Source organism: Streptomyces sp. NPDC001903 (assembly GCF_042891345.1).
Classification (GTDB): domain Bacteria; phylum Actinomycetota; class Actinomycetes; order Streptomycetales; family Streptomycetaceae; genus Streptomyces.
Map to the genome: position 1 here is coordinate 397653 of NZ_JBIASZ010000002.1, position 55849 is coordinate 453501.

Annotated in this window: 49 protein-coding genes, 2 tRNA genes, 1 pseudogene and 1 riboswitch (1 of these 53 running past the window's edge); of the genes and pseudogenes, 24 read left to right on the forward strand and 28 right to left on the reverse strand. The window is 71.5% G+C overall.

Annotated elements, in window-relative coordinates; translation table 11 throughout:
- The 3 genes from ACFYZS_RS05430 to ACFYZS_RS05440 all read left to right on the forward strand — a co-directional run.
- On the forward strand, nt 1-1800 hold the 3' portion of the coding sequence (locus ACFYZS_RS05430; RefSeq protein ID WP_389007081.1) for an ATP-binding cassette domain-containing protein. The gene continues 90 nt to the left of window position 1, outside the view; only the last 1800 of its 1890 coding nucleotides appear in the window; the start codon falls outside the window, past its left edge; it ends in the stop codon at nt 1798-1800.
- Between the two features lie 79 nt (nt 1801-1879).
- A complete protein-coding gene (locus ACFYZS_RS05435) occupies nt 1880-3088 on the forward strand; it encodes an NUDIX domain-containing protein (RefSeq protein ID WP_389007083.1) in 1209 nt (402 codons plus the stop codon).
- A complete protein-coding gene (locus ACFYZS_RS05440; protein WP_389007085.1) occupies nt 3085-3867 on the forward strand; it encodes a PIG-L deacetylase family protein in 783 nt (260 codons plus the stop codon). Before ACFYZS_RS05435 ends, ACFYZS_RS05440 begins: the two co-directional genes overlap by 4 nt.
- A gap of 78 nt (nt 3868-3945) precedes the next feature.
- On the opposite strand, the gene ACFYZS_RS05445 is transcribed toward ACFYZS_RS05440, so the two are convergent.
- The 4 genes from ACFYZS_RS05445 to ACFYZS_RS05460 all read right to left on the reverse strand — a co-directional run bounded on the left by ACFYZS_RS05445 (nt 3946) and on the right by ACFYZS_RS05460 (nt 6740).
- Nucleotides 3946-4563, reverse strand: coding sequence for a hypothetical protein (locus ACFYZS_RS05445; RefSeq protein WP_389007548.1), 618 nt, complete (start codon nt 4561-4563; stop codon nt 3946-3948).
- A 23-nt stretch (nt 4564-4586) separates the two neighbouring features.
- Nucleotides 4587-5045 carry a hypothetical protein gene (locus ACFYZS_RS05450; RefSeq protein WP_389007087.1) on the reverse strand — a complete coding sequence of 153 codons (459 nt, stop codon included), beginning with the start codon at nt 5043-5045 and terminating at the stop codon, nt 4587-4589.
- Between the two features lie 301 nt (nt 5046-5346).
- Nucleotides 5347-5784 (reverse strand): glutaredoxin domain-containing protein, encoded by a 438-nt coding sequence (locus tag ACFYZS_RS05455; RefSeq protein ID WP_389007088.1) that lies wholly within the window; start codon nt 5782-5784, stop codon nt 5347-5349.
- A gap of 11 nt (nt 5785-5795) precedes the next feature.
- Entirely contained in the window at nt 5796-6740 is a 945-nt protein-coding gene (locus tag ACFYZS_RS05460; RefSeq protein ID WP_389007090.1) for a MerR family transcriptional regulator, read from the reverse strand.
- A gap of 242 nt (nt 6741-6982) precedes the next feature.
- Here ACFYZS_RS05460 and ACFYZS_RS05465 point away from each other — a divergent pair, with 242 nt between their 5' ends.
- Nucleotides 6983-8635: a carboxylesterase/lipase family protein gene (locus tag ACFYZS_RS05465; RefSeq protein ID WP_389007092.1), complete on the forward strand. Its 1653-nt coding sequence runs from the start codon at nt 6983-6985 to the stop codon at nt 8633-8635.
- 14 nt (nt 8636-8649) lie between these two features.
- Entirely contained in the window at nt 8650-9933 is a 1284-nt protein-coding gene (locus ACFYZS_RS05470; protein WP_389007093.1) for a phospholipase D-like domain-containing protein, read from the forward strand.
- Between the two features lie 189 nt (nt 9934-10122).
- Here the strand turns inward: ACFYZS_RS05470 and ACFYZS_RS05475 are convergent, their stop codons facing one another.
- On the reverse strand, nt 10123-11850 hold the full coding sequence (locus ACFYZS_RS05475) for a BCCT family transporter (RefSeq protein WP_389007549.1): 1728 nt from the start codon (nt 11848-11850) through the stop codon (nt 10123-10125).
- Between the two features lie 256 nt (nt 11851-12106).
- Here ACFYZS_RS05475 and ACFYZS_RS05480 point away from each other — a divergent pair, with 256 nt between their 5' ends.
- Nucleotides 12107-12904, forward strand: a complete 798-nt coding sequence (locus tag ACFYZS_RS05480; protein WP_389007095.1) for a restriction endonuclease — start codon at nt 12107-12109, stop codon at nt 12902-12904.
- Between the two features lie 64 nt (nt 12905-12968).
- Here ACFYZS_RS05480 and ACFYZS_RS05485 read toward each other — a convergent pair whose 3' ends face one another.
- From ACFYZS_RS05485 to ACFYZS_RS05540, 12 genes and pseudogenes are all read right to left on the reverse strand, one after another.
- Nucleotides 12969-13673 carry a hypothetical protein gene (locus ACFYZS_RS05485; protein WP_389007097.1) on the reverse strand — a complete coding sequence of 235 codons (705 nt, stop codon included), beginning with the start codon at nt 13671-13673 and terminating at the stop codon, nt 12969-12971.
- 303 nt (nt 13674-13976) lie between these two features.
- Nucleotides 13977-14064, reverse strand: a pseudogene (locus ACFYZS_RS05490) (IS5/IS1182 family transposase); the annotation flags it as partial.
- 23 nt (nt 14065-14087) lie between these two features.
- Complete coding sequence (locus tag ACFYZS_RS05495) at nt 14088-14780, reverse strand: SDR family NAD(P)-dependent oxidoreductase (RefSeq protein ID WP_389007099.1); 693 nt, start codon at nt 14778-14780, stop codon at nt 14088-14090.
- 152 nt (nt 14781-14932) lie between these two features.
- Nucleotides 14933-15766, reverse strand: coding sequence for a helix-turn-helix transcriptional regulator (locus ACFYZS_RS05500; RefSeq protein ID WP_389007100.1), 834 nt, complete (start codon nt 15764-15766; stop codon nt 14933-14935).
- Nucleotides 15767-15795: 29 nt separating this feature from the next.
- On the reverse strand, nt 15796-16407 hold the full coding sequence (locus ACFYZS_RS05505; protein WP_389007102.1) for a TetR/AcrR family transcriptional regulator: 612 nt from the start codon (nt 16405-16407) through the stop codon (nt 15796-15798).
- On the reverse strand, nt 16404-17363 hold the full coding sequence (locus tag ACFYZS_RS05510; RefSeq protein WP_389007104.1) for a 3-hydroxybutyryl-CoA dehydrogenase: 960 nt from the start codon (nt 17361-17363) through the stop codon (nt 16404-16406). The genes ACFYZS_RS05505 and ACFYZS_RS05510 overlap by 4 nt, the downstream gene beginning before the upstream one ends.
- 81 nt (nt 17364-17444) lie before the next feature.
- Nucleotides 17445-18617 carry an acyl-CoA dehydrogenase family protein gene (locus ACFYZS_RS05515; protein ID WP_389007106.1) on the reverse strand — a complete coding sequence of 391 codons (1173 nt, stop codon included), beginning with the start codon at nt 18615-18617 and terminating at the stop codon, nt 17445-17447.
- A 52-nt stretch (nt 18618-18669) separates the two neighbouring features.
- Nucleotides 18670-19842 (reverse strand): acyl-CoA dehydrogenase family protein, encoded by a 1173-nt coding sequence (locus ACFYZS_RS05520; RefSeq protein WP_389007108.1) that lies wholly within the window; start codon nt 19840-19842, stop codon nt 18670-18672.
- Nucleotides 19843-19955: 113 nt separating this feature from the next.
- Nucleotides 19956-22025 carry an acetate--CoA ligase family protein gene (locus ACFYZS_RS05525; protein ID WP_389007110.1) on the reverse strand — a complete coding sequence of 690 codons (2070 nt, stop codon included), beginning with the start codon at nt 22023-22025 and terminating at the stop codon, nt 19956-19958.
- A 1-nt stretch (nt 22026) separates the two neighbouring features.
- A complete protein-coding gene (locus ACFYZS_RS05530; RefSeq protein ID WP_383512423.1) occupies nt 22027-22218 on the reverse strand; it encodes a ferredoxin in 192 nt (63 codons plus the stop codon).
- Nucleotides 22215-23555, reverse strand: coding sequence for an NADH-ubiquinone oxidoreductase-F iron-sulfur binding region domain-containing protein (locus ACFYZS_RS05535; RefSeq protein WP_389007112.1), 1341 nt, complete (start codon nt 23553-23555; stop codon nt 22215-22217). Before ACFYZS_RS05535 ends, ACFYZS_RS05530 begins: the two co-directional genes overlap by 4 nt.
- Complete coding sequence (locus tag ACFYZS_RS05540; protein WP_389007114.1) at nt 23552-23989, reverse strand: hypothetical protein; 438 nt, start codon at nt 23987-23989, stop codon at nt 23552-23554. Before ACFYZS_RS05540 ends, ACFYZS_RS05535 begins: the two co-directional genes overlap by 4 nt.
- Before the next feature lie 470 nt (nt 23990-24459).
- On the opposite strand from ACFYZS_RS05540, the gene ACFYZS_RS05545 reads away from it, so the two are divergent.
- From ACFYZS_RS05545 to ACFYZS_RS05575, 7 genes are all read left to right on the forward strand, one after another.
- A complete protein-coding gene (locus tag ACFYZS_RS05545) occupies nt 24460-25728 on the forward strand; it encodes an aromatic ring-hydroxylating dioxygenase subunit alpha (protein ID WP_389007116.1) in 1269 nt (422 codons plus the stop codon).
- A 147-nt stretch (nt 25729-25875) separates the two neighbouring features.
- Entirely contained in the window at nt 25876-27006 is a 1131-nt protein-coding gene (locus ACFYZS_RS05550) for a spermidine/putrescine ABC transporter substrate-binding protein (protein WP_389007118.1), read from the forward strand.
- A 1-nt stretch (nt 27007) separates the two neighbouring features.
- Nucleotides 27008-27952: an ABC transporter permease gene (locus tag ACFYZS_RS05555; RefSeq protein WP_389007120.1), complete on the forward strand. Its 945-nt coding sequence runs from the start codon at nt 27008-27010 to the stop codon at nt 27950-27952.
- On the forward strand, nt 27949-28785 hold the full coding sequence (locus tag ACFYZS_RS05560) for an ABC transporter permease (RefSeq protein ID WP_389007122.1): 837 nt from the start codon (nt 27949-27951) through the stop codon (nt 28783-28785). Before ACFYZS_RS05555 ends, ACFYZS_RS05560 begins: the two co-directional genes overlap by 4 nt.
- Before the next feature lie 5 nt (nt 28786-28790).
- The gene (locus ACFYZS_RS05565) at nt 28791-29882 is read left to right on the forward strand and encodes an ABC transporter ATP-binding protein (protein ID WP_389007124.1); all 1092 of its coding nucleotides are present in this window, start codon (nt 28791-28793) and stop codon (nt 29880-29882) included.
- Between the two features lie 26 nt (nt 29883-29908).
- A complete protein-coding gene (locus ACFYZS_RS05570; RefSeq protein ID WP_389007126.1) occupies nt 29909-31225 on the forward strand; it encodes a flavin monoamine oxidase family protein in 1317 nt (438 codons plus the stop codon).
- Complete coding sequence (locus tag ACFYZS_RS05575) at nt 31218-32642, forward strand: aminobutyraldehyde dehydrogenase (RefSeq protein WP_389007128.1); 1425 nt, start codon at nt 31218-31220, stop codon at nt 32640-32642. The genes ACFYZS_RS05570 and ACFYZS_RS05575 overlap by 8 nt, the downstream gene beginning before the upstream one ends.
- A 110-nt stretch (nt 32643-32752) precedes the next feature.
- On the opposite strand, the gene ACFYZS_RS05580 is transcribed toward ACFYZS_RS05575, so the two are convergent.
- Entirely contained in the window at nt 32753-33535 is a 783-nt protein-coding gene (locus tag ACFYZS_RS05580; protein WP_389007130.1) for a DUF4253 domain-containing protein, read from the reverse strand.
- Nucleotides 33536-33585: 50 nt separating this feature from the next.
- Entirely contained in the window at nt 33586-39801 is a 6216-nt protein-coding gene (locus ACFYZS_RS05585) for an RHS repeat-associated core domain-containing protein (protein ID WP_389007131.1), read from the reverse strand.
- Between the two features lie 468 nt (nt 39802-40269).
- Between ACFYZS_RS05585 and ACFYZS_RS05590 the strand changes: the two genes are divergently transcribed.
- The 5 genes from ACFYZS_RS05590 to ACFYZS_RS05610 all read left to right on the forward strand — a co-directional run bounded on the left by ACFYZS_RS05590 (nt 40270) and on the right by ACFYZS_RS05610 (nt 44268).
- Nucleotides 40270-40749: an AbfB domain-containing protein gene (locus ACFYZS_RS05590; protein ID WP_389007133.1), complete on the forward strand. Its 480-nt coding sequence runs from the start codon at nt 40270-40272 to the stop codon at nt 40747-40749.
- A gap of 145 nt (nt 40750-40894) precedes the next feature.
- A complete protein-coding gene (locus ACFYZS_RS05595; protein ID WP_389007135.1) occupies nt 40895-41647 on the forward strand; it encodes a TetR/AcrR family transcriptional regulator in 753 nt (250 codons plus the stop codon).
- A gap of 145 nt (nt 41648-41792) precedes the next feature.
- Nucleotides 41793-42107 carry a hypothetical protein gene (locus ACFYZS_RS05600; RefSeq protein ID WP_389007137.1) on the forward strand — a complete coding sequence of 105 codons (315 nt, stop codon included), beginning with the start codon at nt 41793-41795 and terminating at the stop codon, nt 42105-42107.
- Between the two features lie 9 nt (nt 42108-42116).
- Complete coding sequence (locus tag ACFYZS_RS05605) at nt 42117-43190, forward strand: M14 family metallopeptidase (protein ID WP_389007139.1); 1074 nt, start codon at nt 42117-42119, stop codon at nt 43188-43190.
- A gap of 79 nt (nt 43191-43269) precedes the next feature.
- A complete protein-coding gene (locus ACFYZS_RS05610) occupies nt 43270-44268 on the forward strand; it encodes an endonuclease/exonuclease/phosphatase family protein (protein ID WP_389007140.1) in 999 nt (332 codons plus the stop codon).
- A gap of 86 nt (nt 44269-44354) precedes the next feature.
- Here ACFYZS_RS05610 and ACFYZS_RS05615 read toward each other — a convergent pair whose 3' ends face one another.
- On the reverse strand, nt 44355-45239 hold the full coding sequence (locus tag ACFYZS_RS05615; protein WP_389007142.1) for a hypothetical protein: 885 nt from the start codon (nt 45237-45239) through the stop codon (nt 44355-44357).
- Between the two features lie 10 nt (nt 45240-45249).
- A complete protein-coding gene (locus ACFYZS_RS05620; protein WP_389007144.1) occupies nt 45250-45699 on the reverse strand; it encodes a papain-like cysteine protease family protein in 450 nt (149 codons plus the stop codon).
- Nucleotides 45700-45748: 49 nt separating this feature from the next.
- On the opposite strand from ACFYZS_RS05620, the gene ACFYZS_RS05625 reads away from it, so the two are divergent.
- A complete protein-coding gene (locus ACFYZS_RS05625; protein WP_389007146.1) occupies nt 45749-45886 on the forward strand; it encodes a hypothetical protein in 138 nt (45 codons plus the stop codon).
- Between the two features lie 281 nt (nt 45887-46167).
- Nucleotides 46168-46749 carry a CHAP domain-containing protein gene (locus ACFYZS_RS05630; RefSeq protein ID WP_389007148.1) on the forward strand — a complete coding sequence of 194 codons (582 nt, stop codon included), beginning with the start codon at nt 46168-46170 and terminating at the stop codon, nt 46747-46749.
- A 79-nt stretch (nt 46750-46828) separates the two neighbouring features.
- On the opposite strand, the gene ACFYZS_RS05635 is transcribed toward ACFYZS_RS05630, so the two are convergent.
- A complete protein-coding gene (locus tag ACFYZS_RS05635) occupies nt 46829-47809 on the reverse strand; it encodes an RICIN domain-containing protein (RefSeq protein ID WP_389007149.1) in 981 nt (326 codons plus the stop codon).
- Nucleotides 47810-47939: 130 nt separating this feature from the next.
- Complete coding sequence (locus ACFYZS_RS05640; protein WP_389007151.1) at nt 47940-48521, reverse strand: TetR/AcrR family transcriptional regulator; 582 nt, start codon at nt 48519-48521, stop codon at nt 47940-47942.
- A 57-nt stretch (nt 48522-48578) separates the two neighbouring features.
- Here ACFYZS_RS05640 and ACFYZS_RS05645 point away from each other — a divergent pair, with 57 nt between their 5' ends.
- From ACFYZS_RS05645 to ACFYZS_RS05655, 3 genes are all read left to right on the forward strand, one after another.
- Nucleotides 48579-49058: an SRPBCC family protein gene (locus ACFYZS_RS05645; RefSeq protein ID WP_389007153.1), complete on the forward strand. Its 480-nt coding sequence runs from the start codon at nt 48579-48581 to the stop codon at nt 49056-49058.
- A gap of 96 nt (nt 49059-49154) precedes the next feature.
- A tRNA-Met gene (locus tag ACFYZS_RS05650) sits at nt 49155-49228 on the forward strand.
- A 391-nt stretch (nt 49229-49619) separates the two neighbouring features.
- Nucleotides 49620-50219, forward strand: a complete 600-nt coding sequence (locus tag ACFYZS_RS05655) for a hypothetical protein (RefSeq protein WP_389007155.1) — start codon at nt 49620-49622, stop codon at nt 50217-50219.
- Between the two features lie 31 nt (nt 50220-50250).
- Here the strand turns inward: ACFYZS_RS05655 and ACFYZS_RS05660 are convergent, their stop codons facing one another.
- A complete protein-coding gene (locus ACFYZS_RS05660) occupies nt 50251-50517 on the reverse strand; it encodes a hypothetical protein (RefSeq protein ID WP_389007156.1) in 267 nt (88 codons plus the stop codon).
- Nucleotides 50518-50628: 111 nt separating this feature from the next.
- On the opposite strand from ACFYZS_RS05660, the gene ACFYZS_RS05665 reads away from it, so the two are divergent.
- Nucleotides 50629-50703, forward strand: a tRNA-Trp gene (locus tag ACFYZS_RS05665).
- Nucleotides 50704-50751: 48 nt separating this feature from the next.
- Here ACFYZS_RS05665 and ACFYZS_RS05670 read toward each other — a convergent pair.
- From ACFYZS_RS05670 to ACFYZS_RS05685, 4 genes are all read right to left on the reverse strand, one after another.
- A complete protein-coding gene (locus ACFYZS_RS05670) occupies nt 50752-51141 on the reverse strand; it encodes an acyl-CoA thioesterase (protein ID WP_389007550.1) in 390 nt (129 codons plus the stop codon).
- Nucleotides 51142-51284: 143 nt separating this feature from the next.
- Nucleotides 51285-51511: riboswitch (cobalamin riboswitch) on the reverse strand.
- An 85-nt stretch (nt 51512-51596) separates the two neighbouring features.
- Entirely contained in the window at nt 51597-53057 is a 1461-nt protein-coding gene (zwf, locus tag ACFYZS_RS05675; protein ID WP_389007158.1) for a glucose-6-phosphate dehydrogenase, read from the reverse strand.
- A 370-nt stretch (nt 53058-53427) separates the two neighbouring features.
- Nucleotides 53428-54576 (reverse strand): serine hydrolase domain-containing protein, encoded by a 1149-nt coding sequence (locus tag ACFYZS_RS05680; RefSeq protein ID WP_389007160.1) that lies wholly within the window; start codon nt 54574-54576, stop codon nt 53428-53430.
- Nucleotides 54577-54624: 48 nt separating this feature from the next.
- Nucleotides 54625-55707 carry a hypothetical protein gene (locus ACFYZS_RS05685; RefSeq protein ID WP_389007162.1) on the reverse strand — a complete coding sequence of 361 codons (1083 nt, stop codon included), beginning with the start codon at nt 55705-55707 and terminating at the stop codon, nt 54625-54627.
- Nucleotides 55708-55849 lie beyond the last annotated feature (142 nt).

The following is a 55849-nucleotide window of genomic DNA, read 5'->3' on the forward strand; positions in this document are numbered from 1 at the left end:
AATCCGCTCGCCGAGGTCTCCTTCCGGCGGATGTGCGGGCAGATCCCGGCCGTCCTGGGCCGGATCGCCCGACTGTCCTGGCGGACCGACCGGCCGGCGGTGCAGCTTCTGCTCGGCTGCCAGGTGGTCACGGGCGTGTCGGCCGCCGTACTGCTGGCCGCCACCGCCCGGGCCATGACACCTCTTCTCCGGGACGGCACCGCCGGCGACCGGCTCCGCGGCGCCCTGCCGGCACTGCTGGTCGTGGCGCTCGCTGCCGCGCTGACGCGCCTGGCGGGGGCGGCGGCCACGTACGCCGAGCGGAGGATCACCCCGCGGCTGACCACGGAGACGGACTCTTCGCTGGTCGAGGCGGTGTGCCGGGTGGAGGCGGCCGCGTACGCGGAGGACGGGTTCTCGGACCGGCACGAGGCGGCCGAGATGGGGGTGATCAGGACCCACGTGATGGTCACCGACGCACAGCGGTTCCTGTCCGCGCTGATCCGCATGGTCACCGCCTGCGGCGTGTTGTCGGTGTTGAACCCGCTGATGCTGCCGCTGCTCCTGCTCGCCGTACTGCCGGCCGGCGTCGGCGCCTTGCTGACGGCCCGGGTCGACTACGAGATCCACTACGCCAACGTCGCCGACCGCAACGTGCGCGGCATGATGCGCTGGTGGGCGACCACGTCGAAGTACGGCGACGAGGTCCGTGCCAACTCGATGACCGACTACCTCGTCTACTGGTACCGGGCTCTGTCCGACCGGTGCGACCGGCGCACCTTGGCCGCCGCGCCGCGGACCCTGCGGATCGCCGTGCTGTCGGCGCTGGCCGGGGGCGTCTTCCTGGTGGCGACGTGGGGAGCGCTGGCGTGGCTGGCGGTGTCCGGCCGGATCGAGCTCGCGGTCGCCGCGACCGCCGTCATCGCCGTGCAGAGCACGCTCGCCGCGCTCTCCCAGGTCGTCGTCAACGGGGCCGCGGTCTTCCACACCAGCCTGTACCTGAGCGACATGCAGTCGTTCCTCGACGAGGCCGCCGCCCGCACCCCGCAGCGCGGCTCACGGGCCCACGCCGGGCCCATCGAGGAGATCCGGCTCGAAGAGGTCGTCTACCAGTACCCGGGCAAGGAGAAGCCTGCGGTGGACGGTGTCTCCCTCGCCCTGCGGCGTGGGCAGATCCTCGCGATCGTCGGGGCGAACGGTTCGGGGAAGTCCACGCTCACCCGGTTGCTGACCGGGATCTACCTGCCGGACAAGGGAAAGGTCACGTGGAACGGTGCCGACCTCTCCGAGGTGGACCCCGCCACGGTGTGGGCCGACACGGGTCTGGTGCCGCAGATCTTCGCCCAGTGGCCGCTGCGCGTCCGCGAGAACGTCACCCTCGGCCAGCCACGAACCCACGACGACGTCCCGGTGTGGGAGGCCGTCGACGCGGTCGGGCTGCGCGAGGCCGTTGACGACCTCCCCGCGGGTCTGGACACCCTCCTGTCCCGCGACGTCTTCGGCGGCTCGGAGCTTTCCGGAGGCCAGTGGCAGCGCGTCGCGTGCTCAAGGGCGCTGTACCGGCGCCCCGGTCTGCTGATCCTGGACGAGCCCACCTCCCAGATGGACCCGCGCGGGGAGCACCAGATCTTCGAGCGGATCAAAGCCATCGCAGGCGACCGCATCACCATCGTGGTCACCCACCGCCTGGAGAACACCAAGATCGCCGACCACATCGTCGTGATGGAGCACGGCCGGATCACCGAACAGGGTCCGTACGAGGACCTCGTCCATGCCGGCGGAACCTTCGCCGAGCTCTTGGAGCTCTCCCAGGACCGCTGACCGCCCCCGCCCCGGTCCGCTGCCACGCCCTGCGCCCCTGACCACCCACCCTCTGCCGATGGAGCACACCGTGCCGGACATGGAGTCACACAACCTGGGCGTCTGGACCGCCTACGGCGCCCACCAGATCGCCCGACGGATCGAGCTGCCCGAACTGGACCGCTGGGACTGGGACATCCCGGAGGCGGGCCCGGGTACCGAGGCGTTCGGCGAGGTGGAGGGGTTGCGCGTACTCGACCTCGGCAGTGGGCCCGGCCGGCACGCCGCCCGCATGGCCGCCCTCGGCGCGAAGGTCACCGCCGTGGACTCCTCCGCCACCCAGCACCGGCGAGCCGCCGCCCGTTACCCGGACACCCCGGGGCTGCGCCTGGTGTGCGCAGACGCCGTGGCCCACCTGCACGCCGCCGATCCGTACGACCTGGTCTACTCGGTCGGCGGCGTGCCCTTCACGGACCCGCGCCGGCTCCTTCCCGCGCTGGCCAACGGCATCCGGCCGGGCGGGCGCCTGCTCTTCTCCGCGCTGCACACCAACTCCCGCGGCGTCGGCCCCGCCACCGAAGTGAAGGCACGGCCCGAGGTCCTGAGACTGCCGGGCACCACCGAGGAGCACCCCGTGCACATGTGGGTGCTCACGCCGACGCTGTGGGAGGACCTCCTCGGTGAGCACGGCTTCGTCCTGGAGTCCGTCACCGTGATCGACTCCCCGCGGCCGGACAACCACGTCTCCTACCGGCTGTACGCGGCCCGCCGCCCCGAGCGTGTGCCGAGCCGCCCCCGCACCAGCGCGCCGCCTCCGCCGAACTGCGCGCTCGGGGTCGGCGTGATCGTCCACGGCCCCGAGGGTGTCCTGCTCGGGCAGCACCGCCTCGGCACCTGGGAGATCCCCGGCGGAACCGTGGAGCCCGGCGAGACCTTCGCCGAGGCCGCGGTCCGTGAACTCCGCGAGGAGGCCGGCCTGGTGGCCGGGCCCGGCGACGCGCTGGAGCTGGGGACGCTCCTGGACCGCGTGGGCGACGTCGTACGGGTGACCGTGCCCGTCCTGGTCACCCGCTGGTCAGGCGTCCCGCAGCGGCGTGAGGAAGCCATCGGCGCCTGGCGGTTCTGGCCCCGCGGCGCGCTGCCCCAGCCGCTGTTCGTACCGAGCGCCCAGTGCCTGAGCGTGTGGGACCGGGAACTCCCCCTCGACCATCCGCACGCCGTCTTCCGGCCCTACGGCCCCGGGTCTCACCAGCCCGACGGCCCCCACCCCCGCACCCCCGCGTCGGGAAGGAAGACCCCCCGCCCATGACTCCACCGCCCCTGCCGGCCCGGCCGTCCCTCCTGGGAGTGTTCGGCCACCCGGACGACGAATCCCTTCTGGCCGGTGGTGTGCTCGCGCGGCACGCCGCCTCCGGTGCCGGCACCGCCGTCGTCACCGCGACCTGGGCCCCTGACAGCCACCGGGCCGCCGAGCTCGCCGATGCCCTCAAGGTCCTGGGCGCCGGGGAGCCGTTGCTGCTCGGCTACGCCGATGCCCGCATCCCCGAGTCCGCCCCGGGCCGCCCGCGGCTGTGCGACGCACCCGTCGAGGAGGTGGTGGAGGTGCTCGTCGGACACATCCGGGCGCTGCGCCCGCAGGTCCTGGTGACCCATGACGCCTACGGCCAGCTGACCGGGCATCCCGATCACGTACGCACTCACCAGGCGGCCGTCCTCGCGTTCCACGCCGCGGGCCTGGAGCACCGCTACCCGGACGCGGGCGCCCCGTGGAGGCCTGCCGCGCTCTACGCGGCGACGCACCCGGACTCGGGGGTGGGCGAACTGGGACCGTTGCTGACTCGGGTCGGGAAGAAGGTCCTGTCCGTCCCGGACGCGCACGTCACGGTGACGGTCGACGTGAGCAGTCATCTCGAGCAGAAGTGGGCAGCGATCCTCGCCCACCGCAGCGAAGCCGCCAAGGAGCGGCCCCTGCCCGGCATCCTGGCCCGCCTGCCGGCAGCAGTACGGGAGTCGATCATCAGGACGGAGCACTACACCCGCCTCGACTTCCCGCCCCAACCGAGCCAATCCGGCGACCTGACCATCTGACCATCTCACCACAGCAGGCATCGCGGCCGGCCCGCCCGTCAGCTTCATCACGTCCGCGCGGCTGCGGCCGCCGTGGCATCAGCCGTGGCCGGCCGGCAGCGGGGCGGATATGGCCAGGTCCTCGTCGAGCTTCTCCACCAGAGCTGCGGAGACGGTAGGAAACCAGTGCCCGGCCCAGCGGCCGACGGCGCCCAGGAAGGCGACGAGTTCCTCCTGAACGGAGCCCAGGAGTTCGGGCAGCCGGGCGCGGGGAATGTCGATCGGAGGCCCGTCCTGGCGGTCCGTATCGGGCCACAGCCTGATGACCGCCCCGGCGTGCTCGACGCGCGGCATCGGATCGTGCCCGAGCCAGGGGTACTCCCCGTCGGCCAGGGCGCCCCAGTCCCGCCAGTTCTCCAGGCCGAAGCAGCATCCCGGCAGCGCCGTGACCCCGGTGACGGTGTCCCGGATCCTCAGGCCACCGGGAGCGACGACGGACTCGGCCGTCACCAGGCGCCGCACGTGCTCCAGGCTCGCCTCGGAGGCGCGAGCTCCACGCCGACTGCTCCCGTTGTACTCCGTCAGGATCGCCATGGCCGTGCCGACCTCTTGCGACGACAACTGCCCTGACAAGGGGACAAGGCGGTCGGCGGTCGGTTCGGCGATGGGCCACAGGGTGAAATCCGCGGCCTTGTAGGTCTCCAGTACGGCATCCATGATCAGCACTCGCCCAGTGTCCCCTAGCGGCTCGGGTAGTAGGCCGGGAAGCACACGGCGCCGTCCGCGCCGCAGATCTCGCTCTCCGGGATCTGGCGCGAGTGCTTCTCGTAGGAGATCAGGCCCACCTTGCGCCCCGAAGCAAAGGTCAGGACGGCGTCGTGGATCGGGCCCGCCGCCTCCGGCTTTGCCCCCTTGTAGGCGTACGGGCCGTGCTCGCCCTCGACGATGGCGAGGAAGACGAACAGGTCCGGCTGCTCCCCGGGCTTCTGCTGGTACGGCTCGCCCCTCGTCACCTTCAGGACGCCCTCGCGCGGCCGACTGTCCGCAAGCGACCCGCACTCGATGCCGGCCTGCCCCTCGCGAACGATCGCGGAGCAGTACGTACGGTCGTCCTTCATCCACAGGAGCTCACCGGCGCCGGGCCCGTCCCTGCGGATCACCGCTACGAAGTCGTCGGGCGGCATCTCCTGGGACGGCATCGATTTCATGCTCTTGCGGACCGATGCCAGCATCGGTCCGTCGGCAACCGTGGGCCGCGCCGCCCCGACCGGGACGGCGGGCCCCGATGAGGATGTCGGCGCGGGCTGCGAGGACGACACCGCGGTGGGTGAGGTCTGTGCCTGCTGCGGCGGCGTCGAGTCCGACGGCGCGGCCGTCGTGCACGACGTCACGGCCAGCAGGGCCAGTCCGTACCCTGCTCCGCGCGCGACGAATCTGCTCCCGTGCCCGCCCAGCCCCAACTGCCCCGCCCCCGTGGTCGAATCCCCGCACCCCACTCGGTCATGCGGATGGGGGGAGCTGTTCGCGTACCCAGCCGGCATCGGGGTTGGTGTGCGGCCGGCCTGCCACGACGACGGTGGGCACGGTCTCGTTGCCGTCGTTGGCCGCCCTCACCGCCGCGGCTCCTGCCGGGTCGCGCCAGATGTCGACCCAGTACAGCCGGCGTGCGCCGGTGCCCAGCCGCAGGCGCAGTCGTACGCAGTACGTGCAGCCCGGCCGCCAGAAGACGACCGGTCGGCCGTCGACCGCACTGCGGCGTAGCGCCTCTCGCGCGCCGATCGACCTCGGGAAGATCAGGGGTGAGTTCACGCCGGCGAGCGCCAGGAACGTCAGCAGGAGTGCCGCGGCCGCGCCGGGTCTCTCCTCGAGGAAGAGCCCGGTCGCGACGGCTGAGCCGCAGAGCACACACAGCACCGGCAGGATCCACACGCGCATCATGACGACGCAGGCTACCGATGGGGCGAAACGCTCCTCCGACGAGGGTCCGGCCTGGCGATCGACATCGACAGTCCGTCGGTCAGCCATCGATGGGCGACCGTCATGTTCAGCACACGCCCACCGGTGGCGGTGCCGACCAGAGCCCAATAGCGTTCCAGGCGGGGGTCGAAGCCGGACGACCTCGTCACCAGCCCGTGCAGGTATGCGCGGAAGGCGGGCGTGTCCGACTCCCGCCGGGCTCGTGCGTGGGCGGACACGAAGGCGTTCACCGCGTCCCCGGCGCTCGGTGGCAGCCCCCGGGCCAGGGCGGCGACCGTCAGAGCGGCAGCCTCGTCGATCTCCGCGTAGAAGGCCGGGCCGTCCCTCATCTCCTCGTCGTGGTCCTGGGTCCAGCGGGTGAAGCTGGGCGTGGATATGAGCAGATGCAGCTCGGCGTAGGCCAGGACGGTGGCGGGTACGGGGTCCTGCGGAGGCTCGGGGGACAGCATGGCGATCATGCTGTCGAGTCGGTGCCTGGGCATGGCCGCGGACAACTCGCGGTACCAGTGGTCGGTGAGGGTACGACGCGCCTGCGGAAGCCTCTGCACACGGGAGAGGATCTCCAGGCGCCGGAGCCGTTCCTCACTCGTGCACTCTCCCAGGGACTCGAGTGTGGCCTGACGCCAGCGCAGTTCGGTCAGTCGCTCCTGCACCGATTCGAGCTCGGTCGCGACGAGTTCGCCGAGGGAGCACTCGCCGGTGACCACCTGCGTGATGGTCGCGATCGGCGTGTCCAGCGCCCGTAGGCGCCTGATGAGGCGGATGCGCTCCCACGCCTCCGGACCGTAACGCCGATGACCACCCGTGCTGCGGCCGGCCACGGGCAGCAGACCGCTGTCCGAGTAGTAGCGCAGCGTCTTCACCGGCACACCCGTTCCGGTGGCGAGTTCTCCGATGCTCCAGGTGTCTTGCGTCACAGTCCCTTGAACCTCCAGTACGGGGGAGGTCCTAGCGTATGGAGCACCGACCGCGCCGGTACGCACCGTCCCCGCCGCTCGGGCCACCGACTGCCTCGTCGCGGCCCGACCCGCGGCGTGCGGCACCGCGCCATCATGTCCCCGACCAGGAACGGTGGGTACGTATGTCCCCCATCACGACGGCACCCCGTCCACATCGAAGGGCCGGCCTTCGTGCGGTGCTCTTCCCCTTGCTCTGCGCGGTGGCACTGCTCACGGCCACCGCCGTACCGGCTGCGGGCGCACCGGCTCCTGCCCCGCAGTCCACCGGGCAGAGCGCCACGGTCGTCCAGACCGATCGCGGCCGGGTACGCGGTGTGTCCCACGGCTCGTACGCCACCTTCGACGGCATTCCCTACGCTGCGCCGCCGACCGGACCGCTGCGCTGGCGCGCCCCCGTTCCCGCCGCCGCGTGGCACGGTGTCCGGGATGCGACGAAGCCGGCCGAACGCTGTGTGCAGATGCCGACGCCGGGCGCGAGTGCGGTCGTCGGGTCGGAGGACTGCCTCTACCTCAACGTCACCGTGCCGACGCCGACACCGGCACCGAAGCCGGCGCCGACACCGAAGCCGGCCGGGAAGAAGCGGCCCGTGCTGGTGTGGATGCACGGCGGCGCGTTCCTGGGCGGTTCGGGCGCCGACTACAGCTCCGAACGACTGGCGGTCCGGGGTGACACGGTCGTCGTCACGGTCAACTACCGTTTGGGGATCTTCGGTTACTTCGGCCACGCCGGGTTGGGCTCCGCCCCGGCGTTCGGCCTGGCGGACCAACAGGCCGCCCTGCGCTGGGTACGGGAGAACGCGGAGCGTTTCGGCGGTGATCCACGCAATGTCACGCTGTTCGGCGAGTCCGCAGGCGCCCTCGGTATTTGTGCGCACCTCACCTCGCCGACGGCCGTCGGACTCTTCCAGCGGGCCGTACTCCAGAGCGGTTCCTGCCTCACGTCCTTCCCGCCCGGCGCTCTCGGGCCCGGCACACCCGCGTACGAGCCGTTCGCCGCGGAGGCCGACGTCCAGACGGCCGGCGCGGAAGCCGCCCGGCAACTGGGCTGCTCGGCGGGCGGCGCGGACGAGGTCCTGGCGTGCCTGCGCGGGCAGGGTACGGATCGGCTCGCGACCGCGCCGCTGATGCAGTCCTTCAACCGGCCCGCCTACGGCAATGCGCTGCTGCCGGTGGCACCCGGGCAGGCCTTGGCATCCGGGCGGTTCCACCGCGTGCCCGTCATCCTGGGCACCAACCACGACGAGATGCGGATGTTCGTCGGCCTCACGCTCGCCGCGTTCCCGATCCGCACCGAGGACGACTACCGCGCCCGTCTGGTGGACGCCTTCGGGGCCGACGCGCCGGCCGTGGAGGCGCAGTACCCGGCAGGGGACCACCCCACGCCCGCTCTGGCCTGGGCCGCGGCGCTGACCGACCGGTCCTTCACGTGCACCACGCTGGCGGCGGGCCGGGCCATCGCCGCACATGCCCCCGAACTCCCGCTCTACGGCTACGAGTTCGGCGATCCGGATGCTCCGGTCCTCACCGGTCTGCCGGCGAACCCCGGTTTCCCCTACGGCGCTGCGCACGGCTTCGAGATGCCGTTCCTGTTCTCCTCGCTCCCCACCGAGCGACCGCTGAGCGACGCCCAGCGCGCCCTGTCGGACCGCATGGTCGACTACTGGACGGGTTTCGCGCGCACCGGCAATCCCAACGCCTCCGGCGCACCGCTCTGGCCCCGCCTGCACTCTTCGTCGCCCCTCCCCCGCTCGGTGCAGTCACTGGCTCCGGGGCCGGGCGCAGTCCACGCCGTCGACGCACACTCCGCACACCACTGCTCGTTCTGGGACCGGATGCCCAGGCCCGTGAACTGAATACAGTGGCCGCCATGAGGAAGATCAGATCAGTGACGGCGCTCGCCGCCGGGGCGGCGGCGCTGCTCGCCGCCATCCCCACGACCGCTGTCGCCGCCGCGCCGCTGGTGACCACCGGTGCCACCTTCAACGACCCGACCGACCCGGCGCGGCAGGACGCGGTCTTCACGCACATCTCCCGCCTGATCGACGGCGCCGTACCGGGATCGAGCATCAAGGTCTCGGCGTACGTCCTCGGATCGGACTGGCTCGCGGGCCGGCTGAGCGCGGCGCACCTGCGCGGGGTGAACGTCGAGGTGATCCTGGACAGCGAGAGCCTCAAGCACACCGCGGGGTCCGGGACATACGTGAAGCTCGTCGACGGGCTGGCCCGGAAGACCGACCGGTCCGGGGCCTCGTGGGTACGGGTCTGCGCCGAGCACCAGGCGTGCCTGGCGAAGGACCCGAACCCCGGGGACGGGTACCACAGCGTCAACCACAACAAGTTCCTGCTCTTCTCCAGCACCACCGGCAGCTCCACGGGCACCGTCCCCGTCGACAACGTCGTCGTGCAGACCTCGGCCAACCAGACGGCCTGGGACCGGCAGAAGGCGTGGAACGACGCCCTGACCGTGGTCGAGAACCCCGAGCTGTACTCCGCCTACGCCGGCTACTTCGGCGATCTGGCGGCGGCGCAGGCGGAGCCGTCCAAGCAGGTATCCGACTACCCGACGGAGTATCAGGCCGGGAAGGCGAAGGCGTACTTCTTCCCCCGGTCCGACTCGGACGTCATCCTCAACATCCTCGACACGGTGGACGATCCCGTCAGCGGCCAGTCGGTCTGCCACGGCAACTCGGCCGGTTTCGGCACCGCCGACGGCCGCACGGTGATCCGCGTCGCCATGCACCAGATCACCCGTGCCGAGGTGGCCAGGAAGCTGTGGGAGCTCGACGACGCCGGCTGCTACGTCGACATCGTCTACCGCAAGCTCGACAACAGCGGAACCGCGATCGCCGACCAGCTCGCCAAGCCGACCAGGTTCGGCGGGATCACGCTGCACAAGCTGGACGACGACGCCGAGAACCACACGGCGACGCACTCCAAGTACCTGCTGATCGAGGGGACCTACAAGGGCCTCCCCGACCAGAAGATCGTCTTCACCGGCAGCCACCCGTACACGGTGAGCGGGCTCGTCGGCAACGACGAGGCGCTGCTCAAGTACCAGGACCCGGCGGTGCACGACGCCTACCGGGAGAACTTCCGCGCGCAGCGCAGCGCCGCCGACGGGCAGAACGCCCAGGGGGTGTCGTCGAAGTAGCTTCGTCCGCCCGTGAGGGCGGGGCCGGCGGGGTCTGGTGCGTGCGCTCGCAAGGCGGAGGAGAGAGGCGACGCTCGCGTCGTCGACCGACGACAACGCCGCGAGCGCGCGTGCCGGACCCCGCCGGCCAGAAGGGACTTTGACGACACCCCCTAGGGGGTGTCCGCAAAGTAGCGCCGTGCCCGCCGGTCAGGCCGTGGGCGGGGCTCCCGGGGCATTGCCTTCGCCGTCGTGCTTGGTTGCCCCGGGTGCCTCGTCCTGCGCCGGGCCGATGCGGATCTCGAACCCGCCCGCGTACTTCTCGTGTCCCGCGATGACGGCTTCCTCCACCGCCTCCTCGGCGAGTTCGCTGCGGACGATCAGCGGGTCCTGGCGGAGGTCCCGCAAGAGGGCCCAGCACATGCCGATCATCACCAGGACGAACGGGGCCGCGACGAGGATCGTCAAGTGCTGCAGGCCCGCCAGGGCTTCGCCCTTGCCCTGGCCGACCAGCAGCATCACGGCCGCCACACCGCCGGTCACCACGCCCCAGAAGACGACGACGAACCGGTCGGGCTCGAAGGTGCCCTTCTGGGACAGGGTGCCCATCACGATCGACGCCGCGTCGGCGCCGGAGACGAAGAAGATGCCGACCAGGACCATCACGAGCAGGCTCATCACGCCGGCGATCGGGAACTCCTGGAGCACGCCGAAGAGCTGCGCCTCGGGCGTGGTCGCGCCGCCGAGCTTTCCCTGCTCCTTCAGGCGCATGGCCGTACCGCCGAAGATGGCGAACCAGACCAGGCTCACGGTGCTGGGCACCAGGATGACGCCGCCGACGAACTGACGGATCGTACGGCCCCGGCTGATGCGGGCGATGAACATGCCGACGAACGGCGTCCAGGAGATCCACCAGGCCCAGTAGAAGACCGTCCAGCTGCTCAGCCAGTCGGCGACGTCACCGCCGCCGGTGGACGCCTCGGTGCGGCCGATCAGCTGGGGCAGTTCGTCGAAGTACGCCGCGAGGGAGGTGGGGATCAGGTCGAGGACCAGGATGGTGGGGCCGACCAGGAACACGAAGACCGCGAGGATGACGGCCAGCACCATGTTGATGTTGGAGAGCCATTGGATGCCCTTCTCCACCCCGGAGACGGCGGAGAAGACGAAGCAGACGGTCAGCACGCTGATGATGGCGATGAGCAGCCCCGTCCCGGCCTTGTCCAACCAGCCCACCTCGTGCATGCCGCTGCCGATCTGCAGCGCGCCGAGCCCCAGGGAGGTGGCCGAGCCGAACAGGGTGGCGAAGATCGCCAGGATGTCGATCACCCGGCCGGGTGCGCCCTCGGCCCGCTTCTTCCCGAGGAGCGGGACGAAGACGGCGCTGATCGTCTGCCGCCTGCGGCGCCGGAAGGTGCTGTACGCGATGGCCAGGCCGACCACCGCGTAGATGGCCCACGGGTGCAGCGTCCAGTGGAACAGGGTGGTGGCGAGCGCCGTCTGCATGCGGTCCGGGGCGTCGGCGGGGTTGGTGCCCGGCGGCGGGGTGGTGAAGTGCGCGAGGGGCTCGCTGACGCCGTAGAACATCAGGCCGATGCCCATGCCGGCGCTGAACATCATGGCGACCCAGGAGACGGTGCTGAACTCCGGCTTCTCGTGCTCCTGGCCCAGCTCGATCCGTCCGTACCGGCTGATGGCGAGCCAGAGCGCGAAGACGACGAACCCCGAGGCCGCCAGGACGAACGCCCAGCCGGCGTTGTGCATCAGGCCGTTCAGCAGGGTGTCGGAGACGCTCTCCAGCGAGCTGGTGGCCGTGACGCCCCAGATCACGAAGCCCAGGGTCAGCACGGCCGTCACCCCGAAGACCACCCGGTCGGTGACGGCCGCCTTGTCCTCCTGCGGGTGGCGGCCGGGCAGGGCCGCCTTCACGGGCAGCCGCATTCCCTGCCTCGGTTTGCGTTGCTCCTGAGACACGGGCGGCACCTTTCGCGATCACGAACCGATTCGGCTTCCGCTATCCCGTACCACGGCGCGCGCACCCGCCCCGGCATCAACAGGGGTCGACGGGTGCCTCTCTGCCGCGTGATAGGCCGCACGGGTGTCGAGGAGGAGCGGCGGGTGACGGTTCCCGCCGCTTGGGTGCGGGCCCTCGGGGCACACGTCAGGAACGATCTTGACGAGGCGGGGAGTGCAGCAGATGACCGTTCCGGCCCGGCCGAAGCAGCCCGGAAGGCGCCACCACCGGTTCAGCACGCGCGTCACCGCGTGGTGGTTCGCTCTGGTCGCGCTGGCGGTGGGCGGGGTGGGCGCCACCCTGCGGGTGCTGGCCGAGGCCGCCGCGGCGCAGCCCGCCGTCGCGCTGACCGCCGCTCTGGCCTGCGCGGCCGTCGGCGCGGTCGCCGCGCCCGCCCGGCGGCGGCTGCGCATACGCCGCGTGGCCCGCGGCACGGCACGGACCCTCCAGGTCGCGGCGGAGGCCGCGGCGGAGGCCGCGCGGGCGCCCGCGCGGCCTCCGGCCTCCGAAGCCGCGGTTTCCGAGGCTCACGGCGGCGACGGCTGCGCCGTCGTCGATGACCGCCCGCTCGGTCAACGCCCGGTCGCCGACCTTCCGCCGGACTACGACGCGCTCGATGCGGACGCGTTCGAGGGCGCGGTGGCCGCGCTGTGCGAGCGGGACGGCTGCCGGGACGTCCGCGTCGTCGGCGGCGCGGGAGACCTCGGCGCCGACGTACTGGCCACCGCTCCCGACGGCAGGCGGCTCGTCATCCAGTGCAAGCGCTACGACCCCGCCCACAAGGTCGGATCGCAGGACCTGCAGCGCTTCGGCGGCACGTGTTACGCCGTGCACGACGCGGGGCTCGCCGCCGTGGTCACCACCGGCGATTTCACCGGACCTGCGGCGGAGTACGCCGAGCAGTGCGCGATCGTGTGCTTCGGCCGCGAGGCGCTGCTCGACTGGTCGGCCGGGGTGGGGCCGGCCCCGTGGGAGCGGTGACCGGCCGCCCGTAGCCGTGCGCGCCGCCTCCCGGCAAGGGGAGACGGCGCGCACCTGCGGTCGGTCAGCCGACGCGCTCGATGCGCGCCCGGCGGATCAGGTTCTTGCCCGGCTCCCGCACCTTGTCGAAAGCCGCGTTGTTCAACAGCACACAACTGCCCGACGGACCGTTCACCGCCACCGTCGTCGACTGACCGTTGTCCAGATTCGTCACCTTCAACTTCGTCCCCACCGGGAACGTCCCACTGCTCGCCGCCGGCGCACCCCCCTCACCCGACAAGGTCACCGTCGATCCCGGACACACCACCTGCCCGGTGGCCGGCGGCACCTGCACCCCTGCCGAACCGGCCGCACCGGCCGCACCTGTCGCACCGCTCGCACCGCTCGCACCGGCCGGCGCGGCGCCACCGCCCACGCGCTCGATGCGCGCCCGGCGGATCAGGTTCTTGCCCGGCTCCCGCACCTTGTCGAAAGCCGCGTTGTTCAACAGCACACAACTGCCCGACGGACCGTTCACCGCCACCGTCGTCGACTGACCGTTGTCCAGATTCGTCACCTTCAACTTCGTCCCCACCGGGAACGTCCCACTGCTCGCCGCCGGCGCACCCCCCTCACCCGACAAGGTCACCGTCGATCCCTGGCACACCACGTCGGGGGCGGCCGCGTTGCCGGTCGCCATCGTCGTGACGAATCCTCCGGTCACCAGCGCTCCCGTGACGACAGAGAGCACGAGCTTCTTCTTGGGACTCATCGTCCGCTTTCGGGACATGGGCACTCCTCGATCCGATGGATGCTGTCCTCCCCCACCCCTGCTTACGGCGTCCGTCAGGCGCGATTCCAATCCTTGTCGCGGTCTCACAAATCCTTGCGTGAGGAGGTTTCGGACCCCGCGTGGCCCGGCCAGGTGGCTCAGGCGCCTTGGGAGCGCTTTCGAAAGCGCAGGTCAGGGGCGCGCCGCCCAGGCCGCTCGAAGGGATTGCGGTGCAGATGCCGCCCCCGGTTCGAGGCGGAGGAGAGGAGAGCACAGGCAGGCTTAAGGTTCTGCTGATCCCCCCTTAAGACCGACCGGCAACTCGAAGCCGGAACCATGGACCAGCGCGAGCACGATGTTCGAAGACGGTTCGGTCGGGGAGCCGGCGGCGGTGACAGCCCAGCGGGTGGCCGACGAGAGCTCAGGGCATGTTCACCATGGGAGGTTCCCGGATCGGTCGGTGAACTGTCCCGTCGGCCCGTCCGGGCCGATCGTCGCGAGGGTCACGATGGACTCCGCGCCGTCGGCGACGCTGTGTCCGAGGCCGCCGGTGAAGTCGGTCGCGGTCTGCCCGGGGTCTGCGGCGTTGACCTTCACGTCCTTCAGTTCCTTGGCGTACTGCGTCGTGAGCATCGTGACCGCGGCCTTCGAGGCGCAGTAGAGGGGCAGGGCATACTGCGACTCGATCCGCGCCGGGTCCTGGGTCATGCCGAAGGAGCCCATCCCGCTGGACACGTTGACGATGACGGGGTGCGGCGACTTGCGCAGCAGCGGGAGGAAGGCGTGCGTGACGCGCACGATCCCGACGACGTTCACGTCGAGCACGGCGCTCACGTCGGCCGCGGTGTACTCCTCGACGGGGCCGACCTTGCCGAGGACGCCGGCGTTGTTGACCAGGACGTCGATCGTTCCCTCATGCGCGGCGACATCCGCGGCCGCGGCCTGGACCGAGGCGTCGTCGGTCACGTCGATCTGAACGAACCGGGCGCCGAGCGACTCGGCCGCGGCCCGACCGCGCTCACGGTGGCGGGCACCGAGGATGACCGTGTGCCCCGCCTCGACGAGGCGACGAGCGGTTTCAAAGCCGAGGGACTTGTTGGCCCCGGTGATGAATGTGGTGGTCATGCTGGCTCCTCCTGGTCCGAACAGCACGGTCGTGCGCTGTTCACGCACTCCATGCTGGGTCCCCGGGAGGGTTGGCGGGAGCTACAGGACTTCCTGGTACCGCGCGTACCACCCAGCAGCCTGGCCCACCGGACGAGGCAGAACGCGGGCCCTCACCCCTGAGGAGACATCCTCTGAACCCCGATGGCCGCAAGGAATTCGAGTTTGCTGCGGGCGTCGGTGCCCGGCTGCGGCGTGTACACCACGAGGCGGAGGTTCGTGTCCTGGGTGTTGAGGATGTCGGAGTTCATGGCGATGTCTCCGACATCCGGGTGCTCGACGAGTTTGTGCGCACTCTGGTGACCGCCCACCGCTCGGCGGCTCCACAACTCGCAGAACCGTGGGCTGAGGTTCAGCCTCGACACCAACGCCGCGAGGTCGGGATCGTCGGGGTACCGGCTCGTCGTCGCGCGCAGGTCCGCGACGAGGGACTCCTCGAACGCCACCCGCTCGGCCGCCGTCTGCCGGACCCGGGGCAGCTCACCCAGGAACTGCAAGACCAGGACGTTGCGGTCTCCCACACCGCGGACCGTGGGATCGCCGAACGTGGCCGCGAACAGCGGATTCCAGTGCAGCAACTGCCAGGTGGCGTCGTAGACCGCCAACGGGTTGCCGGCGAGCTGGTCCACGATCCGGTACAGGCTCCCTGGGATCACTCGTGGAACCCGACTCGGATCCGCTGCATGACCGGCCATGCGCAAAAGGTGAGCATGCTCGTCGTCGGACAGGCGCAGGGCGCGTGCCAGGGCCGAGCAGACCTGCGCCGAGGGTGTCGCCACCCGTCCCTGCTCCAGCCGGACCACGTACTCGACCGAGATGCCGGCCAGCGTCGCCAGCTCCGCGCGTCGCAGACCGGGGACCCGACGGGGTGAGCCGTGTGCGAAGCCCACCGTCGCGGGGTCCAGCCGGTCCCGCCACGCCCGCAGCGCGGCACCGAGTTGATCCATGCACACGATCTTCCCGCATCGGCGGACCGTCAGACCTGCGGGGCCGCCGGGTCGATGCCGAGCGTGGGGGCGATGGTCCGCCAGATCGTCGACCGGGCCGTCGCCAGGTCCACGTGCGGGTCGTCGAGCATCAGGCGGATGCCGAGGCCGTCGCACAGCGCCAGTACGAGCGTGCTGAGCGCGGTGACGTCGCAGTCGGTGAACTCCCCGCGCGCGATGCCCCGTTCGACGGCGCCGCCGACCCACGCGTGCAGCTGGTCGTACAGGTCGACGGCCAGATTCCGGGCCGTCGTATCGCGCTGGGCGCGCACCCACAGCTCCTGCCACAGCTTCCAGTCCTGGCGCAGCTCCGCGTCCGTCGGCAGCATGCTGCGCAGGATGCGGGCGAGGACGACGGCGGCCGGGACCGAGTCGTCCTCGGCTTCGGTGTCCTTGCCGGTCTGGGCGAAGGAGTGCGTCATCGCCTCGGCGAAGAGCTTCTCCCGCGTGTCGAAGTGGTAGTGCAGCAGGGCCTTGGACACGCCGGCGTGTTCGGCGACCTTGCGCATGCTGACGTTCTCGAAACCGATGTCGGCGATGACTTCGCACGCTGCCGTCAGGATGCGCTCACGCGTCTCGATCGCGCGATCGGCCTTGGTCACGTTGGCTGCTCCCCGTGTCGGCGCCCGTGGACCGGGCGGGCGGGCCCGGATGCCGTGGCCGCCACCGCGCCATTCTCGCGCACGGGGGCCCCGGGACCGGCGTAGGTGTGAAAGCCCCGGCCCGCCTTGCGGCCGAGCAGACCCGCGTCGACCATCCGGGCCAGCAGCGGCGGCGGGGCGTAGAGGGGCTCCCGGTACTCCGCGTACATCGACCGCGCGATGGCCTGCACCGTGTCCAGGCCGATGAGGTCGGCCAGGGCCAGCGGCCCCAGCGGGTGGGCGCAGCCCAGGGTCATGGCGCGGTCGATGTCCTCGGGCGACGCGGTGCCGCACTCGGCCATCCGTACCGCGGCCAGCAGGTACGGCACGAGGAGGGCGTTGACGACGAATCCGGCCCGGTCCCGGGCTTCGACGACCTGCTTGCCCAGGACGTCGGAGGCGAACGCGTGCGTCCGCCGGACGGTCTCCTCGCCGGTGAGCAGGGAGGGCACCAGCTCGACCAGGGGAAGCACCGGTACGGGGTTGAAGAAGTGGAGGCCGATGACCTGTTGCGGCCGCGAGGTGGCGGCGGCCAGCCGGATCACCGGGAGGGAGGAGGTGTTGGTCGCCAGGACGGCGTCGCGCCGCCGCACCGCCCGGTCGAGGAGGGCGAAGACCTCCAGTTTCGCCCGCTCGTCCTCGGCCACCGCCTCGACGACCAGGTCCCGGTCCCCCATCCGGTCCATGTCCGTGGTCACCGCGATCCGGTGGACGGCGGCGTCCCGTTCGCCGGCGGTCAGCTTTCCGGACGCCGCCGCCTGCGCGAGGGAGCGGGTGATCCGCTCCCGGCCGGCGGCCGCGGCCGAAGGGGAGGTCTCCACCACCACGACGTCCCGTCCGGCGCGGGCGCAGACCTCGGCTATCCCTGAGCCCATCAGTCCGCAGCCCACGATCCCGACCCGTTCCACATCGGTCATCGGCTCGTCCTTCCTTCCTTTGATGTGCGTACGGGGACGGCGGCGGTCCGGGCGGCTCCCCGCCCGGACCGCGGGGCCGGGTCAGCCCGCGGACGGCATCCGCAGGACGCCCGTGCCGCGCTTGACCAGTTCGCCCGCGATGATCAGGCGCTGGATCTCGGAGGTGCCCTCCCAGATCCGGTCGACGCGCAGCTCGCGGTAGAGCCGCTCGACCGGGTACGAGCGGTCGTAGCCGCGGCCGCCGAAGATCTGCACGCACCGGTCGATGACGCGACCCGCCGCCTCGCTCGCGGACAGCTTGGCGATGGCCGCCTTGGCGTGCAGCGTCTTGCGGTCGGCCAGGCCCTCGTCGACCTCCCAGGCGACCTGGTGGGTGTAGGCGCGGTTGACGGCGATGTCGGCGGCGCTGTCGGCGAGCATGCCCTGGATGAGCTGGAAGTCGGCGATCCGGGAGCCGAACTGACGGCGTTCGACGGCCCAGTCGCGGGCGAGCTCCAGGGCCCGCTCCGCCGCACCGATCGTACGGGCGGCGATCATCAGCCGCTCCTCGGTGAACCAGGAGCGGGTGATGTCGTAGCCCTGGCCCACCTCGCCGAGCACCGCGTCGTCGGGGACGTGCACCTCGGTGAAGGTGAACTCGGGGTGCTCGTAGACGAAGGTGTGCATCCAGCGGGGCACGCGGGTCATCTCGATGCCCGGCGTGTCCTTGTCGACCAGGAACAGGGTCGGCGCGCGCTCCTCCCCCGCGGCGGCCAGCACGATCATGAAGTCGGCGTGGTCGCCGACGGTGACGAACCACTTCTCGCCGTTCAGCACCCAGCCGTCGGCGGTCCGGGTCGCCGTGGTCTTCAGGCTCTGCGGGTCGGATCCGGCCTCGGGCTCGGTCACGGCGTAGCAGTCCCGGCGCCGTCCCCGGATCACCGGGACGAGGTAGCGCTCGCGCTGTGCGGGGGTGCAGAAGGACAGGGCGTTGGCGGGACGCCACACCATGTCCCACAGCGCTCCGGTGAGCCGCCCGAGCTCGGCCTGGACGGTGACCTGCTCCAGGATGGTGAGGCCGGCGCCGCCCCATTCCACCGGCATGTTGACGGCCTGCAGCCCGCTGTCCAGGACGGCGTCGCGGATCTCGGCGTGGGCCTGCGGGGGCAGGCCGTTGTTCTCCTCGCAGTCGAGTTCGTACTTCGTGATGAACTCGGTGAGTGCGCGCGCCGCGCTCCGGAGCTCTTCCTGACGGGCGGTGAGACGGAAGTCCATGTGGGTCTGTCCTCTGTCCTGTGGGTCGTGGTGGGGAGCGGTGGGGGCGGTGTCAGGAGGTGGGCAGGGCGAGGGCCCGGGTGCCGCGCTTGATCAGCTCGTTGGCGATGATCAGGCGCTGGATCTCGGAGGTGCCCTCCCAGATCCGGTCGACGCGCAGCTCGCGGTACATGCGCTCGACCGGGTACGAGCGGTCGTAGCCGCGGCCGCCGAAGATCTGCACGCACCGGTCGATGACCCGCCCCGCCGCCTCGCTCGCGGAGAGCTTCGCCGTCGACGCCTTCGCGTGCAGCGTCTTGCGGTCGGTCTCCGGCCGGTCGGCCTCCCACGCCACCTGGTGGGTGTAGGCGCGGTTGACCGCGATGTCGACGGCGCAGTCGGCGAGCATGCCCTGGATGAGCTGGAAGTCGGCGATGGGAGAGCCGAACTGGCGGCGTTCGACGGCCCAGTCGCGGGCGAGCTCCAGGGCCCGCTCCGCCGCGCCGACCGTACGGGCGGCGATCATCAGCCGTTCGTCGGTGAACCATTCCTTGGTCAGCTCGTAGCCGTTGCCGACGCCGCCGAGCACGTCCTCGTCGGGCACGAAGACGTCGGTGAAGGTGAACTCGGGGTGCCCGTTGACCGCGGAGTGCATGAACCGCGGCACCCGCGTCATCTCGACGCCCGGGGCCTGCTTGTCCACGAAGAACAGGGTCGCCGCCCGCTCCGGCCCGGCGTCGGCCTGGACCAGCAGGAAGTCCGCGATGTCCCCGCAGGTCACGAACCACTTCTCGCCGTTGAGCAGCCAGCCGCCGTCCGTGCGGGTCGCCGTGCTGGTGCCCGAGCCGGGGTCGGAGCCCGCGCCGGGCTCGGTCACCGCGAACGCGTCGAACCGCTCGCCGCGGATGACCGGCAGCAGGTACTTCTCGCGCTGCGCGGCCGTGCCGTGGGCGAGGACGTTCGCCGGTCGCCAGGGGATGTCCCAGAGGCAGTTGGTGGCCTTTCCGAACTCCTCTTCGACGATGACCTGGTCCAGCAGGGTCAGGCCCGCCCCGCCCCACTCGGCGGGCATGTTGATCGCGTAGACGCCCGCGTCCATGGCGGCGCGGGTCAGTTCGCGGACCGTGTCGGCGGGCAGCGGGCCGCCCGCCTCCTCGGACTGGTCCTCGTACCTCATCAGGAGCCGCGCGTAGGCGCCGGCACGTGCCTTGAGGTCGGCCTGCTCGGGTGTGTAGCGGAAGTCCATGTGTCCTCCGGGGCACAGATGGTGCGGAAGGGTTCGGGGGTGGCCGGGTTCGGGGGCCGGGTATCGCGGTGGCCGGGTATCCGGGTGGCCGGGTTCGGGAATGGGCAGGGCGGTCAGGCCAGGACGGCGCGCGCGTCCAGGGCGAGGGCGCCGTCCGGGCGGACCAGCAGCGGGTTGACCTCCAGCTCGGCGATCTCCGGGTGCGCGGCGGCGACGGCGGTGATGCGCTCGACGACGGCGGCCGCGGCGGCCACGTCGACGGACGGGCGGCCGCGCACGCCGTCCAGCAGCGCGGCGCTGCGCAGGCCGCGCAGCAGGGTCTCGGCCCGCCCGGCGGGTACGGGCGCGAGCGAGAAGGCGACGTCGCGGAGGGTTTCGGTGAGGATGCCGCCGAGTCCGACCATGGCCACCGGCCCGAACCGCGGGTCGCGGTGCACGCCCACGATCAGCTCGATGCCGTCCGTGAGGTCGGCCATCGCCTCGACCGAGTAGGCGGGCGCGCCGAGCCGGGCGTGCATCTCCCGGTACGCGGCGAGCAGCGCGGCCCGGTCGGCCAGGCGCAGCGCCACGCCTCCGGCGTCGGACTTGTGCAAGAGGTGCAGGGCCTTGAGCACGTACGGGCCGTCGAACGCGGCCGCCGCCGCGAGGAGCCCGGCCTCGTCGCTGATCTCCCGCGCCGCCGGGAAGGGCACGCCGGCGGCGCCGAGCAGCGCCCGGACCCCGTGGTACCCCGGGTCCCGCAGCGGTGCGGCGGCCGGCGGCAGCGGCGGTACGGAGCCGCCGGGGGCCGCCGCCCGGCCGGTCATCGCCGCCAGCGCCCGGGCGGCGTCCTCGGTGGCGGCGAACACCGGGACCCCGGCTTCGGCGAGCACCCGGCAGCTCGGGGAGTGCGGGTACATCGACTGCACGACCAGCGGCTTCGGTATGGCCGCGAGGTGCGCGACGATCTCCTTGGCGGCCCGGGTCTCGCCCTCCGCGAGGACGGAGCCGCCTGCCGGTCCGCCGCCCAGGCCGCCTTCGGCGGCCGCGTAGCCGCCGAAGTACCCGGTCATCAGGACCGAGTCGACCTCCTCGCCGGCCAGGAGCGCCCCGACCGTGTCGGCGTACGAGAGGGGGCGCTGCTCCCCCATCCCGGCCAGGTCGACGGGGTTGCCGACGGAGGACTGCTCCCACAGCACGGTCCGCAGCCCGTCCTGCAGCGGCGCGCCGAGTTCCGGTACGTCGAGTCCGGCGTCCTCGGCCGCGTCCGCCGCGATCGCGCCGTGGCCGCCGCCGTCGGTGAACACCGCGGTGCGCCGGCCGCCCGTACGCGGCCCCGCGCTCAGAGCGGCCAGTACGACGGTCATCTCACGCGGGGTGCGGACGAGTTCGACGCCGGCGTCGCGGCAGGCGGCGGCGACCACGTCGGCCGAGGTGGTCAGGGCGCCGGTGTGCGACTGGGCGCTGCGCGCGGAGGCGGTGCCCCGGCCGGCGGTGAGCAGCACCACCGGTTTGCCGGCCGCCGCGGCGGCCGCGGCGAAGGCCCGGCCGTCGCCGAAGTCCTCGGCGTACACGGCGATGGCCGAGGTGGCTTCGTGGCGGGCGCAGTCCTCGACGAGGTCGACGAGGGTGACGTCGGCCTGGTTGCCGAGGGAGACGAAGCGGGAGAAGCCCATGCCGTGCGGCTCGAAGCGGAGCTGGAGTTCGAGGGCGAGGTTGCCGCTCTGGCTGAGGAGGGCGACGCGGCCGGGGGCGAAGCGGTCCGAGGCGAGGTAGAGCTCGGTGGTGTTGTCGGCGATGCCCAGGCAGTTGGGTCCGACGAGGACCGCTCCGGCGGCCCGTACCCGCTGCGCGACGGCCCGCTGCCGGGCCAGTCCCGCGGGGCCGGCCTCCGCGAAGCCCGCGGTGATGCCGACGATCGCCTTCGCCCCGCAGGCCAGGGCGTCGTCGACGGCGGCTTCGAAGCCGGCGCCGGGCACGGAGACCACCACCAGGTCGACGGGTTCGCCGATCGCGGAGAGGGAGGTGGCGGCCGTCCGGCCGAGGACGGTGCCGCCGCGCCGGTTGACCAGGTGTACGGGTCTGCGGTCGGGGGCGCGCAGTGCCTGGGAGGCCACCGCGTGGCCGTACTTCGCCGGGTCGTCGCTGGCGCCGACGACGGCGACGGAGCGGGGGTCGAAGAGGGCGGTCAGATCGCGTCGCATGTCATCCCTCCAGCCGGAGGGCCGAGTTGGGGCAGCTGTCGGCGCAGGCGCGGGCGGTGTCCTCGGCGCCCTCGGGGACGTCGAGGGCGATGGGCTTCGCGTAGCCCCATTCGTCGAGTTCGACCAGGTCGGGTGCGTGTTCCTGACACAGTCCGTAGCCCTGGCAGCGGGTGGAGTCCAGCAGGAGTTTCACGGCGTTCCTTTCAGCGCGGGCTGCGCGGGGTACGTGGGCGGTGGCGTGCGCGGGGCCGCTGCCGGCGCGGGCACCCTGGTCCGGCCGGGAGGCCCTGCGACCTCCGGCACGGCCACGGTGAGCCGGCGGCGGCCGTCGGCGGGTTCGGCGGCCGAGCACAGGGGGCACGGCGCGGCGAGATGGGAACGGACCAGCAGGGGGAAGGAGCGGAGCAGGCTGCCCGCGATGGCGGCTGCGGCATCGAGCAGTCCGCAGGCCCCGCGTCCGGGCAACCCCTGTGACCAGCGGTGCAGGCTGTCGGCGGTGTCCGGGCCCGCGGTCGCGCCGGCGAGCGAAGCGAGGGCGTTGCCGACGGCGGCGGTGCCGGAGACGCAGACCCCGCACTGGCGTGCGCTCTCGGCCGCGAGGTGGCCCGCCGCGTCGGCGGCGGTGGTCACCGGGCAGCAGCCGGGGGTGAGGAAGCGGATCGCCCCGCAGCCCAGCGCGGTGCCCGCGGCGGTGAGCGCGCCGGGTTCGAGGGGCAGGTCCAGGGCCGGGGCGTCGACGAGGCCGCCGAACAGACCGCCCATCAGGGCTCCGGCCGCGTCGGGGGTCCCGTGGCGCGCCGCCAGGGCGCGCAGCGCGATGCCGTAGCGGACTTCGGTGAGCACCGGTGCGCCCGGGCCGCCGGACAGCGTCACCAGCGTGTGGCGGGCGACGGCGTACCGCAGGTCGGGGTGGGCGGCGGTGAGTGCGATCCGGGCGAGCGTCTCGACGTTGGAGACCAGGGTGGGCGCGCCGCCGACCCCCCGTTCGTACGGGCGGGGCGGTTTGGCGGCGGGCAGTGCCGGTCCGCCGTCGATCCTGCGGACCACCGCCGTCTCCTCCCCGGCGACGTAGGTGTGGGCGGTCTCGACGACCTCGACGGGCAGCGGCGGCGGGTGTTCGGCGAGCGCCCGGCGCACGCTCTCGCCCGCGGCCGGGTCCGAGAGGTATACGAAGCCGCGGACGGCGCCGGTGACCTCGGCGGCGCGGGCGAGCCCGTCGAGGACCAGGTGGGGGCGGGCCCGCAGCAGCCAGCGGTCCTTGGCCGAGCCGGGTTCGCCCTCCTCGCCGTTGGCGACGACGACGGGGGCGCCGCCGCGGTCGCGTACGGAGCGGAGTTTGACGGCGGTGGGGAATCCGGCCCCGCCGCGGCCGCGCAGCCCCGAGGCGGTGAGGTGGGCCAGCAGTTCGTCCGGGCCGGTTCTCCCCCCGTAGCCGCCGGTGGCACGGTAGGCGTCGGCGCTCTCCGCGGTGTCGGGCGCCGTCCCGAGGACGGTGCCGGGCTGCGCTGCCGGCAGTCGGATCACGGTCATCGGCTGCCTCCTTTGCGGGTGGGGGTGCGCTGGGCGCGCAAGGTGTGTACGGCGCTTTCCAGGGCGGTGCGGTCGACCGCCGTGTGGCGGTATCCCGGTCCCGGGAGGCCGATGAGCATGCGGTGGTGGTCGAGGACGACCTCGGCGGCGAGGAGGGCGGCGTCCGGGTCGCCCGGCCTGTTTCCGGCGGCGACGCCGGTCACCAGTTCGGTGACTTCGGCCAGGTAGCGGAGCCAGCTGCGCCGGCTGCCGCGCAGGATCAGGCGCTCCACGCGGCGCTGCTCGGCGGCTGCCAGGTCTTGTGGCCGGACCGCGGTTGCGCGGCGCGAGGAGGCCCGCAGGGCGGCGACCGCCGAGGGGAGCTCCCGCTCGGGCTCGGGGGTGAGTCCGAGCCAGTCCAGACCGAGCCAGTACGGACGCCGACGACCGCTCATGCGTGCCTCCGGGAGGTGGGGTGGCGCCGCTGCCCGGAGCCCGGCACGGGCCGTGGGCGCGGTGGGTGGTCCTGCGGCCCGCCGCGGCGGTCGCCTGGTGGCGGGGCGCCTGGTGGCGGGGCGCCTGGTGGCGGGGCGGCGGGAACGGGGGGTGCGGGCCCGGCGGGGCGGGCGGGACCGCCCGGGTCGCGGCCGCACCGTGAGCAGGACGGGGGCGGGAGCAGTGCCGGGACGGTGACAGGAAAGCACGTTTGCTGACCGGTCGGTCAGGCAAGAATCACGCTAGCTGACCGATCGGTCAGTGAACAAGTCTTGACCCGGTGGAAATCAGCCAGCAATCTGACTGTCCAATCGGTCAGCCAGGTCCCGGCTTCCCGCCCCGACCGCCTGCCCACCACTGGGTCGCCTCGTCACCGAAGTCATCGAACGCCGACACCGATCGCCGCACGAGCGGCACGGAGGAGTCACCGATGCAGTCCAGAGCTCCCGAAACACCGGTCGGCCGTACGGGCCGATCCGACCTCTCCGGCCCGCCGGGCCGCGCCGCCGGGCCGGACCGGCCGGCCCGCGACGCCCCCCGCACGCAGCCCGCCGACGCCCCGGGGCCCGCCCTCCCCGCGCGCTACTACACCGATCCCGCCACCGCCGCCGCCGAGACCCGGGACGTCTTCGCCAAGTCGTGGCAGCTCGTCTGCCACGAGTCCGACCTGCCGGACCCGGGCGCCCGGCTCGCCGCCACCGTCGCGGACCGCGAGGTCCTGGTGGTCCGCACCGAGGACGGCGGCCTCGCCGCCCACCTCAACGTCTGCCGCCACCGCGGCACACGCCTGGTCGCCGCGCCCGAACCGGCCGGGAAGGCGATCCGCTGCCCCTACCACGGCTGGACGTACCGCCTCGACGGAACCCTGGTCGGCGCCCCCGAGGCGCGCCAGATCCCCTGCCTCGACAAGCCGAAGCTGGGGCTCTTCCCGGCCCGCGTCGAATCCTTCCTCGGCTTCGTCTTCGTCAACCTCGACCTGGACGCCGTACCGCTGGCCGAGAGCTGCGCGGGCCTCGCGGAGGCGGTCGGCCACTACGCCGACGCCGACCTGGTGCCCGTCGGCCGCGCCCGCATCCACGACCTGGCCGGCGCCGAAGTGCAGGAAGCCAACTGGAAGGTGGCGGTCGACAACTACCTGGAGGGCTACCACGTCCCGGTGGCCCACCCCGGACTGATGCGGCTGCTCGACTACCAGGGCTACACCTGCGACATCCAGGAGTCCTACGCGCTGTTCGCCTCGCCGCTGCGCGAGAAGCCGTCCTCGAACTGGGCCGAACGCCTCTACCAGCGCATCGCCGCACCCATGCCCGGCCTCGCCGAAGCGGACCGCCGGGTCTGGCGGTATGCGGTCGTCTACCCGAACACCCTCATCGACTTCTACCCCGACCACGTGCTGGCCTGGACCGCCATCCCGACGGCGGTCGACCGCGTGGCGGTGCCGGGCGCGTTCTACACCCGCCGCGGCACCGGGCTGCGCACCCGCCTGGCCCGGCGCCTGAACATCCACATCGGCTGGATCACCAACGACGAGGACGCCGAGCTCGTCGCCCGCGTGCAGAAGGGGCTCTCCACCCCCGGGTTCGAGCCCGGCCCGCTGTCCCGCCGGGAGTCGGCGGTCGGCTGGTTCGCCGGCCGCATCCGGGCCGACCTCGACGGCCCCGAAGCCGAGGCCGTGGCCGAAGCCGACGCCGAGGCGTAGGCCGCCGCCGCCCGTACGCCACCGCACGAAGCCGTCCGCGCACGCGAGCGGCCGTACGCCCCGCCACCCGCGCCCACCACGCACGACCGGGCCCCGACGCACCGCTCGTTCCCGCCGTCCCCCCGCGGCCCTACGGAGAGGACCCCCATGTCCCCCGAGGCACTCCCCCCGACCAGACGCGCGTTCCTCCGCGCCGGAACCACCGCCGCCCTCGCCCTCACCGCCGCAGGCTGCGGATTCGCCTCCGCCGGCGACCCGGACGCAAAGGCCACCACCGGAGCACCCATCGACGTCAAGGTCGACGGCGACCTCGTCTACTTCAACTGGGCCGACTTCGTCGACCCCGCCGTCTTCGAAGGCTTCCAGAAGGAGTACGGCGTCAAGGTCGTGCAGTCGAACTACGACTCCATGGAGGGCATGGCCGCCAAACTCAACGCCGGCAACCACTACGACATCATCTTCCCCACCGCGAAATGGGCGCAGCGCCTCGCCACCGCCGGCCGGCTGCGCGCCATCGACCACTCCCGGCTGCGCAACGCCGAAGCCGTGTACGGCGGTTACGACTACTTCAGCGACCCCTGGTACGACCCGCGCTCCGCGCACACCGTGCCCTTCACCATGTACAAGACGGGCATCGGCTGGCGCAGGGACCGGCTCGGCGATCTGACCGGCTCCTGGGAGGACCTGTGGAACGACCGGGCCAAGGGCAAGGTCTTCCTCCTCGACGACCGCGACGAGGTCCTCGGCATGGGCGCGCTCAAACTCGGCCTCGGCCTCACGACGGGCGACCGGGGTGAACTCGCCCGCGTCACCGACACGCTGCGCTCGCTGCGCCCCCGACTGCGCGGCTTCTCCAGCGACAGCTACAACAACCTGCTCAACGGCAATGCCGACATGACCCAGGCGTGGAGCGGTGACATGGCCGCCATGCTCGCCCAGGCCGAGGATCCGACCGTCTTCGGCTTCGAAGTCGCCCGCGAGGGCGCGCCCGTCAACTCCGACTGCTACGCCATACCCGCCGACGCGCAGCACCCCGGCACGGCGATGCTCTTCATCGACTACATGCTCCGGCCGGAGAACGTGAAGAAGAACATCGAGTACATCGGCTATCCCATGCCGGTGCGCGGTACCGAGGACACGTACGCCGCCCTCGTCGAGCCGTTCCCGCAGTGCCTGGTGACCGCCGACGACCTCAAGGCCGACCTCTTCTTCCGCAACGGCGACGCGCGCGGCGAACGGGCCCGCGACGCCGCCTGGACCGACGTGAAGGCGGGCTGACGTGCCACAGGACAGCCCGCCCCGGGCCCCGCGGAAGACCCCTCCCCGGACCGCGCCCCGGACCGCGCCGCAGAGCCCCGCCCCGGTCCGGCCCCACAAGCAGCCGCGGCTGTGGACCTGGCTCCTGCTCCCCGGCACCCTCTGGATGAGCGGCTTCCTCGTGGCCTCGCTCCTGCTGGTGGCCACCCTCGCGCTCGGCACCACCGATCCGCTCGGCAACCCGCGCTTCGGCCTCAACTTCGACAACCTCGCCGCCCTGGCCGACGCGGCCTACAGCACGGTCCTGCTGCGCTCCCTCGGCTACGCGCTGATCACCTGCCTCGTCTGCCTGGCCGTCGCGTACCCGGTCGCCTACGTCATCGCCCTGCACGGCGGACGCTTCAAGAACCTGCTGATCGCCGCGATCGTCGTCCCGTTCTTCGCCAACTACCTGGTGCGGATGTACGGCTGGTCCGTCGTCCTGTCCGACGACGGGCCGCTGCTGAAGGCCCTGCGGGCGATCGGGATCGCCGACGGCGACACCAAGATCCTCCAGACCGGGGCCGGCGTCATCGCCGGACTCGTCTACGGCTTCGTCGTCTTCATGATCATCCCGTTGTACGCGGCGATGGAGCGCATGGACACCTCGCTCATCGAGGCCGGCCGCGACCTCTACGGCGGACCCCTGCGCACCTTCCTCTTCGTCACCGTCCCCGCCACCCGGCAGGGAGCGGCCGCCGGCTGCGTCCTCGTCTTCCTGCCCGCCATGGGCGACTTCGTCAGCGCCCAGCTCATGGGAGGACCCGACCAGATCATGATCGGCAACCTGATCCAGGACAAGTTCTTCCAGGGCCAGAACTGGCCGCTCGGCTCGGCTCTGACCATGCTGCTGATGGCCGTCCTGTTCGTCGGGATGCTCGGCTACCTGCGGCGCACCCGCAAGGACGAGGCGGAGGCCGCCCGATGAGCACCGTATTGCGCCGCCGGCGCGGAGCCGAGCGCAAGCCCCGCTTCGCCATCGCGGTCACCGCCGTCTTCTTCGCCCTCCTCTACCTCCCCGTCGGCGTCGTCGTCCTGTTCTCCTTCAACTCGCAGAAGTCCCTCACCGTCTTCCACGACTTCAGCCTCCGCTGGTACACGGAGTTCTTCCACGACCACGTGCTCCTCGACTCGCTCGGCATGAGCCTGCGGGTCTCCCTGGTCGCCATGGCCGGCTCGCTCGTCCTCGGTGTGGCCCTGGCCCTGGGCCTCGTCCGCAGCCGCAGCCGCCTCGGCTCCTTCGCCGGCCTGATCATGCTCGTCCCGCTGATCACACCGGAGATCGTCACGGGCGTCGCCGCGATGCTCCTCTTCAAGGGCCTCGGCATCACCCTGTCCACCACCACCGTGATGCTCGCCGAGATCACCTTCTCCATCTCCTACGTGACGGTCATCCTCCGCTCCCGGATCGCCGCCCTCAACGCCGAGGTCGAAGAAGCCGCGATGGACCTCGGCGCCACCCGCCGCCAAGCACTGCGACTGGTCACCCTGCCCGCACTGCTCCCCAGCATCCTCGCCTCGGCGGTGCTGATCTTCGCCCTCGTCTTCGACGACTTCGTCCTCGCCTACTTCACCACCGGCGTCGACCCGCAGCCGCTGTCGGTACGCATCTACTCGGCGATCAGGTTCGGCGTGCAGCCCACCATCAACGCCGTCGGCACCCTGATGCTGGCCGGATCCATCGGCCTCATCGTCCTCGCACTCGCCATCCCCCGCCTGTTCGGGCGGCGCGGCGGCCTCGACCTGCTCTCCGGGAAGTGACAGCCATGCACCCGACCCCCGTGTTCCCGACCCCCGCCGTCCGGCTCGACCACGTCGCCAAGCAGTACCCCGGCACCGACGCGTACGCCGTTCACGACGTCGTACTCGACATCGCCCAGGGCGAGTTCTTCTCCCTGCTCGGCCCCTCCGGCTGCGGCAAGACCACCCTGCTGCGGATGATCGGCGGCTTCGCCGACCCCAGCGCGGGCAGCGTCCTGCTCGGCGGCCAGGACGTGACCGGCCTGCCGCCCCACAAGCGGGACGTCAACACCGTCTTCCAGAGCTACGCCCTCTTCGACCACCTCTCGCTCGCGGACAACGTGGCCTTCGGCCTCAAGCGCAAGGGCGTCGGCCGCACCGAGATCCGCGCGCGGGTCACCGACATGCTCGACCTCGTCCAGCTCGGACACCTGGCGGCGCGCAAACCGGCCACGCTCTCCGGCGGCCAGAAGCAACGGGTCGCGCTCGCCCGGGCCCTGGTCAACCGGCCCCAAGTACTGCTGCTGGACGAGCCGCTGGCCGCACTCGACCTCAAACTCCGCCGCCGCATGCAGGTCGAGCTCAAGCAGATCCAGCGCGAGGTCGACATCACCTTCGTCTTCGTCACCCACGACCAGGACGAGGCGCTGACCATGTCGGACCGCCTCGCCGTCATGAACGACGGCCGCGTCGAGCAGTGCGGAACGCCGGAGGACGTCTACGAGCGCCCCACGAGCCGCTTCACCGCCTCCTTCATGGGCACCTCCAACCTCGTCGCCGGCACCTACCGCTCCGGCCGGGTCGTCCTCGACGACGGGCCCGAACTGCCCGTCGGCCTGCGGCCGGGCGTGGCCGACGGCAGCAGGGTCAACCTGTCGATCCGCCCCGAGAAGATCTGGCTGTCCGACCTGGAACCGGACATGGCCCGCGTCAGCGGGGTCGTCCGGGAGACCGTCTACTGCGGCCCGACGACCACCTACCTCATCGAGCTGGCCCCCGGCGTCACGGTGTCCGTACTCGAACAGAACACCGTCCGCTCCCGGATGGAGGACCGCTGGAGCGGCGGCGAGAGCGTCGAGGTCGGTTGGAAGCCCGAACACTGCCTGGTCCTGGACTGACGAAGCTCCGACCGAAGGAACACCCCATGAACCACGATGTCATCGTGCTCGGCGCCGGCCTGGCCGGCCTCGCCGCGGCTCGCGACCTCGCCGCCGGCGGAGCGGACGTCCTCGTCGTCGAGGCCCGGGACCGGGTCGGCGGCCGCGTCGAACAGACCCGCCTCCCCGACGGCCGCCTCGTCCAGCTCGGCGGAGAGGTCGTCGGCCGCGCCCACACCGCCTACACCGCGCTCGTCGCGGAGCTCGGCCTCACCCTCACCCCCAGCTACGTCGCCGAGCCCGGCGCCCTCACCCGCGCCACCCCGGAGGGCGTCAGCGCCGGCGACCCGCCCCACTGGTTCGGCCCCGGCGACGAGGCCTGCCACCTGAAGGCCACCGCCGCCTTCTGCGCACTCGCCGAATCCGTCGACCCGCACGACCCCTGGGCCCACCCCGACGCCACCACCCTCGACCGGCTCTCCGTCGGCGACTGGCTGCGCGCCCAGGGGGCGACCCCGGCGGTCGTACGGCTGTGGGAGATCGGCCAGCTCGCCCTCGCCGACGGCTCCTGGGAACGCACCTCCCTGCTCGCCGCCCTGCGCAAGCACGCCGCCGTGCCGGGCTCCGGCCAGTACGACTACGAGGCGTGGGAGGGCCTGCGGGTGGCCGAGGGCTCCGCCACGGTGGCCCTGCGCATGGCCGCGGCCCTCGGCGGCCGCGTACGCACCGGCGCGCCCGTCGAGGCCGTCGCGATACGCCGGCCGGGCCGCTGCACCGTACGGCTCGCCGGCGGCGAGACCCTCACGGCTGGCGCCGTCGTCAGCGCCCTGCCCGTCGGCCCGCTCCGCTCGGTCACCGTCACCGGGGTCTCCGAGGAGCGGCTCGCCTCCCTGCACCGCCAGCGCCAGGCGCTCGCCGCGAAGTTCGTCGCCGCCTACGACCGGCCGTTCTGGCAGGACCGCGGCCGCAGCGGACTCTCCGAATGCGAAGGGCTCCTCGGCAGCACCTGGCCGCAGGGCGACGGCATCCTCTCCGCCCTCGTACCGCCCGAGAGGCTGGCCGTCCTGCTCGGCGCCCCCGCCGGGCTGCGGACCGGTGAACTGCTGGACGACATCGCCCGCCTCTACGGAGACGAGGCCCACCGGCCGATCGCCTCCTACATCCGGATGTGGGGCACCGACCCGTGGACCCAGGGGTACGTCACCCAGTGGACCCCCGGCGACGTCACGGCCGTCGGCCCCCTCCACGGCACCCACGAACCGCCCTTCTACGTCTGCGGCTCCGACCAGTGGGTCGCCGGCTACATGGAGGGCGCCGTACGCACCGGGCGCGACGCGGCCGGGGAGGCGCTGCGCCGTGGCTGACACCGACACCGTGCACAACCACATCGCGGGCGCGGACCGGCCCGCCGCCTCGGGCGAGACGATGGAACTGGTCGACCCGGCCACCGGACGGGTCCACCGCCACGCGCCGCGCTCCGGCCCGGCCGACACGGACGCCGCGTGCCGGGCCGCCGCCGCGGCGTACGGGCACTGGTCCACGACCACCCCGGCCGCCCGGCAGCGCGCCCTGCTCGCCGTCGCCGACGCCATCGAGGAGCACGCGGAGGCCCTGGTGGCGGCCGAGACCGGCGACACCGGCAAACCGGCCCGCCTGTTCAGGGACGACGAGCTGCCCGCGATCGTCGATTCCGTACGCTTCTTCGCCGGCGCCGCGCGGAACCTGCCGGGCTCTGCCGCCGCCGAGTACACCGAAGGCCGCACCTCGGTGCTGCGCCGCGAACCGGTCGGGGTCTGCGCCCAGATCACCCCGTGGAACTACCCGCTGATGATGGCGGTGTGGAAGATCGCCCCGGCGATCGCCGCGGGCAACACGACGGTACTCAAGCCCGCCGACAGCACGCCCTCCTCGGCCGCGCTCCTGGCCCGCATCGCGGCGGCGCACCTGCCGCCGGGCGTGCTCAACGTGGTCTGCGGCGACCGCGACACCGGCCGCGCGCTCACCGCCCAGCCCGACGTCGCCCTCGTCGCGGTCACCGGCAGCGTGCGGGCCGGCCGCGAGATCGCGGCCGCCGCGGCCGCCGGCCTCAAACGCGTGCATCTGGAGCTCGGCGGCAACGCCCCGGTCCTCGTGCACGACGACGTGGACGTCGAGGAGACCGCCGCCGCCCTCGCCGCGGTCGCCTTCTACAACGCGGGCCAGGACTGCACCGCCCCCACCCGGCTCCTGGTCCACCACCGGGTCCACGACGCCTTCCTCGGCGCCTTCGCGGCCGAGGCGGCCCGGCTGCGGACGGGCGGCCCGGAGGCGGCGGAGGCCGACTTCGGGCCGCTCAACAACGCCGCCCAGCTCGCGTCGGTGCAGGGCCTGCTCGGCCGGCTGCCGGACCACGCCCGGATCGTCACCGGTGGCCGCCGGCTGCCGCGGGACGGCTTCTTCCACGAGCCGACCGTCGTCGCCGGGGTGCGGCAGGAGGACGAGATGGTGCAGGAGGAGATCTTCGGGCCCGTGGTGACCGTGCAGTCCTTCGCGGACGAGGCGCAGGCGCTGCACCTGGCGAACGACGTCCGCCACGGCCTCGCCGCCAGCGTGTGGACCGCGGACCACGACCGCGCGATGCGCGCGACCCGCGCGCTCCACACCGGCATCGTCTGGGTGAACACGCACGGCACGACGGTCTCCGAGATGCCCCACGGCGGGGTCAAGCACTCGGGCTACGGCAGCGACCTCTCGCTGGCGGGCCTCTTGGACTACACCCAGGTCAAACACGTCATGCTGTGACCCGCTGACCGTGCGGTCCGCCCCGGCGGCCCGCTCTCACGCTCCTGGAACGCCCGGGGCCCGGCGGAAGGATTCCGCCGGGCCCCGGGTATCCGGTTGGTTCGGTTGGTTCAGTCCCAGGTGAACTGCCAGGTGCCGCGTCGGGTCTGGCGGTTGGCCCAGGAGGTGGTGTCGTTGCCGTCCGGGCAGTACGCGTACTGCTCGATCGCCGTCGCCGCCACCGCCAGCGGGTCCCGCGGCGGGTGGGCGACGTCGAGCAGCAGTGTCCGGTCGGAGAGGTACATCAGCTCGGCTCCGAACCGGTCCTGCCAGGCGTGCAGGAAGGCCGCGTGGTCGGAGTCCAGCATCGGGCGGCCGTCCGGTCCGTGCTCCCAGGAGGGTGCGTACGGGTACCCCGGCAGGATCCCGGGTACCGACCAGCCCCCCGCCCCGCCGGTCTCGACCAGGCACAGCCACTCGGGCCGGAAGTCGGTGACCTGGGCGGGCTCCGGCTGCCCGGAGATCTCCGCGGCGAGCCGCTCCGGGTCGAAGTCGGCCCGCCATGCCTCGGCCTCGTCCTCGTCCTCCGCATAAGCGAGGGACGCGGTGAGGGCCGCGGCGGTGATCTCCGCGACGATCTCGTGGGGCGCCGTGTCCGCCCGCGGGTCGTGGATGTCCGGCTCGGCAGGGCTGCCGGCCACCAGGGCCGACGGAGGCAGCGCGCTGAGCAGGGGGTGGAACCCCGTGTCCCGGCGCAGGGCCAGCAGGCCCCGCCATGCGGACTCGGCTTCGCCCCGGGTCAGCTGCCGGCCCAGGACTCTGGCCCCCGAACGTGCGCGCGCCTGCTCCACCCCGGCGGCGGGAACGGCGAACCCGGCCGTCCGCAGGATCTCGGTGATGCGGTGGCTGTCCATGTCGTGCTGCTTCCTTCGGTCGTCCGTCGGCGTACTGGTGGCCGGCCCGATCAGCGCAGGTCCTCGGTGAAGTCGTAGTCGTCACCGATGATGCGGACGCTGGTGAGCCCGGTGGGCTTCTGCTTCGAGACCCTCACCGAGTTCACGGCGGACCTCGCCATGTCCTCGTCGTGGTCGCGGAGCCGGACGATCACGGCGTCCGCCCCCTGCGTCCAGCCGCTCTGGATCTCCTTCACGATCGAGTTGCGCGCGTTCTTCCCCTGGGGTGACAGGTCCTTGAACTCCGTACGGATTCCGTCGACCCAGGCGTCGAACGAACCGACGCCACCGGGTGCCCATCGGTCCGGAGTCCGCCCCTCGCCCCGGGCCACCACGTGATGGCCCTCCTCCGCGAGCTTCCACGCTATCTCGAACTCCTGGTCGTTGAAGGCGAGCGGCACGTCCTTGCCCTTGGGCTCCTGGCCCGCCCAGGTCCACGACTCGTCGATCCGGCTGAGGATCTTCTTGATGTGGTCGTCCATGCCCTCGGTGAGCTCGACACCGAAGAAGTCGATGCCGTTCTCCTGGGTGTAGTTGCTCCAGGCACAGGCGAACTTGGTGTCCCGGCAGTAGTGCTTGTTGGCGTCCCGCATGTCGTCGAGACCCTCGCCGACCTCGAACTTCTCCAGCACCCAGATCTCGAAGAACCGCCGTTCTCGCTGCTTGTGCGCCAGCTTCTGGCTGAGCCGGACCTGCTGCTGTGCGTGGTCCTCCTCGGCGTGGGTGAGGGTCTTCTCGAAGGGCTTCCCCGAGTGGTCCTTGGTGTCGACGTCCCAGCCGTTGGAGGTGTATCGGCAGATGTAGCCGGCTTCCATGCACTCCGTCGGCTTGAGGCCGTCGGGGTCCGAGAGGTTGACCGGGTTGTTGTTGGAGTACGTGTACCCGTGCTGCTGCTGCGGGTCGGCCAGGTCCATGATCGGGTCGACGGAGACGAAGCGGCCGATGGCCGGGTCGTACTCGCGGGCGCCGAGATGGGTCAGGCCGGTGTCGCCGTCCTTGGTGCCGCCGACGAACCCCTTCTCCCCGGTCCAGGCCGCCGGCTGGGTGCCGCGGGCCTCGCCGAAGATGCCGGTCTTGCGGCGGACCACGGTCTGGGCGGCGTCCGCCGAGACCTGGGTGGAGCCGGTGCCGTGGTGGTCGTTGAAGACGAAGGTCAGCTTGCCGCCGGTGCGCAGGGCCACGGTCTGGCCCGCCACCGAGTAGTAGCGGGTGCCGGTGACGGTGGTGCCGGCCTTGTCGAGCTTGAGCTCGTTGCCGCCGGGCAGGTAGAGGGTGGTGCCGGTCGAATCCTTGCGGAGCAGTCGGCCGCCCTCGGCGTCGTACAGGTAGCTGCTGGTCTTCGTCCCCTGGACGACCGAGGCCAGATGGCCTTCGTCGTCCCACTTCAAGGTCTGCTGGGCAGCCGGGCCGATCTTGCGGGTCTCGGTGTTGCCCGCGGCGTCGTAGGTGAAGACCTCCTCGTGCGGGTCGGTGCCGGTCTGGGTGACCTTGGGCAGGTTGTGCTTGCCGGCGCCCGGATCGGCGTAGGTGCGGACCGTGTCGGCCGCCGGGCCGGAGGCCGTCTTGTGCTTGGTCTCCGTCTTGCGGTTGCCGACCGCGTCGTAGGTGTACGAGGTCCAGTAGGCGTCCGGCCCGCCGACGACGGAAGCGGCGGGCGCCGCGGCGCACGACTCGCCGGTGTTGGTCCAGGCCTCGGTCACCCGGCGCAGGGCGTCCTGCTTGAAGCACTGGGTGTCGGTGGTACGGCCGGCGTCCTGCCCGAAGGCCGACGCGATCGAGGTGATGTTGCCTGCGGGGTCGTAGGCGTAGCGGGCGTCCTCGATGCGCTGGGGGGCGGTCTCACGGTCCAGGTAGGAGCGGGTGACCGAGCCGGTGTGCTCGTCGTACTCCCGGCTCACCCACACGTGCCGGGCGAAGTCGCCGTACTCCTGGCGCGTGTTGCGTCCGTAGTGGTCGTAGGTGTTCGCCGAAACGATCGGGTCCACGCCCGCGCCCACGGTGCCGAGCAGGCCGGCGCCGGCGGTGTAGGTGTTGGCGACCTTCTCCGAGGGCAGCCCGCCGGCGGCGGGGTGCTGGACCCACATCACCTGGCCGGTGTTGAGGTTGTAGGAGTTCGTCCACTTGTAGGTGCCGGCCAGCGCGCCCTCGGCCGCCGGGACGGTCACCTGCTGGAGCACCGGCTGGTAGAGGCTGTTGTAGGAGGTCGTCGCGTTCTCGTACGCCTGGCCGTTGATCCAGCGGACGGCCTTCGCGGACCGTCCCTTGCCGTTGGTGGCGGTGTCGTACGTCCACTCCGCGAGGAGGGTGGCCCCCTTCTTCAGCGCGGTCTTGCGACCCAGTTCGTCGTAGTCGGTGTGCAGGGTGGTCTGGCTGCCGTCGGTGACGTCCGTGAGCCGGTCGCCCTGGTCGTAGACGTAGCTCGACGCGCCCTTGTCCGGGTCCTGGAGCCCGAGGAGGCGGCCGCGGACGTCATAGGTGTACGTCCAGGGGACACCCGAGGGGTCCGTCGTGGTCGCGACCCGGCCGCGCTTGTCGTAGGCGTACGTGGAGGTCTGCCCGGCGGAACGGTCCGCGGCGGTGTACTGCTTGTGCGCGACCGTGCGCCCCAGCGCGTCGACCGTGGTGGTCGTGGCGGTGCCGCCCTGCGGCGGAACCACCGTGGTGGTGTCGCCGGTGTACGTGGTGGTCGTGCGCTTGGTCTCGTCGCCGAAGCGCTTGCCGATGACGGCGGTGGGCCGGCCGGCGCCGTCGTACTCGGTGTCCGTGGACGCCGGGTACTTCAGCTCCTGGCCCGTGACCAGGACGGGTTCGGCGGCTCCGGTGGCGTAGAAGGTGCCGGAGGAGCGCCAGGGCAGGCCGCGGGTGTCGTAGAAGGTCTCCGTCACCAGCCGGCCGGATCCGTCGGGCGACGGCTCCTGCGTCTGCCGGCCGCGCAGCAGGCCGTCGGAGAAGGCGTAGGCCGTGCGGTAGGTGGAGTCGTGCCCCAGGGTCTTCGTGGTGGTGACCACGGGACCGTCGTTGCGGACGGTGTATTCGAAGACGTGGTTCGGGGAGTCGGGGTACGTGGTGGCCGAGCGGGTCGGCAGCCAGACCTTGGCGACCCGGCCGAGGGCGTCGTAGGCGGTCGTGGTGATCTTGCCGTTGGCGTCGGTCACCTGGGTGGGCTGGCTCCGCAGCGGATCCAGGACGGTGGTCTCGACGTGGCCCTTGGGATTGGTGACCGCCACCGAGGCGGCGACCTCGCCCGAGGCCGGCGTGTATCCGGTGCGGGTCACCTTGCCGTAGGCGTCGGCCGCGGCGGTCTGCCGTCCGTGGGCGTCGTAGCAGAGCTGCTTGCCGTCCGCGCCGCAGGTGCTGGGGACGCTGGTGATGACGTCGTATCCGTCGCCCTTGCCGTTGATCCGGTCGGTCTTGGTGATCAGGCCGGTGCCGGGGACGGTGCCGAGGGCGCCGCCGTCGTAGAAGGTGCGGACGTCGTTGATGACGTCGCCGGGGCGGCTGACCGCGCTGCCGCAGGGCACGGCGACGGTCTCGATCCGGGCGACGCGGTCGACCATGCCGGTGGCGGTGTTGCGGGCGTAATCGGTGGTGACGCACTGCTCGTCACCGGTCTTGTCCTTGTCCCCGGTGAACGACTCGGTGGCGGTCATGCCGTAGGCGTCGAAGGTGCGGCTGGTCTCGGTGGTGCGCACTCCGCCGCTGACGGTCGTCCGGGTGGACTCCTTCTCGGTGCCGGTCCGGTAGGACACCAGTGCGGGCAGGCCGGGCCGGTTGCGGGTGGCGACCGGCGGTGAGCGCCAGGGGACGGAGGAGGTCGCCGTGACGAGCTTGTTGGTGTCGTCGCCGTTGTAGGTGGCCGTCTCCCGGACCTGGCCGGCGAACTCCGGCCGGTCGGTGACCGCGGCGCCGGCGGAGTCGTTGACCGCGGCGCCGTCGATGCCGCGGAAGTAGCGGGTCTCGCTGAGGGACCTGGGGTCCGAGGCGGCGCCCGTACGCGTCTGGACCCGGCCGTATCCGCGGTTGACGGAGTGGACGCGGTCCTCGGCCTTGGCGAACTCGTCCTCGTTCTTCGCCCAGGCGGCTCCGTCGAGGTAGGAGTAGGAGGTGACCTTGTCCGGGGACGCGGCCAGGTTGTCGCCCTCGACGACCTGGGTGACCACGTACGTGTTGAACCAGTCGAGCTGCGCGGTCTCGCCCTCGAAGGCCCACTTCACCGGGTAGCAGCGCGTGGTGTTCGTCTGGTCCGGCTTCGGCAGGGTCGTCGGGGTGCAGTCCTGCGGGGAGTAGTAGATCCCCGTCGTGCCACCCGTCTCGGTGGTGATCTGCGACATGCGCAGCCGTACGAACGGGGCGAGCCCGTCGCCGGTCTTGTCGACGCGGTTGGCCTTCTGCTCGCCCGCGAACGTCACGGCGGGGAGGGCGACGGTGCCGCCGGCCTTGCCGGTGTGCTGAACGGACTTCAGCCACATGGGAGTGGAGATGCCGTCACCGGCGGGAGGGAAGCTCTGGTCCAGCGTCCAGGTGTCGACGTCCTTGTGCACTCCGCCCGTGAGCACCTTGGTGGTGATCGACTTCAGGCGCATCCGGGACCAGAACGTCGGGGAGAATTGGTCCTTGCACTCCGTCGAACCGTCCTTGCAGAACTGGTCGAAGGGGACGTCGGGCCAGTTCTTGGCGTTGGCCTCGTCGAAGGTGCCGCAGTTCTGCAGGCACCGCTCGTCCACGCCGAAGACGACCTGGCCCATGGGCTTGCCGCCGTAGACGGCGTCGGAGCGCAGGCCGTAGTCGATCCGGTCCAGCCAGCCGCCGCGGATGTAGCGGGTGACGGTGGCCTTCCCGTCCTGGGAGACGTTGCGGCCGTAGTTGTTCGTCTCCTGCTTCCAGTAGTAGGCCATCGCCGCTCCGCCGGGGGCGATGACGTGGTCGAGCTGCCAGCGCCAGGCCTGGTTGCACCAGCCGCCGGCGAAGCTCGCGTTGTAGCAGGGCTCACCGGCCTGGTTGCCGAAGACGGGAACCGTCCACGTGGAGTTCGTGGTCGGCGTCGAGGCGTCCTTCCAGCCGGGGAGGCGGTTCAGGCCGAAGAAGTACTGGGTGCCGTCGGTGCCGGTCACCTTCCAGTGCTCGCCGACGCCGTCGACCCCGGCCGTGCCCTGGTCACCGTTGGCCGCGCCGGTGAGCTTCTCGACCTTCTCCCCGGAATCGGATGCCGGGTGCCAGCCCTTGCCGTTCTCGTAGACCAGCTCGGTGGTCTTGCCGCCGAGGTTGAGGGTGGCGTTGTCGTTGTACCAGCACAGGTCGCCGACCTTGGTCGTGTTGGTACCGCCGGACTTGTCGTCCTCGCAGCCCTTGTACTTGCGTTCGATGTAGCCGGGCTCCCAGCTCCAGCCGTCACCGATCCAGGAGGGCTGGGAGTTGGTGGCGGCGGTCAGGCCGTCCACCGACTGCGAGCTGTAGCCCAGGGAGACGGACGGCTGGGGCCCGCCGGGCACCTGGGGCACCGAAATCGGGTACGTCCAGGAGAAGCCGCCGGTGGAACCGCCGGCGCTCCAGGAACCGGACGGCTGCAGGGACGTGGCCTTGTAGTCGCCGGTGGGACCGGCTGCCTCCGCGGTCGCGGCGAGCACCATGGCGGCCGGGGCCAGCCCGATGCCGGCGGCGAGCTTTCCGCCCTTCACGTCGTTCGTCGTCCGCAGCGGCGTCTGCGTCCGGCACTCCGGCCGCTCCGGAGTGGTCAGCGCGCAGGAGGGCATCCGGACCAGCCGCAGGCGGGCGGCCCAGTCGCCGCCGTAGGCATTGCGGAACCCGTCGTACGCCACCTCGACGGTGACGGGGACGTTGTCCACGAGCGAACCGCCGGGGCGGGCCACGGACAGCAGGAGGCCGTCCACTCCGGCCTTGCGGGCGGTCGCCCGGTCGGCGACCGACACCTTGGCCGCGCCGCCGGCGGGTCGGGCCGCGGCCACGCCGAGGCCCTTCGGGGCGGGCCGATGCGTATCGGGGGTCACGGTCACGGGCAGTGAACCCGCGCGGCCGCCGCGTTCGAGCGGCACCTGCGCGGTGCCGGGCGCCGGCCAGGCGGTCTTCGGCTTGAGGGACCCGGCCGCGGCGTCGGGGCGCTTCTTCCCACCCGACTTCAACGCGGTCACCGGGACGGCCCTCGGCTGCTTGAGCTCCGGCAGCGGAACCCGGTTCCCGGCCTGCGCCGCAACCGCCGCGCCGGGCGACATACCTATCAGGGCAGCAGCGGTCAATACCACTGCGATGCCTCTTTTGCGCGCAAATTTCACGCGTACCCCTCAAAATTTTCGAAAAATATCCGCCGAAGGCTAACAGGGCTGCACCTTGCGCCCTGTTCGGGGTGGGCCCAGGGCGGGGTCGGGAGCCCGCCAGGAGCCGACCGCACCGGGGGCCGGCATCCAAGTGCTTTTCCAGGCACCGGCGTTGCGGCCGAGGTGCCACCGAGCCTCGGGCCCGGCGGTCCACGGCGTTCGCGAAGACGCCTTGAGGGTGGAGGCGTTGTCGAGCTGGCGTTCACGCTGTCGGCAGCGCACGATGGAGGTAGTGCTCTCACCCGGATGGACGCGGGAGAGCGACAGCCTTCTCGGCTCCCACACCAGGATTGGGGTGGTTGATGCCGGTTCAAGCAGTTCATCGCCCGGGCGCCCCAGTGGACGCATCACGACGGGAGAGATGTCGTGGCCACGCTCAAGCTTTCACTCTTTTCGAACAACTTCCCCGATTTCTTCATCATCGATCACAACGGCCTTGTCGACATCGCCAAGATCGAGACCGAAGAAGACCGCCGCAACGCCACGTTCCAGTGGACCGGCACCAGCCTCGCGAGTTTCGGCGGAGAGGGAATGCTGGTACGCGCAGTCGCCCCGATCGGCTTCTGCCTGCACATCGCGACGTTCGACAACTTCCGCATCCACAGCAAGTTCTTCACCGGGATCACGGAGCCCGAGGTCAAGGCCCAGGTCATCGAGGAATCGACGTACATCCTCGAAGCAGCGGAAATCGACCCGAACCAGGCCTCGTTCCGGTCCGTGAAGTTCCCGGAGCGATTCATCCGGCACAGGAACTTCGAACTCTTCGCAGAGACGCTGGAAAGCATTGACGACCTTCAGTCCGCATGCTTCAGGATTGCCCCGCCACTCCATCCGGCCGAATTCTGAGACGTGCCGGTGAGCCCGCCGGGCGGCCGTGGCCGATGCGGCCCCACACCTTCGCCTCATTCCCACACGGACCTATTGGTGCAATAATGGACGAAATTTACTAAGTATCCCTACGCTCGTAGGGACCGCATCCACAGGCCTGGACATGGACGAGCCGGACACCCCCGAGCGGCGCGAGCGGCTGACCCGGCCGCGGGTCCTCGCCGCGGCCGTGGCACTCGTGGACCGGGAGGGGCTCGCGGCGCTGACCATGCGGCGGCTCGCCGCCGACCTGGGCGTCGAGCCCATGGCCATCTACCGGTACACCCCCAGCAAGGAAGCCCTGCTGGACGGCCTGGTCGAGGCCTTCTTCGCCGAGGTCAACGAGCGACTGCGGGCCACGGCCACCACCTGCGCGGGCCCTTCGGCCGACCCGTCCGACGCCTCCGACGCTCCCCCGTGGCGCCTCGAGCTGCGCCGGATCGCCCGCGCCTTCGCCGCCGTCGTACACGCCCACCGCGAGATCCTCTCCGTCGTGGCCACCCGCCCGCTCGCCGTTCCGGTGGCCCGGCGGCCGACGCCGGCCCTCCAGCTGACCGAGCACATCCTCGCCGTGCTCGGACGGGCGGGCTTCGACGACGCCACGGCGCTCAGGATCTACCGCGCCTTCGTGGCATGGAACCTCGGCTGCCTGCTCGTCGACAAGCGCCAGGTGGTCGACGATCCGGACGAGCCGGACCTCCTGCTGCGCCTGGGCCTGCACCGGCTGCCCGCGGCCGAGTACCCCCGCCTGCGTGCGCTGGTGCCGCGGTTCGCCGAGTACGACGACGAGCAGGAGCTGATCGCCGGTCTCGACAGCCTCCTGAGCCGGATGCCCGAGCCGCCTCTTGACTCGTTCTATGACGGAAGCGCACGCTGAGGATACGAGGTACACATCGGGCGTAAACGTACGTAGCAGACTTCGTACCCACTCCGCCCACTCGTCCACTCGTCGTGAGCGCGCCGTCCCCGGCCGGGTCGGCCCGATCGATCCGCAGCCCGACGGCGCCCGAGAGGGGCCCGTCATGCCCACCGACTACACCATCCTGCGTGTCAGCGTCACTGCCAAGGACGCCGACACCCTGCGCACATTGCTGCGCGACTCGCATCCCGACGTCGGCGGCCGCGTTCGCCGGAACCAGGACGGCAGCCTCACCTTCGATGCCTACGTCTCCCCCGAGCAGGCCCAAGGCCTCGCTCGCGAGGGCGTGTCGGTCGAGACGGTCGAGGACGCCACCGCCACCGGCCGCGCCCGCCAGGCCGAGGTGGGCGAAGGAGACCGGTTCGCCCCCGAGGACGCGGTTCCGCAGGGACTCGCCCTCAAGGTGCGGGACATCTAGGAGGCCGCCATGCCGTACCTGAACATCACCGAAGTGGAATCCGGTGTGACCAGCCTGGCCGCCGCGTTCCCGAAGGCCGACCTCATCGAGCTGCCCGAGCCGACCTTCGAGGGACGGACCTGCCACGCCCTGCGCATCGGCACCCACCGCCTGGCTCCGAAGCCCGCCGTCGTCCTGATCGGCGGCGCACACGCCCGCGAGTGGGGCAGCTGCGAGATCCTCGTCAACCTCGCCGCCGACCTGCTGCACGCACACTCCGCCGGTACGGGCCTGGCGTACGGCGGTACGAGCTTCACCTCCGCCCAAGTGCGCACGCTCATGGAGGAGCTCGACGTCGTCGTCTTCCCGCTCGTCAACCCGGACGGCCGGCACTACAGCCAGACCGTCGATCCCATGTGGCGGCGCAACCGCAATCCGGCCCAGTCCGGCGGCGATCCGGCGGCGGTCGGCGTCGACCTCAACCGCAACTACGACCACCTCTTCGACTACCGGACCGCCTTCCACCCGCTCGCCCCCGTACGGGTCTCGGACGACCCGGCCGACCCCAATCAGGTCTACCAGGGTCCCGAGCCCTTCTCGGAGGTGGAGACCCGCAACGTGCGCTGGCTGCTGGACCGGTTCATCCGCACCCGCTGGTTCGTCGACGTCCACAGCTACACCCAGAAGATGCTCTACGTGTGGGGCGACGACCAGAACCAGTCCGTCGACCCGGCCAAGAATTTCCGCAATCCCCTCTTCGACGGCAAGCGCGGCCTGAAGGACGGACTGCTCTACGCCGAGTTCGTCGACGAGGGCGACGCCGACGACTCCGCCGTGCTCGCCGAGCGGTTCTGCGAGGCCCTGAAGGGCGTACGGGGCACGGAGTACACCCCCGAGCCCGCCTTCGACCTGTACCCGACGTGCGGAACCAGCGACGACTACACCTACGCCCGCCACATCCTCTCGGGCGAGGAGGAGGACAAGGTCCTCGCGTTCACGATCGAGTGGGGAACGGCCTTCCAACCGCCGTGGGCCGAGATGAAGAAGATCGTTCTCGATGTCGACGCCGGCCTCGTGCAGTTCTGCCTGACCGCTGCCGCGTAGGACGCCTGATGGCGGGCACGCGTGTGCACCGCTCTCGATTCGTTTTGCCACCCCGCCAAGTCAAGCCTTGGGGTCACTCATGACACAGATCCGGATTTCCACCTTCAACCTTGAGAATTTCGACGAGACCCCACCGGACGTCCGCCCGAAGCTGGAGGAGCGCATCCGGCTGATGAAGCCGCAGATCAAGCGGCTGCGTGCCGACATCGCCTGCTTCCAGGAGGTCCACGGGCAAGAGCGCCCCGGCCAGCCGCGTGCATTGCTGGCCCTCAAGGAGCTGCTCACGGGGACCAATCTGGACGGGGCCGAGCTGGTGAGCACGAAGCCCCAGGACGACGCGGTCTACGACGTCCGCAACCTGGTCATCGCCACCCACCTGCCGGTCATCAAGCACGAGCAGCTGAAGAACGACCTCGTCGCCGAGCCCCGCTACCAGCGGCTCACCGCTCTGCCCCCCGACGCGCAGCCGATCCCGATCGGGATCGAACGGCCCGTCCTGCATGCTCAGATCGACACCGATCACGCGGCGCCCGGCCGCCTGTTGCACGTCATCACCGTGCACCTGAAGTCCAAGATCCCGAGTGACATCCCCGGTCAGGTGCTCGACCCCAAGAGGGGCATCTGGAACACCGCAGACGCCTGGGCCGAAGGCAGCTTCCTGTCGTCCATGAAGCGCATGAGCCAGGCCCTGGAGGTACGGCGCCTGATCGACCAGATCCTCGAGGACGACCACGACGCACGGATCATCGTCACCGGCGACTTCAACGCCGAGCCGGAGGAGGTCCCGGTCCTGGCGATCTGCGGCAACGTCGAGGACACCAACAACGGCAAGCTCGCCCCGAAGGTGCTGGTCCCCATCGAACGCACCATCCCGAGCGACGCCCGCTACACCCTCTTCCACCACGGTCGCGGCCAGATGATCGACCACATGCTCGTCACCCGCAACCTTCTCGCCCACTACCGCGGCTCGGAGATCCACAACGAACTCCTCCACGACGACTCCCTCGCCTTCGCCACCGACGAGAAGTTCCCCGAATCCGACCACGCCCCCGTCGTCGCCACCTTCGAATTCGACTGAGGCACGCGGCTGTTGCACGGTCTCCGAGCGGCGCTCCGCCCCGGCCGGCTGCCGGGACGGAGCGCGAGGACGTACGGGCTCGGGCGTCAGTGGGTGCGTGCGCTCCGGCGCCGGCGGAGCAGGACGGCCCCGCCCGCCAGGGCGAGTGCCGAGCCTGAACCGCCGGCGAGCAGCAGGGTGGAGGGCCAGGCGTCGTCCGCCCTGCTCTGCAGGCCGTAGCCGCTGGAGTAGCCCTTGGTGTCGTAGTCCGTGCCGGGCAGCTTGTCGGCGTAGCGGGCCTTGACCAGCTTCTGGTAGTCGCCGAGAGACACCGCCGACTGACCGCCGAGCCCTTGCCGGGCCTGGTCGTTGAGGGGTTCGACGGTGGTGAGCTTGAGCTGGTACCAGCCGCGGATCTGCGGCTCGGTGAAGACCAGCGTGCCCGCGGTGGCCTTGCCGGCGTACACGGCGTCGACGTCGCCGTCGCGCACGGCAGCCAGGTGCCAGCCGCCGCCCCGGGTGGGGGCGAGCATGACGGTCGCGTTGCGGCCGTTGACGGTGGTGCTGAGCGAGGAGACCAGCTGCGTCAGCTTGACCGCCTCGGTGGGCAGCGGCTGGACGGTGCCCTCGACGAACCCGGGGGCGATCTCGTTCCGTGCCAGCGGGTCCTTGATGGTGAAGACGGGGAGGCCCTGGCAGGGCTCGGCGGTTTCGGGGATCGTCTCCACCGGCCCGCCGACGCCGCCGCCGGAGGGCACCGGAGTGCGCAGGAAACGGCAGACGGCGTTGCGGACGTCGGTGGACTTCACCGCGTTGAGGGCTGCCTGGTAGTCCGGGATGTCGGCGGGGAGAGGGTCCTTCGCCGTGACCGCGTGGGCCGGACCGACGACGGACAGCAGTGCGGACGCACTCATCGCGATGACGACGGACAGACGGGAGAAGCGGTGGGCTGCCCGCTTGGTGGACGTGGTGGTGCCGCTGGTGTCGCGCATGTCGCCTGCCTTAGCGGGAGATACCGATGCGGGAATGGGTCCACTTGGACGAGCTGTTGCTCACGTAGTCGTTGTAGTTCCACCACGTGTACGTGGTGGTGTCCGGCCACGGGTCGGCCACCGCGATCGTGCTGTTCGAGGTGTCGAAGCCGTAGACCACGTTCATGTGGCCGCCGCCGGACGACCACCCGATGCGGGCACCGATCGGCCGGGCCGCCTTGACGTCGGTGTACACCTGGTTGAACGTGGCCGCGCTGCTCAGGCCCGAGCCGGTGTGGGCCATGCCGAGACTGCTCCAGCCCCTGGCCATGTCGTCGAGCGTGGCGGGCTGGTTGTTGCAGCCGTAGTAGGGCTGGGCCCTGTTGCAGAAATCCGTCTGCGTGGAGCCTAAGCCCTGGAACTTGGCGATGGTCAGCCCGGAGGCGACCCAGCACCACTGGGTCTTCTCCTGCTTCAGCATGCTGATGGTGTCCTGGCCCGCTTCCGCGTGAGCCGTGCCTCCCGCGGCCGTGAGCGTTCCCAAGGCGGCCAGCGCGATGGCCGACGCCGTGGTTCCGTACCTGAACCTGCCCATTTTCCTGCCTTCCCCTGATGGGTTCAACGAGATGAACGGGGCGATCTGGCAGAAATATGACAGCGCATCATGACGGGGGCACATAAGGGGGTTTACAGGTAATTACCCCGAACTGATTATTCGTCGGGTAATCATTGCGGAGCGTGGCCACGCCCTACGGCTGTGGCCGCGCCGCTGCTCCGACTCCGGACGCGCGTCCGGGGCGTACGGGCTGAGCTGCACGGACAGCGGGCCGGACAGGGTCGGACAGGCCCGGACGGTGGATCGCTTGGTCGCGCCGCGTCGCCCCGTCGAGAGTTCTGGCATCCCAGCGAACAGCCGTGCCAAGCACGGCACTCGACGATGGAGTCAGCCATGCGCAAGTTCACGTCCTTCGCGGCCAGGGGCGCCGTGATCGCCCTGCTCGCCGGCACCGCGACGGCCATTCCGGGCCTCGCCAACGCCCAGCCGTCTTCGTTAGGAACACAGATAGCCACCACCGCCAAGGGGCAGCTCGGCGCCGGTCCCTGCGGTCTGAACAACAAGGGCAGCTACTGGGGCCGGGGCACGGACCAGAACGGCAGCTGCGGGCCCAACCACACCGAAGCGCACCCGTGGTGCGCCGACTTCGTCGGCTGGGTGTGGTGGAAGAACGGCGTCGGCGGCAGGATGAACAAGCTCAACGACCTCGCGTCCAGCTTCACCGCCTACGGTTCGATGCACTCGACCCCGAAGGTCGGTGACGCGATCCTCTACAACCAGCACACCCCGAACCCCGGAGACGACCACGTGGCCATCGTGGTGGCCGTCTCCGGCTCGAAGATCACCGTGGTGGGCGGCAACCAGGGCACGCCCGGCAGCGTGAGCCCCCACACCTGGAACTCGTACAAGGTCGGAACCTGGGTCAACAACCACACCCAGATGATCAGCGGTTACGTCACTCCGGTGGCCGGCTGACATCGTGCGGGTGACCCGCCGCCCCGTCCGGGCGGCGGGTCACCCGTTCGGAGCGCGGGGCTCCGGGTCCGCCCCGCCGTCAGCTCGGGTCGGAAGTCTGCGGGAGCAGGTCGAACAGGAAGCGCTGGCCGGTCTGCTCGCCACAGGGCTGCTGGACCGCTTCGGCTCCCACGGCCGTCTCGCCGTCCTGGATCCCCAGGCAGAGGGCGGTGTGGGCGCGCCGCAGACGGTAGCCCTCCTCGGCCTTCGCGCTGAAGCGTTCGATCCGGAAGAGCTGGGCGTCCTTGTCGGCCAGGCAGTTCTCCTGCGGCTCCACCAGCCCTTTGGCGGGGCCGCTGTCGATGACGGTCAGGCAGCCCATCGCCTTGGTCCTCGGATGCTCCCACTTGACGTTGGCCAGTTCGTCGCCGTCCGGCTGGAGGAACGAGCGCGGGCCGGGGTCCGCGCAGGGGCGTTGGACCGCCACCTCGGACCGGTAGCGGCCGGAGCGTTCGGTCCCGGCCGTGAGGCACAACTCGGGGCGCTGCGCGGGGTGGATACGGGCCCACGTGCCGGCGGAGGTCACGGGAAGGAGCGCCGGGGGCCGGCCGGCGCCCGTACCCGTCACGTGTGAGCCGGAGGACGTGAGCCGGCCGCTCAGCAGGACACCTGCCGCCAGAGCTGCCGTCAGCACCAGCGCGGTCACCGCGAGTGCGAGCCGTCGGCGGTGTCCGGAACCCGTCGGCGGCGACCGCCTCTCGCCGTCGCCCTCGCCCCCGGCGGCGTCCGCGAGGGGGTGGGCGTCCCCGCTCGCCAGGAGTGCCCAGGCCTCCATCCATTCCGCCGACCGGTCTTCCTCACCGCAGGCGCGGACGAACGCGGCGACCGTCTCGCGGCGGGGCAGGGTGCGTCTGCGCAGCAGGTCGGCGGCGGTACTCCGGGGCAGGACGTCCCCCTGGGCCACGGCGCGGCTCTCCAGTTGCCGCAGGGTCAGGCCGGAACGGGCCTTGAGCCCCCGCAACGCCGCCGTGAACTGCGCGACGGTGCGTATGTCGGCGGGCTGTAAGTCGGTCTCATCCATCCGAACAGGAGTAGTGCACGGGCCGATGGCGGGCAACGGGTTCACCGGCCGATCCCACGAATTCCTGGAGTCGTCGGTGCCGGAACCAGCCGCCGACCGCGGCCGGATCCCGCCACCGCGCACCGGCTCGTCAGCCGAGCAGGGCGGCCGCGGATTCCACGGCGAGGTCCTCGGCGTGCGGGGGCAGCGGACGGCCTGCCCGCAGGGGGCGGCGGACCACCGCGAGCGGCAGGTCGATCAGGGCCAGGGCGATCCGGTCACGGCCCTCGGGCCCGGTCAGGCCGACGGCCGCGCCGACCGCGCCGAGGCGGGCGAACACCCGCTCGTTGCCCCGGTCCGCGCGTTCCCGGTGCTCCTCGGACCAGCCGGCCCGGCCGAACTCCTCGGCGCCGTACAGGAGCAGCGCCGCCTCCCCGGGGTGGGCCCGGCTCCAGGCGACGACGTGCCGGGCGCCGGCGCGGGCCGCGGTGCGGGGGTCGGGGTCGCCGTCGAGGGCGGCGAGGTAGCCCTCCTGGAAGCCCTCGACGGTACGCAGCCACACCTCGGCGAGCAGCGCGGGGCGCCCGGGGAACCGGTGGTACACGGATCCGCTCGGCGCGCCGACCGCCTGGGCGACGGCGGACATGGTGACCGCGGCCGGGCCGCCGGCGGCCGCGAGGAGGACGGCGGCGTCGAGGAGCGCCTCGGCGTCGAATCGGGGTGGTCTCGGCATGAATCAGAGAGTACTCTCTAGTTCAATTAGAGGTTACTCTCCAATTGGAGAAGCTCCATGCCCGTCCACAACGTCCACGAACGCCTGCTGCCCATGAAGGCGGCCGAGGCCGGCGCCCTCCTCGACTCCCTCTCCGACGGGCCGGCCGACCGGCTCTGGCCGCACCTGACCTGGTCTCCCATGGAGTTCGACCGCCCGCTGTCGGCGGGCGCGAAGGGCGGGCACGGCCCGGTCCGCTACACGGTCGCCGCGTACGTCCCGGGTACCTGGGTCCGCTTCGCCTTCAGCGGCCCGCGCGGCTTCCACGGCTTCCACGAGTACGCGGTGCTGCCCGTCGACAACGAGCACACGGTGCTGCGCCACACCCTGTCGATGCGGGTCACCGGAATCGCCCGGTTGAGCTGGCCGCTGGCCTACCGCTGGCTCCACGACGCACTGCTGGAGGACAGCCTCGACCGCGCCGAACACCCGGCCCGGCGCGCCCGCTGGTCCCCGTACGTCCGGCTGCTCATGGCCATCGCCCCGAAGGAGCGCTGACGGGGCTCGAGCCCTTGCTCCCGGCGGGTCCGAGAGGCACCCGCGGTGAAACCTGGTCGAACACCGCCGTGTGGTGCCGTAAGGTGGGTTCACCGACGCGGGGTGGAGCAGCTCGGTAGCTCGCTGGGCTCATAACCCAGAGGTCGCAGGTTCAAATCCTGTCCCCGCTACTGCACCGGAAGGGCCCGGATCCTCACACGGATCCGGGCCCTTCCGCCGTACCCGAACACCTTGACGCTGCCCGGGCCGGTGGATTCGCCACCGGTCTCACCCGGGGCGGCCCACGACCCGCCCCGGAGCCGGAACAAGACGGTATAGCCGAGGCAAAGCACCCGCTGCACCGCCTCTCCGCTTCACCATCATGGGGAGCGTCGGCTGCAGCAGGCTTCGGTGAGCTCCGGGAGTGCTTCATTGGCAGGTATCGCGGGCCGTCAGGCCCGGCTCAGGCTTGCCCGTCGGCGGCCCCGCCCTCAGCGGGTCCGGCCGAGAGAGTCGGCGACACCCGACGCCGAGCCCGGCCGTGCTCCCGCGCTGCGGTGGTGGCGGCGGGTCGATTGGACCGTGACCGCCACGCTGGTCACCGTGCTGGTGGCGGCCGGCGGTCTGCTCTTCACCGGTGTGAGCACGTACTACGCCACCGAAGTGGCGGTGGACCAGCTGAACCAGTCCCGTGAGGACGACGAGACGAAGGAGCGCAAGCAGGCGGAGTTGGTGTCCATGTGGTCGGAGCGATTGGCAAACGGCGGGAGCAGCGGCGTCATCTCCAACCGGTCCTGGGACCCGATCACCGAGATCGCGGTGGTCGGACGCGCGCTACCCGGTCCGAGCGTTTCGAAGCCACGCCCGGACGGCAGGGTGTTCCTGGTCGTGTTCCAGACCCTTCCTCCCTGTGCGAAGGTCACCCTCACCCCCGATGTACTGGTGGCTTCCCTCGGAGACGCGTGGACGCCGGACACCCGGATCGAGGTGGAAACCGTCTGGTTCCGCGACTCCTCCGGAGCATCGTGGAAACGCGACAGCACCAAGCCGCTCGTCCACTCCAAGATCACCCGCGAGGAATTGAAGGCACAGACCGGTGTGGAAGTAACCGACAACACGGTCGACCCGAGACTCCGGGCCCGGGTGGCAGCGGCCGAACCCCTGCAGGAATGCGTCAAGTAGCCTACGGCGCCGCCCAGTCGCCCCGGGCGCGTCACCTCGTCCGGTTTTTCCTCAGCTCGGCGAGCCAGGCGCGCAGCTGTTCGTCGTCGTGCAGGTAAGCGCCGCTCTCGTCCGCGGGAAGGTCGATTCCGTGGAGGAGACAGAGTGCCCACCAGGAGATGTCGTCCCAGTCCAGCCCATCGTCGGCCACCCACCGGCCGGCCCAGCGGTCGGCCTCGTCCCGGGTCAGCCGTCCATCGACCAGCGCGACGAAGCGCTCCTCGATCTCGTCAAGCGTCGGCTGGTGGCGGGCGTCCATGCCCTGACGGTACATGCAGGGCGCAGGTCGGCCGATGCGGCACCAGGGGGTGTCCTGTCGATCGGGCCCGGCCTGATCGACGGGACACCCCCTAGGATCACGGGCGTGGGCGGGGCCGTAGCGCAGAGGTCGACGCGCGTGGTCTCCAAAATCACGAGGACGCCGGTTCGAATCCGGCCGGCTCCGCCCCGCCCCGCGCCGTGGGTCTGGCGACCCGCTCGGACCCGGCCCTGCTCAGGAGGTGGCGGGGCCTTCCGGCGCCGAGGCCGAGGACTGCGGCGTTTCGAGGGTCGGGACGGGCCGTGGCCGGCCCTCGGCGTCTATCGCGACGAAGGTCAGCCGGGCCGTGGCCACTCGGCTCGTGGGACCCGAGGCGTTCCAGCGTTCGGCCCCTACGCGCACGCCGACCGTCATCGAGGTCCGGCCGGCCCGTTCCAGCTCGGCGTCGACGCTGAGCAGGTCCCCCGCGCGTACGGGCGCGAGGAAGGACATGCGGTCCACGGCCACGGTCACCGCGGGGCCGTCGGCGTGGCGGCCGGCCGCCGCGGCGGCCGCGTCGTCGATGAGCTTCATCACCACGCCGCCGTGGATGGTGCCGTAGAGGTTGGTGTCGTGCTCGCTCATGATGTGGGCGAGCGTCACCCGGGAGTCACCCGGCTGCTTGGACAGGCGCTCGGGGGTGGCGGTCAGGTCGGCCACGTCAACTCTCCTTCGCGAGTTGCGGCGGGAAAGGGCACCGGCGTGGTCGCCGAGCCCCCGCATGCCGTTTCGGCATGCGGGCAGCGGGCAGGTCTTCGGACTCGCGGGCATGCCTGCCGGTCTCCCGGCGGGCTCCTACTGGCCGTCGCTTCCCAGGACCGTTGTCCGGTCCCAGTGCGTATGACGGCGGTCGTTCCCGCTCACCGCTGCGGGGCAGTCCCGGATTCCCACCGGGTTCCCTCTTACGACGCATCCCGCCTGGCGGACGGGGCGAACCAGCTGCACCGGCCACCCTACTCGCGCCGACAACGACCCCCACCACGGGTGCCTCCGTGCCCCCGCGAGGCCGGCCGGCGCCAGCCAGGGCTTTGCGGACACCCCTACGCGGACGTGGCCCGCCGGTCGGGCAGGTGCCAGCGGTACGGCGCGACGAGGGCGTCGATGCCGCCCGGACCCCAGCTCCCGGGGGCGTACGGCTCCACCGCAGGCGGGGTGTCGAGCAGCGGGGCCGCCACCTCCCAGAGCCGTTCGACGCCGTCGGAGCGCGTGAACAGGGACTGGTTGCCGCGCATGGCCTCCAGGAGGAGGTGCTCGTACCCCTCCAGGAAGTTCTGTGCGGCGAACGAGGTGCGGTAGTTGAAGACCATGTCGCCGTCGGCCAGCTGCATCGTGGGCCCCGGCTCCTTGACGAGGAAGCGGACGGTGATGGACCCGGGGTCGTCGAAGTCGATGACGAGTTCGTTGCTCCGGCCGTCCGCGGCTGCCCGCGCGTCCAGCGGGAACATCCGCAGGACGGGCTCGCGCAGGCCGAGCGTGACCACGTGCCGGCCTTCGGCCAGGGCCTTCCCCGTACGCAGGTGGAACGGCACCCCCGACCAGCGCCAGTTGTCGATCCCGACCCGCAGCGCGACGAACGTCTCCGTGTCCGACGCCGGATCCACTCCCTGCTCGTCGCGGTAGCCGGTGTACTGGCCTCGGACGACGTGCGCGGGGTCCAGCGGGCGCATGCTGTGGAAGACCTTGACCTGCTCGTCGCGGAGCGCGTCCGCCTCCAGGGCGACCGGCGGTTCCATGGCGATGAACCCGAGCAGCTGGAAGAGGTGGGTGACGACCATGTCGCGGAAGGTTCCGGTGCCCTCGAAGAAGCGGGCGCGGCCCTGGATGTCGATGTGCTCGGGAACGTCGATCTGTACGTGGCTGATGTGCTCCCGGTTCCACAGCGGTTCGAAGAGGCCGTTGGCGAAGCGGAGCGCCAGGACGTTGTCGACGGCTTCCTTCCCGAGGAAGTGGTCGATCCGGAACACCCGAGACTCGTCGAAGACGGCGTGGATGGCGGCATTGAGCTCGCGGGCGGACGCGAGATCGGTGCCGAAGGGCTTCTCGACGATGACCCGGCCGTCCCCGGCGAGCCCCGTGGCGCCGAGCAGCTCGATCATCGAGGTGAACGCGACGGGGGGCACCGCGAGGTGGAAGAGCCGGCGCGGCTCGCCCCCCAGGGCCGCCTCGGCCTCGCGTACGGCTGTCATCAGGGGATCCGCCGCTCCCGTGTCGGCCGCGCCGAAGGACAGGGCGGCCGCGAACGCCTCCCAGGCCGGGCCCTCGGGCCGCGAACGCCCGAACTCCGCCACCGCCTGCTGCGCGTGGTTGCGGAACTCCTGGTCGGTGAGGGCCTCCGTCGCCGGCGCGGTGCCGACGATGCGGTAGCGCCGCGGCATCAGCCCCGCTCGCGCCAGGTGGAACAGCCCGGGCAGCAGCTTGCGCCGGGCCAGGTCGCCCGTGGCGCCGAACAGCACGATGACGTGGTCCGCGGGCGGCTCGGGGGACTGGGCGGGCTGGACCATCGGGCATCCTCACTCGTCCGCGCCTCAGCGCTGCACCGGCCCGGTCCGGGCCCCGTGCCGTCTTCCGACGCGCCACCCTGGCGGCGGCCGTGCGTCCTCAGGCCCCACTCTGCGCGTCCCCGGCCGATCCGGCACCCCGGGCCCGTACGGACGGGAGCGTGCACGGGCGGGCCGCTGGTGCTCAGGTCGCCGCAGGCACCTGCCGATGGCGCGGCGGCCATCCGCAGCGGCCCCGCTCGCCGGCGTGCGGGCCTCGCCCGGGCGGGACTGCGCCGCCCGGGCGGGACTGCGCCGCACGGGCGAACGGCGCCGCCGGGGCCGGCGGTCGCCCGGTCTTGGAGCAGCCCCGCCGTCCGGCCTCCGACGTCCCTCAGCCGTCGGCAGCCACGCCGAACTCGGTGGCGAGGATGTCGTCGAAGACGCCCAGGCCGCTCCAGTCTCCGTTGACCTGGCTGGTGAGCAGGTGTTCGCCGTCACGGGAGCCCACGGCGTAGGTCCAGGAGCCGTACGTCGCGCCCGCATTGCCCCAGACCGTGACGCCGGCCGGCAGCGCCTGGGAGAAGACGCCCAGGCCGTACCGGGTGCCCGGAATCCACGGCACGGGTCCCGCGGTGTCGACGGTGGTGAACATCTCCTGCTGCTGATCGGCGGGCAGCAGGTTCCCCCGGAGCAGCTCGCCGAGGAAGCGCCGCAGGTCGCCGGTGGTCGAGACGATACCGCCGGCCGCCCATGCGAAGGACTGGTTCATCTCGGTCGCGTCGTGCACCTCGGGCCGGGGGCCGGGGGCGAACAGGGTGGAGTAGTGCCGGGGGTGCGGCCCGCGGATCGTCGGTTCCGCGTCCGGCAGGTAGGTCCCGGTCAGCTCCAGGGGCCGGAGGATCCGTTGCGTGAGCGCTTCGCCGAACGTCCCGCCCGTGACCTTTTCGACGATCAGGGCGGCCAGGAAGTAGTTGGTGTTGGAGTAGAGGAACGCGTCCCCCGGAGCGAAGGCCGGCGGGGTGGCCAGGCCGATGCCGACCAAGCGCTCGGGGGTGTAGGTGTCGTGGCGGTGCTCGAACCACTGCGCGCCGATGCCCTTCTTGAAGAACTCCGGGTCGTTGCCGTAGTTGAAGATGCCGCTGGTGTGGTTGAGCAGCTGCCGGACGGTGATCGAACGGCCGTCGTAGCCGTTGCCCGCCACCAGTCCGGGCAGCCACCGCTCCATCGTGTCGTCGAGGCCGAGCCTGCCTTCGGCCGCCAGCTGCAGCACCAGCACGGCGGTGAACGCCTTCGTCGTGCTCCCGATGCGGAACCGCTCGGACGGGTGGCGCTTGCGCCCGGTCGCGGTGTCGGAGAAGCCCGCCGAGCCGAACCACTCGCCACGGCCGTCACTGACTTCGACGACGATGCCGGGAGCGCCGCCCTGGGCCACGGCGCCGTCCAGGGCATTCTGCAGTGCGCAGCGGACGGGGGCCGGCGCGGGGTCCGTCGGGGCACCCTCCACGGTTGCGGTCGCCTCGGCGGAGTGGGGCGTGGTCATGGCGGTCTTCCTTTCGGGTGATCGGTTCATCGGGGCGGGAAGGCGGGGTCAGCACGCCGGCCGGGAGAGCACGGGGCCTGCGGCGGGCTCGGCCGCGGCCGCTTCGACCGCGGCGGAGTCGGCCGTCACGGGCTCGGCTGTGGCCCGTCCGGCCGTGGCGCGTCCGGCCGTGGCGCGTCCGGCCGTGGCGCGTCCGGCCTTCGCGATGACTGCTGCGGTGGTCGCCGCCGTGAGGAGCAGCACCGCGGCGAGGGCGAGGAGGGTGGCGGCGTCGGGATGGATCAGGGACTGGCCGCGCCACGCCTGCCAGGTCACCACCGCGACCAGCCCCGTGTAGCCGAGGGCGGCGCTGCCGACCAGGCGTGCCCGTACCTTCTCGTCGCGCAGCCGGACGTGCTTGGCGGCCAGGGCGCCCAGTACCGCGGTGATCACGAGCAGCACCTGGATGCCGTGCAGGGCGAAGAAGTGCGGTACCCGGAAGTCGCCTCCGGTCACGCTCCAGTTGGTCAGCGGCATGCCGTGGCCGTCGGGGTCTCCGATGCCGTGGCCCTGGTACATCTGTACGGGGCGGCCGTTGGCGTCGGTCACCGTCCGGGAGTGGATCTCGGTGATCATCCAGAAGACCGGAACGACCATGCCGAAGGTGGCGAGCGCGAGGCCTGAGCGGATGGCGCGGTTCAGCGCCGCTCCCCCGGTGCGCTGGATCAGTACGACGACCGCCAGGATCAACTGCGCGACGACGATGACCATCACGCCGAAGGTGAGGAGCGGGACCAGGGCCAGGGTGACGGGGTCGCTCCGGTCCGCGTTGAAGTGGCTGAAGGTGCCGCGCGCCGCCTGGGCGGTGATGGCGCCCACCTCGACGGTGGCGGCCACCGCGAAGACGGTGCCCAGCCACCGTCCCAGCCGTCTGCCCCTCGTCAGCTTGGTCAGCAGCCAGGCCAGCGTGCCCGCGTAGAGGCCGAAGGCGAAGCCGAACTTGAGCGGCTTCACCCACACCGACTCGTCCAGCAGGGTCCGTCCGTCGACGAAGGTGCCGACGCCGGAGACGAGTACCAGCCCGAGCATCAGTGCGGCACAGACCACCAGCGGCCGGTGCCAGGCGCGCACGGGGGTGAGGAGGGATGTCATGGGGGCTCCGATCAGGGCGGCGAGCAGCCCTCGGCCGGGCCTGCTCGGTTCACTCCGCTTGTTCGCGAATGACTAAAAGCTAAATTGCTTTCACTTTTTCGTCAATCAAAAAGCGACCAACTTCGGCATTCTGCCTGGTCAT

What these genes read in the sequence shown, in the direction of transcription:
- ACFYZS_RS05435 (WP_389007083.1), top strand. Translation starts at nt 1,880, where the DNA reads ATGGAGTCACACAACCTGGGCGTCTGGACCGCCTACGGCGCCCACCAG.
- ACFYZS_RS05440 (WP_389007085.1), top strand. Translation starts at nt 3,085, where the DNA reads ATGACTCCACCGCCCCTGCCGGCCCGGCCGTCCCTCCTGGGAGTGTTC.
- ACFYZS_RS05445 (WP_389007548.1), bottom strand. Translation starts at nt 4,563, where the DNA reads ATGGATGCCGTACTGGAGACCTACAAGGCCGCGGATTTCACCCTGTGG.
- ACFYZS_RS05450 (WP_389007087.1), bottom strand. Translation starts at nt 5,045, where the DNA reads ATGCCGTCCCAGGAGATGCCGCCCGACGACTTCGTAGCGGTGATCCGC.
- ACFYZS_RS05455 (WP_389007088.1), bottom strand. Translation starts at nt 5,784, where the DNA reads ATGATGCGCGTGTGGATCCTGCCGGTGCTGTGTGTGCTCTGCGGCTCA.
- ACFYZS_RS05470 (WP_389007093.1), top strand. Translation starts at nt 8,650, where the DNA reads ATGAGGAAGATCAGATCAGTGACGGCGCTCGCCGCCGGGGCGGCGGCG.
- ACFYZS_RS05475 (WP_389007549.1), bottom strand. Translation starts at nt 11,850, where the DNA reads ATGCGGCTGCCCGTGAAGGCGGCCCTGCCCGGCCGCCACCCGCAGGAG.
- ACFYZS_RS05480 (WP_389007095.1), top strand. Translation starts at nt 12,107, where the DNA reads ATGACCGTTCCGGCCCGGCCGAAGCAGCCCGGAAGGCGCCACCACCGG.
- ACFYZS_RS05485 (WP_389007097.1), bottom strand. Translation starts at nt 13,673, where the DNA reads ATGTCCCGAAAGCGGACGATGAGTCCCAAGAAGAAGCTCGTGCTCTCT.
- ACFYZS_RS05495 (WP_389007099.1), bottom strand. Translation starts at nt 14,780, where the DNA reads ATGACCACCACATTCATCACCGGGGCCAACAAGTCCCTCGGCTTTGAA.
- ACFYZS_RS05500 (WP_389007100.1), bottom strand. Translation starts at nt 15,766, where the DNA reads ATGGATCAACTCGGTGCCGCGCTGCGGGCGTGGCGGGACCGGCTGGAC.
- ACFYZS_RS05510 (WP_389007104.1), bottom strand. Translation starts at nt 17,363, where the DNA reads ATGACCGATGTGGAACGGGTCGGGATCGTGGGCTGCGGACTGATGGGC.
- ACFYZS_RS05515 (WP_389007106.1), bottom strand. Translation starts at nt 18,617, where the DNA reads ATGGACTTCCGTCTCACCGCCCGTCAGGAAGAGCTCCGGAGCGCGGCG.
- ACFYZS_RS05520 (WP_389007108.1), bottom strand. Translation starts at nt 19,842, where the DNA reads ATGGACTTCCGCTACACACCCGAGCAGGCCGACCTCAAGGCACGTGCC.
- ACFYZS_RS05525 (WP_389007110.1), bottom strand. Translation starts at nt 22,025, where the DNA reads ATGCGACGCGATCTGACCGCCCTCTTCGACCCCCGCTCCGTCGCCGTC.
- ACFYZS_RS05535 (WP_389007112.1), bottom strand. Translation starts at nt 23,555, where the DNA reads ATGACCGTGATCCGACTGCCGGCAGCGCAGCCCGGCACCGTCCTCGGG.
- ACFYZS_RS05540 (WP_389007114.1), bottom strand. Translation starts at nt 23,989, where the DNA reads ATGAGCGGTCGTCGGCGTCCGTACTGGCTCGGTCTGGACTGGCTCGGA.
- ACFYZS_RS05545 (WP_389007116.1), top strand. Translation starts at nt 24,460, where the DNA reads ATGCAGTCCAGAGCTCCCGAAACACCGGTCGGCCGTACGGGCCGATCC.
- ACFYZS_RS05550 (WP_389007118.1), top strand. Translation starts at nt 25,876, where the DNA reads ATGTCCCCCGAGGCACTCCCCCCGACCAGACGCGCGTTCCTCCGCGCC.
- ACFYZS_RS05560 (WP_389007122.1), top strand. Translation starts at nt 27,949, where the DNA reads ATGAGCACCGTATTGCGCCGCCGGCGCGGAGCCGAGCGCAAGCCCCGC.
- ACFYZS_RS05565 (WP_389007124.1), top strand. Translation starts at nt 28,791, where the DNA reads ATGCACCCGACCCCCGTGTTCCCGACCCCCGCCGTCCGGCTCGACCAC.
- ACFYZS_RS05570 (WP_389007126.1), top strand. Translation starts at nt 29,909, where the DNA reads ATGAACCACGATGTCATCGTGCTCGGCGCCGGCCTGGCCGGCCTCGCC.
- ACFYZS_RS05580 (WP_389007130.1), bottom strand. Translation starts at nt 33,535, where the DNA reads ATGGACAGCCACCGCATCACCGAGATCCTGCGGACGGCCGGGTTCGCC.
- ACFYZS_RS05585 (WP_389007131.1), bottom strand. Translation starts at nt 39,801, where the DNA reads ATGTCGCCCGGCGCGGCGGTTGCGGCGCAGGCCGGGAACCGGGTTCCG.
- ACFYZS_RS05595 (WP_389007135.1), top strand. Translation starts at nt 40,895, where the DNA reads ATGGACGAGCCGGACACCCCCGAGCGGCGCGAGCGGCTGACCCGGCCG.
- ACFYZS_RS05600 (WP_389007137.1), top strand. Translation starts at nt 41,793, where the DNA reads ATGCCCACCGACTACACCATCCTGCGTGTCAGCGTCACTGCCAAGGAC.
- ACFYZS_RS05605 (WP_389007139.1), top strand. Translation starts at nt 42,117, where the DNA reads ATGCCGTACCTGAACATCACCGAAGTGGAATCCGGTGTGACCAGCCTG.
- ACFYZS_RS05610 (WP_389007140.1), top strand. Translation starts at nt 43,270, where the DNA reads ATGACACAGATCCGGATTTCCACCTTCAACCTTGAGAATTTCGACGAG.
- ACFYZS_RS05615 (WP_389007142.1), bottom strand. Translation starts at nt 45,239, where the DNA reads ATGCGCGACACCAGCGGCACCACCACGTCCACCAAGCGGGCAGCCCAC.
- ACFYZS_RS05620 (WP_389007144.1), bottom strand. Translation starts at nt 45,699, where the DNA reads ATGCTGAAGCAGGAGAAGACCCAGTGGTGCTGGGTCGCCTCCGGGCTG.
- ACFYZS_RS05630 (WP_389007148.1), top strand. Translation starts at nt 46,168, where the DNA reads ATGCGCAAGTTCACGTCCTTCGCGGCCAGGGGCGCCGTGATCGCCCTG.
- ACFYZS_RS05635 (WP_389007149.1), bottom strand. Translation starts at nt 47,809, where the DNA reads ATGGATGAGACCGACTTACAGCCCGCCGACATACGCACCGTCGCGCAG.
- ACFYZS_RS05640 (WP_389007151.1), bottom strand. Translation starts at nt 48,521, where the DNA reads ATGCCGAGACCACCCCGATTCGACGCCGAGGCGCTCCTCGACGCCGCC.
- ACFYZS_RS05645 (WP_389007153.1), top strand. Translation starts at nt 48,579, where the DNA reads ATGCCCGTCCACAACGTCCACGAACGCCTGCTGCCCATGAAGGCGGCC.
- ACFYZS_RS05660 (WP_389007156.1), bottom strand. Translation starts at nt 50,517, where the DNA reads ATGGACGCCCGCCACCAGCCGACGCTTGACGAGATCGAGGAGCGCTTC.
- ACFYZS_RS05670 (WP_389007550.1), bottom strand. Translation starts at nt 51,141, where the DNA reads ATGAGCGAGCACGACACCAACCTCTACGGCACCATCCACGGCGGCGTG.
- zwf (WP_389007158.1), bottom strand. Translation starts at nt 53,057, where the DNA reads ATGGTCCAGCCCGCCCAGTCCCCCGAGCCGCCCGCGGACCACGTCATC.
- ACFYZS_RS05680 (WP_389007160.1), bottom strand. Translation starts at nt 54,576, where the DNA reads ATGACCACGCCCCACTCCGCCGAGGCGACCGCAACCGTGGAGGGTGCC.
- ACFYZS_RS05685 (WP_389007162.1), bottom strand. Translation starts at nt 55,707, where the DNA reads ATGACATCCCTCCTCACCCCCGTGCGCGCCTGGCACCGGCCGCTGGTG.